The following is a 57,671-nucleotide window of genomic DNA, read 5'->3' as shown; positions in this document are numbered from 1 at the left end:
CGCCATTCACGGGCACGCCCTTGGCGGCGGACTGGAAGTGGCCCTTGGCTGCCATTACCGCATTGCCGATAGCACCGCCAAACTCGGCCTGCCAGAAGTCAACCTCGGCCTGATCCCGGGTGCAGGTGGCACCGTTCGCTTGCCGCGCCTGATCCCGGTCAGCGAGGCCATCTCGATGATTACCAGCGGCAAACCGGTCTCGGCCACCAAGGCCAACGAGATCGGCCTGCTTGATGCGATTACCCACGGCGCCTTGGGCGATGCCGCACGCGACTTTGCCAAGACCATCCTCAATCGTGAAACACCGGCATCGCTTCTTGCCCGGAATCCCATCGATGCGCCGAGCTCCGCGCAATGGGATGACATAACAGCCGCAACGAAGAAGAAGGCCCGTGGTCAGGTCGCCCCGCTTGCCGCCATCTCCGCCATCCGAAACGGCATTGAACACGGCGCGGACGCAGGCCTTGCCTTTGAGCGCAAAAAATTCATCGAACTGCGCGACAGCGATCAGTCAAAGGCGCTGCGCCACATCTTCTTTGCCGAACGTTCGGTTGCCAAACTGTCCGAACTCAAAGGTGTCGAAGCTAACCCGATCCGCGAGGTCGGCGTGATTGGCGGCGGCATCATGGGGGCTGGCATCGCGACCGCGTCCCTGCTCGCGGGCTTTGATGTCACGATCATCGAACGCGATGAAACTGCCTGTGACAATGGCCGTGCGACGGTTGAAAAACACCTTTCCGGCAGCCTCAAGCGTGGCCTGATCACTCAGGATCGCTTTGATGCTCTGATGGCGTCTCTTTCGGCCAGCATTGATTACGCTGCCTTGTCTGATGCCGATCTGGTGGTCGAGGCCGTGTTTGAAGATATGGCGGTCAAACATGATGTCTTTGGCAAACTAAGTCTTCATTGCAAGGCCGATGCGGTGCTTGCGTCCAACACATCTTATCTCGACATCAATGAAATTGCCGCCCGCTGCGTCAATCCGCGGCGCGTGATTGGCCTGCATTTCTTCTCGCCCGCCCATATCATGAAGCTGCTTGAGGTTGTCCGAACCGACAAGGCCGACACCAAAAGCCTTGCAACCGCGTTCGAGTTTGCCCGCGCCCTTGGCAAGATCGCGGTCCCATGTGGTGTCTGTGATGGTTTTATCGGAAACCGGATCATGTCCGCCTATCGCAAGCATTGTGAATACATGCTCGAAGACGGCGCACTGCCCCATCAAATTGATGCCGCCATGGCCGAATTCGGCTTCCCGATGGGTCTCTTTGCCATGCAGGATATGGCTGGCCTCGAAATTTCATGGGCCACCCGCAAACGCCTCGCCCCGTTCCGCGATCCCTCCGAACGTTATGTCGCTTTGGGGGATTACCTTTGTGAGATGGGCCGCTTTGGCAAAAAGAACGGCCTTGGCTGGTATCGCTATGACGAACATGGCAAGGCCCATGCGGACCCAGAAGTCGATGCACTGGTGATCGCCGAATCAGCTAAAAAAGGCATTATCCGGCGCGATTTCACCAGCACGGAAATCATGGATGTCATCCTTGGTGCGATGCGCAGTGAAGGCGACAAGATCCTCGCTGAAGGGATCGCCAACAGTGCTGATGCCATTGATGTTGTCATGGTCAATGGCTATGGCTTCCCACGGCATAAGGGCGGGCCGATGTTTATGACTGGCAATGAGGATTAGGAGAGAGTTGCGGGGGCAGGATTAGTCTCCGCCCTATGGGCTCCGCCAGCTCCGGCCTTTGGCCTTCGCAAAGAACCTGCAAACAGGCATGGCCTGTTTGCGATCTTCCAATCCGTATGCACCCGGCAAGCGAACATTAAAAAAGCCCGCCACAAGGGCGAGCTTATTTAATGTTGGTTGCGGGGGCCCGAGGCCACCTTTGTTATAACTTCAGGCGGACTTTGGCTTTTGCGCTCGGTCGCAATGTCGAGAATGCCCATCAACTCACCACGCAAGCTGATTTGAAATTCGCCGCGTTTATCTCCGGGCGTAACAATTATTTCTCCCACGACGGACCTGATTGCGTCTGCCGCCTCCGCATACATCTGCGGATCGTCGAGAGCCGCGGTCAGGTTTTGCACCTTCTTCCGGTAAATCTCTGCAATATTTGGATGGATATCAGGAACGTCTTGGGGAACCTCATTCATACGCGCGATGATCTCTTGTTTTTCCTGCTCAAGCTCTTCCATACGGGCCTTCATCGCCGACTGGTACATTCCATCTTCAATAGCCGACATAATACCGGCAATACCGCGCTCGACCTTTTCCAGTTTCTGCCGATCAAGGACAGTTTGCGCACGACGCTCCCGGTTCATCTGATTCAGACCTTCGGCATACGCCTGAACCGCTTCTGCCACCGCCTCTGCAGAAACCAGTTTTTCGGTAAGCCCGGCCAGAACACGGGCTTCAATCTTGTCCCGAACAATTGTTCGACCATTGTCACAGGTTCCACGACGATAACGATTTAAGCATCCATAGCGGTCCCGGGTGATGATGCCGTAGTTACCACCACAGCAACCGCACTTGATAAGGCCGGAAAACAGGAAAGCCGGTCTGCGCAGGCTATTGAGCTTTGCGGCATGGTATGCGCGAACACCCTTGGTAACATTTGCATACTTCCTGGAAATTTCTTCCTGCCGACGACGCGTGGCCTGCCATAGATCATCTTCAACGATACGCAACCCAGGCACCTCAGTCCGAACCCACTCGGTTTCCGGGTTAGGTCGTGAAACCCGCCTTCCGGTCGCCGGGTTCTTTACATAATGGAGCCGGTTCCAGATCATCACGCCGATATAAAGTTCGTTATTCACGATGCCAGTCCCTCGGGAAACATGACCACGAATGGTCGTATCACCCCAAACCCGACCATACGGTCCGGGTATGCCCTCCCGATTGAGATCAGCAGCGATCGCCTTTGGACTTTTACCCGCAGAAAATTCACGGAAAATGCGGCAAACAATTTCGGCCTCTGCCACGTTGATTTTTCTCTCGCCCGTAACTGGCTCACCGTCGCTGTTCAGACGCTTTACAACATTATATCCGTAGCAAACCCCACCGCCTGACTTACCGTTCTCAACACGACCACGAAGACCTCGACGGGTTTTATCGGCAAGATCCTTGAGAAAGAGCGCATTCATGGTGCCCTTGAGGCCAACATGCAGTTCAGAGATTTCACCTTCGACCAATGTAACAATCCGTACACCGGCAAACTTCAGATGTTTGAACAAGGTTGCGACATCGGCCTGATCGCGGCTGATACGATCCAATGCCTCTGCCAGCACCACATCGAACTTCTTCGTCTGCGCATCTTGCAACAGGCTTTGAATACCCGGCCGCAAGGTAATGCTGGCACCCGAGATTGCTGCATCATGGTAGGTACCGACAATTCGCCATCTTTCCCGCTTTGCCTGCTCCCGGCACACACGGAATTGATCTTCGATAGAGTTTTCACTTTGGTTGTCAGAGGAGTAACGGGCATAAAGCGCTGTACGGATCATGAGGCTTTCCTTTCTCTTAAAACAAAAGGTTCACCCTTTGGGGCCTTGCCCCTTTATCTCTTCTTCCAATGTGGCAGGACTATTGTCGTTGGCTGCCCGACGTTGTTTTTTCTCCCAAGCCAAATAGTGTTGTCGAGCGATATGATGGCCTATGGCACGGGCGATAATACGAACAGAAGGGGCCAGCTTAGTTTTCACTCTGCCACTCGGTCGATCATTGTCGTTAGCCGAGAGCGTTACAGCTATCCTTGTTTCTAGTTTTTTAGGCATAGGTCCATCTCTTTATGCAATGGATAGATATGCTCAGGATGCTCTAGTCAAAAGATCATAGGAACCGCACTCAAATACGTCAGACATACGTTTTTGCTCAGAAAGCCCTCCATTCGCAGCTTCGTTATAGCGCTCAACTCAAGGTATGTGGCAATGAGGGCGCAGACAAGCGCACACTGTCTTCCCTGTAGAGGCAAACTTTCACAACTGTTCGAACAGAAGGTGCTTTAGCGATAGAGCGTTTCTGCCTCAATGCCGATCTGAACAATCCCCTTTCCCAGAAATGTGTAGATGGGAAAATGCGAAAATACGCCAACGATGGTTTAAACGGTGACGTGAGTGTAAAGTGCGCTGGACCTGCAAAATAGAGCAGCCACATGACCTCCGGCCCCGGCGTGGATTGTGGATCGGTCTTTAGTTGCTGACTTCTTGCCCGGCACCCACACTTCCGCTGTGTCCGTCAACCGTTTGGTAGAGCCACTGAGGATTTCGAAAATAGTGCGTGCCGAAGTTCAATCTCTGTTCCAGCTATCCGGGTATGCCGTGTATGGAAGCGTTCGACCATATCTATCGCTGCAAGCGGCGTGGGTCCATCTGTAAGCGCTAGAGGAGTATGGCTAATAATGGCGCCAGAAATACGTTCCAGAGCAAAGGTTACGTCTCCGTCTAGTACATATCCCAGCATACAGCCGATGGGTAAACTCTCGGCATACTGTTCAGTGAGAAAGCGCATCATACCTTGTGTGACGTAGACCGTGGCCAAGGAACTGCGGCTTCCGCCATTGATCACGTTGAGCCGCTTACATTCATAGGCTAGATATCGTTCCCGCTCCCAGTCGAACAGCACGGCGATGTCGATGATGCCTTTACTGTATTTCGCCCCGTCTGTTGCAAGACCAAATGGCTCGAACTGATACTCGACCCAATGACACAGCCGACGCACGACAACGTCCTTGGTGAGGCGATCGACAAGGTTAATGGTAATATCATCTTCCTCCGGTTGCTCCGGAAGCACGGCCATGCAAGCAGGCCATGCTGCAGCAATTCTCTCCAGAAAGCGGTCATCAAATGAAACGAAGTTCTCGACCCATCCCTGCGCATCACCGATTAGCATCAATCAGCACCCCGCGGTCGTGGTACGGCGGCTGCTTGCTGGAGATCGAGCGCTATTCCGTCTGCATCAGCGAGTGCTGTGGAGCATAGCCAGAAGCGCATCTGCATCGGTTTGATAAGGTAAAGGCAGTCACCGACAAAAACTCGGAGGTCTGGCATCAGTTGAAAATTGCCATCAAGTGGCCTGTGAATGTGCGCTGACAGTTGCTCGAGAACGTCTCCAATCCCCCCGACTGCATCCTCAACATAGTCTTCATGCCCTCCCAGACGCAATCGAAGTATCGCGAGGTCCGCTCCGCGCGCGACCAGGCGAGCATCAATTTTCTTGCCTTTGAACCAGTCCGTAAGGCTAGCCGCCAACATTCTCGCATATTGCGCCCGTTGTAGTTCGTCTGGTGCCCCCCACAACTTCGGATAGTGACCCTCATGGGGTTGGAGCGCCGGCAGGATCGCCTCGACAGCATCGTCGATCAGCGCGATTTCATCATCTGACAGGCAAAAATACTGGTACGCCAGGCGGTCAATTTCCCGAAGAATCGCACCGTCGTCGACCTGCATCGAGAAGGGGTCGTTGGAGCGTTCGCGTGCGTCATCCACAATCGCAACCAGCTCAAGAGCAGCTTGAGCGGCGATGGCTCGATCAGGGACATCGTCGGGCGATGGAAAAGGCAAACGCAGCAGATCAGCCTGCTGGACCTCGGGTCGATCCGAACCGAACGAAGCGGTGCCATGAAAGGCGTACCAGACCGCAATGCGACTATTGAGTATTGCCGTTAGGACCTTCGCACGGTCGCTCTGGCCGTCTGGCACAACGATCGCTTGGAAGATATGCTGGAAGGTCAGCGGCTGATCGCAATAAGCGGCCCGAAGACGGTTTTGCGACGTTTCGACCCCCCTCGGGATAAGGATGCGAGCGCCATCGAATCCAGCCTCGAATCCGCGCCGACGAACCGTCGATGCCCCGGCCGGCTGCAAGCCTTCTGCCGCCTGAGCCAAACGTGAATAGGCTGCAATTGGCAGGTCGGGCAGTCGGCCGACGTACTCGCTGGCGAGCGGAGGCGCGTCGCTTTCGCTGTTCTCATTGTAAGGTTGATACCCTTGCCCGATCACCCAGCGATCGCCCGGCTCTTCGCGGCGACGGCTCAGGCTGCCGTAATCGCTGACGAAAGCTCCTAGTTTGGGTAGCCTCGCGAGGTAGCCGAAGAGCTTGGCGTCTGGCTCGCGCATCCAAAGGCGCTGCTTGAAGATGAGCGGATTCTCCAAGACCGCACCCACACCCAGTGCAACCTTGTCAGCGCTGCTCAGCGTGATGACACGCTTGATACGCAGATTAAGGTCGGCCTTTGGTGCCCAGTAATCGAAACGATATGGGAAACTATCTGGGTTCGGGCTACCGTAGATGATCAGAGCAGCAGGGCGATGGGCCTTCTCGAAAAGCTGAAATCGGAGATCCGCGAAGTTGATGATGCGGCGGACCTGAGATTTACGGAAGAACATGTCGCGGGCTTCAACCGTGTTTTGGGCGTGGTTGTGCAAAAATCCCATCGCTGGCAACAGGAACGCGATCAGTCCGCGGTCGGCGAGATGCGATAGTGCTTTCCAGCTGAATGCCCAAGCGTCCTCGCCACCGGGCATCGGATGCCCTGCCTTCTTGCTCCACTGCACAGACGAACGTGCCGGACCGCGTCGACTGGTCCATGGCGGGTTGCCGATGATGACCTCATACTGGGCGCTATCCGGCGACACTTCGAAAAAGTCGCGGCAGACAAGCGTCTTGCCCCAGAGTTCCGGGAGGAGTTTTCCCCAGGTGATGAGCTTACGGATGTCGCGTGGCGACACCTCCTCAAGGAGGGCGACGTAGAGCGAGAATACCGCGACCCGAACGGCACCGCCGTTCAAATCCCAGCCATGGATTTGGCTCAGCAAGGACAGCAGCGTCTTCCAGGAAATCGTCTGCGTCTTGTGCTTGGCCCGCCAGTGCTCACACAGCCGCTGGAACGAGCGGACGAGGAAAACGCCTGAACCGCAGGCGGGGTCTAGAAAGTTTCCGGTCGTCCGTATCACATCCGGCAACATCTCCCACGCTTGAGAAACGATGGTATCAGCGAGGAACATGGGCGTGTAGTAGGCGCCGTTGGCGCGTCGTTCAGCCTCGCGCTCACCTAGAAAGCGATCATAGACAGCGCTGACCAGTTCTATCGGGATATAGCGGAAGTCATAGCCCCAGAACCGCTGTTGGCCTGAATGCGCCATTTCCTCGCGGCCCGACCGAAACCGCGCCAAGATCATCAGATGGGCGGACGTAACTTCGGGTGCCTCGCCCATGGGCTCAAATGAGCACGGCGCGACAAACAGATCGCCGTTGAAATCCGCATGGAGCGTTCTGAAGAAGGACCGGAAGAGATCAACATCGCCCGTTTCAAGCAGCGCCGAGAAACTCTCGGCTCTCTTGTCGGAGACGGTCGCAAAATAGGCGGGCGTTACGATCTCCCGGTCTTCAAGATAGGCGATAAACATTGCCTGTATGAGCAAGGCTTGCGCCGCATCAGCGGCAAGCCCGGCTTTCTGCAAGAGGCTGTGAGACGCATTCAGATTATCAAGGAGAACCTGATCGATGCGTTCCTTTGGCGGGAAATACTCGCTGTAGTCCTTCCAGAGACGTCCAGATTCCGCGCCATAGATGAGATTTTGAAACCTCAGGGCTTCGGTCGTCAGGCTTAGGCTATCGATAAGGCAGCGCGCCTCGAACGCATCGCCTGGATCGCTAAGCGGAGTGCGAGCGAGCGAAAACGCTCTAAGCGTATCTTCGGCGATTACCAGCAACAGGCTCGCCAAGCCCTGATTCCACAGTGTGCCGTGAAGGTCGAGTATTGCGGCACGGTCATAGTGATCGGCTTCCACGATCGCTACAGTTGGGACGCCCTGGACGCAGAAGATAGCTGATACGCCCATTTCAGTGAGAGCTGCCCGGATAGCAGGCGCATGCGGCACGTCGCTAACGGCGTCGGCTGACTCGTAGAGTTCAGGTGAGCGCCGATATATGAGCCCCAAGCGATCTTTCCACTCCGGCGTCAATGTGGAGGTCATGCTCGTTTTCCACGTCGTTCTGACTGCATAGCGACGGGAGTGGGAGGGAACTGGAGATGACCTTGAACTTGAGTGCCTTCGGTCACCGTAAGCGCCGAGCGCAGTCGCATTACGATTGGCGCGCACGGTACACAGATCGTGCAAGCGTCCGGGAAGCGGCGTTGGGCTACATTTGTGTCGACCAAGCGAAAATTATCAGCCTCGATCAAGGCTACGCAGTTTTCAAGCGACAGCCAAGACCGTTCCCGGCACTCCTTAAACAACTGATCGAAACGGTCGCCGACCGTTCCCACGCGCACACCGAAGTTCCTGACCAGTTCGACGACAATCGCCATGGCAACAACATCCCCCGCAGTGAAGCTGGGAGCATGCCCTTTATGTAAAGCCAGTGCCGGAATCGCCTTCCGCCACGCACGGAAGGCGTCCACCGAAATGGAAAGCAGTTGACGAATTTGACTTTGAGTGTAATGCATTGGACAATGTTAGCATGGAATTCTCCCCGCATCAATACGGGGTTAACACCACTTTCGTTCTCTATATGTTCCAGCCCCTTAAATGACAATAGAGAGAAGCGGCTATTCAGTAATAGTGTCAAATAGAACAGCATAAGGCACCCTCTAAATCTGCAGAATCTATGCTCTAGAACCGCACTGAAGTGACTTTAGTTGGTTAGACATGTTCAATTTATGGCGTCGTTCGAACTTGACGGCAGACAGCATCCCCATCGAAGAAGATCGCACGCTTATAGGCCCCTTTCCTCAGGCTATCTGCATTACTTCCAACAAATATCAGGAAAGCAACTCTTCCAACCTTTCCCGCAATTCCGCATGCTTGGCTGGGTTCTCATCCTTAAGACGCCGCAGATTAAGAAGCTTCCATTGAACCGCCGGAAGCTGTTCTGCTGCAGGCAAACCTATCAAATTAAAACCCGGCTCTCCACCATGCAGAGACAACAGGAATTGGGCAAAATCCCCTGTGAGGGCATTTTGGATATCGGCAATCAAACGCGACCGCACGTTTTCCAGATCGACAGGATCAACCTCGTCTCGCGTCATCCCTGCGAATTCCTGATCATGTAGTTCCTTGATCGGAACAAGTGCCGGGTCCAGTAATTCATGCGGGGGTCGTCCCGATGTGCTGACATAGACAAGGAAAACCCGCAGCAGATAGTCAGTCAGCCCTTCATTTTCATATAGCAGCTTGACGTCAAACAGGTCCCGCGGGTGCTGACGATCAAGAGCAGCATGCAGCTTCCCGGCATACAGGTCCTCAAATGAAAGGACATGCATCTCGGCAAACCCGAAAGCTTCTTCCACGGTATCGGATACCCTGTGCAATACAGGCGGTAGAACCGTACCGCGCATGACCGGAGACGTCTCGATCTTCACATTGGTCGTTCCGCGTGTAGCCATGATCCGGGTTTCGACATTTCCGCCACCGGCGATCCGCTGAAACTGTACATCCCTGTTATCTCGGCTTGCCGCTGCAATGATCCGGTCCAGTGCCTGATCAATATTTGCAAGGGACGTTGCCCGATCTTCAATCGGCAAATAGGTAAGGTCGATATCAACAGACAGGCGAGGCAAATCTCGGTAGAAAAGATTGATCGCCGAACCGCCTTTCAGCGCAAAGACCTCCTCTCGCGCAATCACCGGCAGAAGGCGCATCAGCAGCCGGACCTGTTCGACATAGCGCTCACGCATTATGACCTCCCTCCCCGTGCCCCGAGGGCATGAATGCTTCGGGGACTGATATCCGGTAGATCGGGTGTATTTTTCCATCCTTGATCAGGGCGCGCGGCCCCGATCCCAAATCTATCTGAGATTTGTCGAGATATTTCAGCCAGGCGTGAGCGTGACGATCCGCAAAAACAAAAAACAGCCGTTTGACCTTGATGCTGTGACAAGCGCGCAACAGCTTCATGAGGTGTTTCGGGCGCAGATTGGCAAGCCCCTGGAAAATCATGTCGAGATTGTCAAAACCGGCATGCGATGGCAATTCATCGAGTGCCTCAAGGATCGCCCGTTCCGGCGAGGACACCTTAAGCGGCCAATGCCATGGACTGACAGTTGGGCCTGTATTGCCGTTTAAATTCTCGAGTTGACGTTCCACGTTCTCGATACCGGCCGGATCATCCGCAAACAGGTTGGTCGAGCGGACAATAAACTCTGTTTCTCCCGGCAATCGCGCAAGCCAGGACGGTACCTCGCCATAGAGATAGATGCGCTCTTTATGGCCCAGGGATAGATAATGAGAGAAACCGTGGAAGGTCAGTGCACTCAATCCTCCCAGATGAACCTCATGTTCCATAATCGACTGGATCGACAGCAAAACGAGCTGCCAATCGGGAGCGGAATTCCGGTTCAAGCGGGGTGAATGATCCGTGCGTGATAGTGGCCGACGGTAGACGCCCCTGACCACCCGCTCCAGCCAGCCTCGCTCGGCGTAGTTATGGATTGATTTGGGATCGACGCCAAACCGCTTCAGCCATGCGGCATCAACCAGGAAGCCGGGTGGTACCCGCTCCAGCATAGGTTTCAATCTTGGTGTTCTTTGATGGCTCATAACCATCAAAATCGCATCTTTTGAAAACATCATCAATTGAATTTTTAATTTGTCTTCTTTTAATGGCTTTTAACCATCAAAATCATGATCCAGTAAAACATCACAAGAGTATCGCCCTATATCGAGATGTTACAAATCCCGAGCTTTTGTAACACCGCCCCCGGCATCGTATGAGACGACACCTGCCCCACATCACTCACGACGATTTGCTTTGCCGCCCCTCCTGCGCGGTACCTGCTATCCCCTCCTTCCGCGCCCGCACGAATACCCGATCATTCTCAAGAAACGCCTCAAGCATGAACGGAATCAGTTCGGCAACTGCCTCACTCTCGCCGTAAGTCTCGCGATAGAGTGTCGCATAATCGCGCAGCTTGCGGTTCAGGCCGGCATTAACAGTCACCGTCAGTTTGACCGGTTTGCGATCAGGCAGCTTGGCAAGTTTCATCATCATTACTCTCCACCATAGGGTTTAAGCACAAGGTCGCGCTGGATGATCACCCGGACCGGCCAGCCGGGACGGATCTTGATGGTCGGCTGAATGTTGAGGTTCTTCTCGGTGATCTGCCGCCCGGCCCGATCGACATTCTGCTGGGTGCTTTCGCGAATGGCGCGGACCAGATCGCTCTCGTCGCTGCCGAGCGTTAGCTCTGTTCCGACCCCGAGCAGGGTCGCCAGTGAGATGCCCTTGAGCAACTGCCATGTGTGATAATCGACCTCATCCTCGAGCCCGGCATAGCCGCTGGCATCAGAGGTCGGCATGTTACCAAGCCGGATCGACGTTCCATCGGGCATCAGGATGCGCTGCCAGACCACCAGCGCGCGGGACTGACCGAAAGCAACCACACTGTCATAAGTCCCGATCAGTCGCGCCCCCTGCGGGATCAGCACCGTTGATCCGGTGACAGTGTCATACACATTGGCATCCACCTGGGCGATGATCTGACCGGGCAGATCGGAATTGATCCCGGTCACAAGGCTGGCTGGAATGATGCTCCCTGCCATGACCTGCCAGGGCGAAACCGGGGTTTCCAACGGATGCGGATTGTAAATCCCGCCATCATCATAGTCGCGCATGAAGTCGAGCTTACGCTGCCGGTCATCCGGGACCACATTCGGATCGGCACTGGCTGCAATTGAGGCAACTTCCCCATTTATCGTTGCTCGGTTTTCGGAAGCTTGAGTATTTGGCCGTTCAAGTGACACTGCGTTGGCCAGCGAGAAAAACACACCGGACTCCCTTGCATCAATCGCCTGTTGTGCCTGCCGTTGCTCGGCGAGCGAAAGCTCACCGGATGAGACATCCATTCCCTGGGCACGCTGGGCCGCTACAATCGGTCGCCCCAGATCACCCGGCAAGGGTGGCCCGAGCTTTGGCACGTCCTGCTTTATCTCGGAATAATCCTTGGGCAGATTTTCCAACTGATCGGGTCTCGCCTGCTGCCCGGCATGATAGAGCTCGTCATTGTCATAGGCGTTTTTCAGGGACGGTGTTTGCAAGGCCATCATCGCGATCCCGAGAAGGGCGCCCGACCCCAGCGCGGTAACCCCGATCACGATACTGCGCCGGAAGCGGACAATCCGGGCATCGGGCCGACCGCGCAGCTCAAAACTCTCTTCAGGCTTATCCATCATGATGGTCTCCCCCACCTGAAGCCTCGAGATGCGTGATCCGAACCACCTGTTGCGGGTCGGTGCCCATACGCAGTTCAGCCGCCCGGAATAGCTGATCTACGATGTAATAGGTGCCGCGCTTGCGGTAATTAACCAGTTGGGTGTCGCCATTGGCACTGATCACGAACAGTGGCGGCACCTCGCCCCGATCAATATGCTCGGGGAATTCGATATAGACCTTGCGTCCGTCATCGAAGGCCCGGATCGGTCGCCATGGTGGATGATCTCCCTCAATCTCGTAGCCAAAGCGGATCTTCTCAAGCGCCAGATTGCGATCAACCGGTTGTGCGGCAAGAGCATCTACATTTCTCCGGCGCAACATCACCAGACGGTCCTGCGGATAGCTCCAGGAAATCGCTGCCATCGCGGTTTCTTCGGTGCTGAGCATTTGCAGATGATAGGTTCGCCTATCGGTGGCGATCATGAGATTGGTCTTGAGCGCCGGTGCGAAGGGCTTGATCAGGATATGAACCTGTTGCTCGTCGCCCGATCCGCTGGTGGTATCGCCAATCACCCAGCGTACCGTATCCCCCGCCGATACCGCACGAAGCTGTTCACCGGGCTGCAGGGCAATATCGGTCACCTGCCCCGGTGCGCCATAGAGACGGTAGAGTGCGCCCTCGCTATAAGGATAGACCTGCACGGCATTGATATAGCCGTGTTTGGAGGGTTCCAGAAGTGCTGCCTTATTCGCCGTCTCCACCTGCTCTTCAGGCGAGAGCTTGTCTGCCGGTGATTGACCTGGCAGCGGCATCAGCTGCCCTGGCAGGGGCAAGGGTTTGGGAACCTCGACGATTTCGACCGGACGTGCGGGCTCCGCTTGAATGGTCGCCTCTTTGAAGCTGGCCCGATCGTAGCTAATTGCAGGCGGCGGAGTTCCAGCCTTGCAGGCCGTGAGCACCAACATCGAACAGGTGAGCATCATCGCATTGTGTTTCATGAGCGTTACTCCTGCGATCCGGGAGAGGATGTATCGAACTCGCGCGACCAGTCGATTGCCCGGACATAGAGCCCGAGCGGGTTCTTGCGCAGTTCTTCGGCATTGGCTGGTGGTTTGGAGATCACCGTCAGGATGGCGGTCCAGCGTTCGGTGCCCATCAGCGTACCGCGCTCATAGATGCGCTCCTGCCATTTGATCTGAAAGGATTGATCAGACGCCCGCACCACGCTCGAGACCTCGACCGACGCACTGCGCTCGCCGATCCCGGCAAAGGGGTCGTTGCGATTGGCGTAATCGTTGAGGAACTGCACGGCCTGACCGGTGACGAAATCATAGGCTGCCAGCCAGTTCTGCCGCACCAGCACCGGATCGGTCGAAACCGAGCGCACCAGTTTGATGAAGCGCGCCAGATACCAGACGACTTGTGCATCGGTGGGCTGGTAGTCCGGCGCGACCGGCGCAATTGCTCTTGCTTCGCCGAAGCGATCGATCTCGACGATATAGGGCACCACCCGGCTTTGCAGGGATTGCCAGATCAACCCTCCCGATAACGAACAGGCCAGTGCAAAACAGCCAAAGGCCATCAAGCGCCAGTTCCGGGCCTGAACGCGCGCCGATCCGATACGCATATCCCAGACCTGACCGGCCTTCTGATAGGGCGTTTCGGGTTCGGGCGTTGAGCAATAACGCTGCAGGGATCTTTTAAACGGCATCTATTCCCCCTTTTCATCGAGAGACGGATTGGCGCCAGCACCCGGGCGATCACCATCGCGCACAGCCTGCGTGGTCGAGTGTCGGTGGGCTCGCATGTTCTGTTCATGACGCAGCCGTCGCGCCCAGTCGGGTGCTGTTGCTCTATTGCTGTTGGCTGCATGAAAGCTTGCCGATCCGGCAGGCGCGCCACCGGTTGCAGCCCAGGCCGCGGCCCTGCCCTTCTCGGCCTCAAGCTTCAGTGTTTTGACGGCGCGATACGACACGGAGCGGACGGTTTGACTTGCCTTGCCTCCAGCCGCACGGGCAACACCGCCCATACCGGCAGCAGTTCCGGCCAAGCCAGTTGCTCCCGAGGCGGCACGTCCCACCTGAAAGGACGTTGTGACCCCAGCGCCAAGTGCAGTTGCCGCACGCAGGGCAACCAGACCGCCCCCGGCAACCGCCCCGACACCACTCATCGCAGCACCACCGACCAAAAGCGTTGCTCCGGCAGCGGCACCAGCCGTTCCAAGCGCAGCCCCGGCACCAAGCTGCGGCGCACCAGAGACCAGCCCCGACGCAATACCGGGTCCGAAAATACCCAGCCCCAAAAGCGCCAAAGCACCAAGCACCATCGACATGGCCGCTGCCATATCGGGCTCCTGCCCCTGAAGGGTATTGGTGAAACTCGTAAACAGGGTGGAACCGATCCCGACAATCACGGCGAGTACCATCACTTTCACACCTGATGAAATGACATTGCCAAGCACCCGCTCGGCCAGAAAGGCGGTCTTGTTCCACAGCGCGAACGGGATCAGTACGAAGCCGGCCAGGGCTGTCAGCTTGAACTCGAGCACCGTGATGAAGAGCTGGATCGAGAGGATGAAGAAGGCGATGATCACCAGGAACCAGGCCAGCAACAGCACGAAGATGGTCAGGGCATTAACGAAGAGATCGGGAATGCCGACCAGGTTGCCGACCTGCGCAATCAGTGGCCAAGCTGCTTCATAGCCAGTCGCGGCAATCTTGCCTGGTCTCAGCAGATCATCCGCGGTCAGGCTTCCCGGTACGGTTTGCAGCCCCAACCCGGCAAACGAGGCATAGATGATCCCGGTCAGGGTCTGAAAGTTATTGAGGATCAGCGCGAAGGTTCCGACATAGAGCACCTTGCGGATGAGACGGGCGAGAATATTGTCCTCGCCACCCAGCGCCCAGAACAGACCGGCCAGCGTGATATCGATCCCGATCAGGATGGAGGTCAGAAACCCGACATCGCCAGACAACAGGCCGAAGCCACTATCGATATAGCGACCAAACACCTCCATGAAGCGATCAATGATGCCAAGATCGTCCATACCCAAACCCGATCCGATTATTCGTCATAGACACTGGATGTGCCGAGGAAGCGTTGGGTCAGAGCCCGCCCGCTTTCCTCACTCTGGGCCTTGCGCGCACGATCCTGGGTTTCCGCCCGTTGCTGGGCAATCAGCATCGACTGGATCTGCATCTGCTGTTTGGTCGAAAGCGCCAGCAACTGATTGGCGGTCTGCTGGGCGGCCAATGCACCGGGTGCACCCTGGCTTCGCGCCACCAGATCGTTAAGCAGCTGACGGTCCTGCTGGATATTGCCAGCGATCCCTGCCTGCAGGCGCAGGCTCTTGCGATAGGCCGTCATGGTGTTTTGCCAGCGTTCGCGTGCAGCACGCGCCGCGTCACTGGCCTTGAGGGTTTCCTCGTAGCTGTCGGGATATTGCCGGGCGAGTTGCGGGTCGAGTTCGGCAACATCAAAGCCGATCCCGTCAGCCTGCATCATCAGGCCATCGATCCGGTCAAGCGCACTCATCATCTGGCTGGCGGAGGAATAATCCAGACGTTCGAGATTGCGCGCCATGTTCTGCAACATGGTCGCCTGGTTCTGAAGCGAGCGGATCTGGTTGTTGATCTGTTCCAGCGCCCGGCTGGCCTGCAGGATGTTCTGGGCGAAGTTGGTGGCATCAAATACCGGCCAAGCGGCAAGGGCCACATGGCTCCAGAACAGAGCCGGCAAAATAAATGAAAGGGCTTTGAACATGATGCGTTTCATGAGGCTTCTCCTGTTCGGGAAAACTGCCCGATCAGATCCCCGGCCCAGTCCAGCCCTCTGGCCGCGAGGAAGTGTTGGGCAAAATCCGCATGCCCGTGATCGGCCAGAACCTGATCGATGAGCTTTTGGGCGGCCGGGTCCGAGGCCCCGCACAGAGCCAGTGCGACCGGGCCAAGTCCGAGTTCGAACAGCCGATTGCCCTGCCTGGATTGCAGGTAATAGTGACGTTTGGGTGTGGCTTGGGCGATCAGGTCGATCTGGCAGCTATTCAACCCGAACCGCTCATAGGTCTCTCTCGCCTGCGGTTCGATCGCCCGGTCATTGGGCAGGAAGATCCGCTGCGGACAGCTTTCGATGATGGCTGGCGCAATGGTTGAGTCCGCGATATCGGCGAGTGACTGGGTCGCGAAGATTACCGAGACATTGCGTTTGCGCAGAACCTTCAGCCATTCACGAATGCGCGCGGCAAACAGCGGATTGTCAAGATAGATCCAGGCCTCATCGAGAATGAGCAGGCTGGGGCGACCGTCAAACCGGGCTTCAAGCCGATGAAACAGCCAGGTCAAAACCGGCAATACCGCCCCGGCCCGGTTCATCAGTTCCTCGGTCTCGAAGCAATGGATATCAGACAGTGTTAACCGGTCTTCAGCCGCATCAAGCAGATAGCCGAGCGGGCCTTCCAGCGTATAGGGCTGAAGGGTTGCCTTGATCGCATTGGATTGCAGCAGCATGACAAGGCCGGTGAGCGTCCGTTCTGCGACCGGTGCACTTGCCAGACTGGACAGGGCGGACCAGACCATATCCTTGATCTCGGGGGTGACCCGGACCTTCTCGTGATCGAGCAGCATCGCGATCCAGTCCGCGGCCCAGCTTCGGATCGCCGGATCGCCGATCTCGCGCAGCGGCTGGAACGACAGTCCTTCACTAGCCCCCAGAGGATAATGCTCCCCGCCCATGGCTAGCACCGCGGCGCGGGCCGAGTTGCCCTTATCGAACATATAGATCTGCGCATCGGGGTAACGGCGAAACTGCATCGCCATCAGGGCGAGCAGAACCGACTTGCCCGCCCCGGTCGGCCCGACAATCAGCATATGCCCGACATCGCCGATATGGGTGGAAAAGCGAAAAGGCGTGGTTCCCGAAGTCTGTGCATAAAACAATGGCGGACAAGGTTGCCCTGTGACTTCGGAGAGATGGGCGTTATCAGTCGGTCCGGCCCAGACTGCTGAGAGCGGTGTCAGATGGGCCAGATTGAGCGTGTGGATCAGAGGCTGGCGGACATTGGCATAGACATGCCCCGGTAGACTGCCAAGCCAGGCTTCGACCGCATTGATCGTCTCGCGAATAGTTGTGAAGCCATGCCCATTAACGATGCGCTCCACCGTTCTGATCTTGTCCTCGACGGCCTGAAGATCAGGGTCGAAGACCGTCACCGTCACGGTCAGGTAGCCAAACCCGACATGATCGCCACCCAGCGCCTGCAAAGCAGCATCGGCATCCACCGCCTTGTTGTCTGCATCGCTATCAACAAGTGCTGATGCTTCATTGGTCATCACCTCACGCAGGATAGCGGCAACCGATTTGCGCTTGGCGAACCATTGCCGACGCAAGCGGGTCAGCACCCTGTTGGCATCTGTGCGATCCAACGGCATGAAACGCGACACCCAGCGATAGGAAAAATCCTGATGATTGAGCGCATCCAGTACGCCGGGACGGGTCGTATCGGGAAAGCCGAGAAGGGTGATGCTGCGCAGATGCCAATCGCCCAGCATCGGCTCCAGACCACCGACAAGCGGCGTGTCGGCCAGGATGGCATCGAGATAGATCGGAATTTCGGGCGCATGTACCGGATGGTGTTTGGTCGAGACGGTGCCATGCAGAAACGTCAGCGTCTCGTCGTCATCCAACGGCACCACCTCGGGCATGAAGCCCGCCAACAGGTCCAGCACCCGCTCCGTATCCTCGGTGAACCGTTCCAGTTCCAGCCGCCAGTTCCGTCCTTCTTCCTTCCGGCCGGTTTCCACAAACAGCCTTGTGCCGCGTGACTGGAGATCAGGCGGCGGCATGAACAGCAAGGTCAGATAATAGCGGCTTTCAAAATGTGCGCCCTGGCGTGCCTCGGCAAAGGCCGCCCGGCGTTCCTCATCGACCAGCCACGAGGCGGGATCGGGAAATTCAGACACCGGATAGGTCTCGGCTTCCCTTCGGTTTGCCTCGAAAAAGAGCGCCCAGCCCGAACCGAGACGCTTGAGCACATTATTGACCCGCGCACAGAACCCGATCAGTTCGGCTTGGGTGGCACTTTCGAGATCGGGGCCGCGAAACCGAAATGTCCGCTGAAAGCTGCCATCCTTGTTCAGGACAATCCCTGGCGCGACCAGAGCTGCCCATGGCAAGAGATCGGCCAGACACGCATTCTTGTTGCGATATTCGGCAAGGTTTAGCATCGCCACCATCTCCTCTGGCGCAGATGGCGGGCGAGGACCTGCAAAAAATCCGGATCACGTTTGGCGGCAAACACCGCCAGCGTCTGACCGATAAAGAACAGCCCCAGTCCGGCAGCCCATTGCTGCAGGCCAAGCCCGATGGCCGCCGCAAACGTGCCATTCAGGATGGCGACCGACCGCGGTGCGCCACCGAGAAAGATCGGCTCGGTCAGTGCCCGATGCACCGGAATGTCAAACCCTTCGATGGATCGATCATCACGCATCAGATCAGCGCCCCACCGCCAAACGAGAAGAAGGACAGGAAGAAGGAACTGGCCGCAAAGGCGATCGACAGGCCAAACACGATCTGGATCAGGCGTCGGAACCCGCCGGAGGTTTCGCCAAAGGCCAGGGTCAGACCGGTGACGATGATAATGATCACCGCAACGATCTTGGCCACCGGTCCCTGAACGGATTCCAGAATGCGCTGCAACGGTTCCTCCCAGGGCATACCCGAACCGGCGGCCATGGCATCGGGTGCCAGAACGATCAGCATGACTGCCGCCAGACAGAAAGCGGACAGGAGAGTGCGTGGCGGTGCACAATGTCTTGCGGACATGAATTTCCTCCATTCAGATCGATTGTAGTCGGGGAAGAGTGAGCGGGGTCAGGCCGTAATCGCCATTGCCATCCAGACTGTTGAGCGTGGCGATGGTCTCGATCTTGCGCGCCGGACCACGCCCGGAGATGAACACCACCAGATCAATCGCCTCGGCGATCAGATGTCGCGGCACGACCGTGACCACTTCCTGCACCAGCTGTTCAATCCGGTAGAGTGCGGCATGGGCGGAATTGGCATGCACGGTCGCAAGCCCACCGGGATGGCCGGTATTCCAGGCCTTGAGCATATCGAGCGCTTCCGGCCCCCGCACCTCGCCGACAATAATCCGGTCGGGCCGCAGGCGCAGGGTCGAGCGCACCAGATCGGAAAGCGACACCACATCACGCCGGGTCCGCAGGGCCACGCAGTCACGTGCTGCACATTGCAGCTCGCGCGTATCCTCAATCAGGATCACCCGATCCTCGCTATCGGCGATCTCGGCAAGTAACGCATTGGCCAGTGTGGTCTTGCCCGACGAGGTACCCCCGGCGATCAGAATGTTTTTGCGATCACGTACTGCCTTGCGCAGGGCTTCGGCCTGCAGCGGCAGCGCGATCCGGTCACGGACATAATCGGCGAGTGTGTAGATGCGTTCGGCTGGTTTGCGGATGGCAAAACAGGGGGCACGGACCACGGGCGGCAATAATCCCTCGAAACGTTCGCCACCGACGGCATTGGTTTGGGCCGGGAGTTCGGCGCTGACGATTGGTTGATCGGCGTGAGTTTCTGTACGGATGTGAGATGCCACCAGACGGATAATCCGTTCGGCCTCCGCCGGGTGAATAACCACCCCGGTATCGATACAGCCCTGCCCCAGCCGATCCAGCCAGAGTTTGCCATCCGGGTTGACCATGATCTCGATCACGGCGGGGTCCCGGAGCGCTTCGGAGATCGGGGCGCCCAGTGCGGAGCGCAACATGTCGCGGCGACGCTGTTCGGAGACGGTACTCATTGCTCCGCCTCCGCCTCATCACTCTCAAACGATTTGCGGCCACCGGCAATCTGGCGGCCGACCTGTTCGATGAATTTCTGGTAGCGCTCATTGGCCACCGCCTGAGTGGCCTTGTCCGGGACCGGGGTATGGGCGTTGAAAGTGAGATAAAGCCGCACGAAAAACGCGAGGCTTTCGGTCAGGACGTCGATATCCCGGCGCACCAGTGCACTCTCACGGCTCAAGCGGTCCAGGCGAATGCGCAATGCCTCATCAACAGCATTGGCACCGCGATGGCGGAGATAATGACGCAGGGCATCGCCGATGATCGCGGATTTGGAGGTCCCCGGACGTGCCGCCAGTGCTTCAAGCTCGGCACTGGTATCGGCATCGATATAGATGTTGTGACGCGGCTTCATCGCCCCTGCCCTGACTATCGGAAATGGTCAGGGAAGAATGGAGGAAGAGCGGGAAATCTCTTATGCCCCCCAATTACGCTCAAGGAACATTCAACGCGTAAATCTCGCTTTCACGTCCTTAAGGTGATGCTTCAATATGTTGACAGAACTTATCAAAACCCTGAGAGCAAGACAGACCATTGTGACATGAATCTGATTTTCACCAAGGAACACGGAAAATTACATAATGAAATCAACAGGTAAACAACTGCATCGAAAATTGAAACCCCACGACATGTATTCACGGTATTAATAGCGCTGTGTGACATCAAAGAAATGCCATGACGGATATCATTGAAACGTATCTTGAAGATTTTGGCCCTGCACTATCAGGAACAATCAGCGAGCATCTTGAGAAATCCCTCGGCATTAGTGCTGCGGCTGCCCGGAAACGGGTATCACGGGCCTCTGGGAATATCCGGCGACTTGGATATGTTACGTTCGCGAGAAAAGCTCGGTTCATGTATATTGAGAACCAGTTTGGATCACCTCTTTACTGGCGAAAACTGGTAGATGCGCTGTTTAGCACAAACAGCGCATACGGATATGCAATTGCCGCTTTGATACAGCGCGGAGGTTTTGTTCCGGAATGGGAGTTTCCCATAGTATGCGGAGCACCGATCAAACAGTCGCGACATTTGTCCCCCGCAACCATTATGCAACGCCTGAAAGAAGCAGGTTTACTGCAAACGATCCAGGTAAACGGATTGGGTGACTGTATTTGCATTGTTCAGTCGGAGGAGCATTACAATAGTCTAGCTGCGGACACTCGTGTTCGACTGATTACAGAGAACATCTTGCTCCTCGCCGTAAAAGACTGGCTCAGAAAGTTGGGCATCGTAAGCTTCGACAAGGTCACTATTCGTAGCTCTACCAACGCTCCGAAGGTTGGTACATTTGTATGGGACCTTACCGCACCGTCCTACCTTGGTTGTCTAATCAAAACCGGTAAGGACAAAAAAGTGAAGCCGGGCTTCGTCGCTGCAGACGTTTATCTGGGCGACACGATCACAGAGCCTGGAAGTCGTCCTTTTATAAACAAATGCAAGACAGTGCGTGCATTGCGGAATGTCGGCCCTTGTATGCAGATATTCATAGCGAACCGCTACGAGAAAGAGGCGTTTAGTCTTCTTAAGCAAAACGGCATTATGCCTGCAACACCAGAAAGTCTTTTTGGAGAAGATGTCGCCAAAGGGCTGAGTGAATTAACTTCGGTTTTACATGATGCTGCTTCTCATTCATTAGATCCCGAGCGTTTTGAACGACTGTTTGCGGCACTGGGAAAAATAGAAGGGGCAGCAAATCAGCTACGAGGGACATTGTTTGAGTACATTGCAGCCGAAGTCGCTCGCAAAAACTATTCGTCCCTAGTGAGGATGAACCAGATTTATAAAAACCAAAGCGGCAAAAAGGCTGAAGCAGATGTTGTGATAATAACAGATAACATCTCGGTCAGGTTCATTGAGTGTAAAGGATATAGTCCTCGTGGGGTCATACCGGACACAGAAGTACGACGATGGCTACAACATAATGTACCGGTAATTTATAAAGCAGTGAAAGTGCATCCGGACTGGCAAAATCTGGATATAAAGTTTGAGTTCTGGACTACGGGCATTCTGTCTGATGAAGCTATTGCAATGATTAAAGCGGCACAGGTATCGACAAAGGCGACCCGATATAGTTTAGGCTTCAAACTGAATCAAGATGTGTATGACTTGTGTAAATCGACAAAGGATAAAGGGCTTATTACGGCGTTTGAGAAACACTATCTGCCTCCTTACTAACCGTGGAATATTAGAGACCATCAAGCAAATCTCTGTCCGGCCCCAAAGCCTCATTCAGCCCATAAACGCGTGCAGGCTTTGACAATCGGTCAATCACCCGTTTGTCGGCAACGACCTCGCTATCTTCATCAAGCAATCCAGGCAAATCGGCTTGTTTAAGTTCCGGTTCAGTGACTTTCTGCTCTTCGGACAGTGAAGGATGTCGTTGCTGCTGCATTCCACCTTCATCGGCATTCCCGGAAACGGAAGGATCACGATCTGTACCGGACAGACGTTCATCCATTTTGCACACCTGTCCTGACCAGTCGTCTTTTCGTACGTTTGGTTTGTCTGAATATTCTACTTCTGAAAGAACCCGTGCCTGCAAAATACGGCACGTGAAATTCCGATCTTCGTAATAACGTAACTTCTTCGCCCGGATCGGCGAAAGCCCGGAAATCAGGACCAGTTCATCTTCGGGTGGCAATTGCATCACCTCACCTGCGGTCAAAAGCGGTCGTGCCGTCTCCTGACGTGAGACCATCACATGGCTGAGCCAGGGCGCCAATCTATGGCCTGCATAGTTGCGCATGGCACGCTGTTCTGTTGCCATGCCCAGCGCATCCGAGATCCGCTTGGCAGTGCGCTCATCGTTTGACGAGAAAGCGATCCGGACATGGCAGTTATCAAGGATGGCATTGTTCTCGCCATAGGCCTTCGAGATTTGATTAAGCGATTGCGCGATCAGATAAGCCCGGATGCCATAGCCGGCCATAAAGGCCAGTGCCGTCTCAAAGAACTCCAACCGCCCAAGCGCCGGAAACTCGTCGAGCATCATCAATAGCAGATGCTTGTGCACCTTGGCGGGATCACCTTCGAGACGTTCCGTCAATCGGCGACCAATCTGATTAAGCACCAACCGCACCAAAGGTTTGGTTCGGGAGATATCGGAAGGCGGGATGACCAGATAGAGCGAAACAGGTTTGTCGGCATCCATCAGATCGGCAATCCGCCAGTCACACGCAGCCGTAGCCATCGCCACCGTCGGATCGCGATACAACCCGAGAAAGGACATAGCCGTCGACAGAACACCGGATCGCTCGTTCTCGGATTTGTTGAGTACTTCCCGTGCAGCCGATGCAACAACCGGATGCACCTTCGGCTCATCCGGTGTTCCCAAATGATTGGTTGCCATCATCCGGCGCAAGGTGGCCGGAAAAGAACGACGCGGATCGGACAGAAATGTCGCCACACGCGCCAGGGTCTTTTCTTCCTCGGCATAAAGCACATGCAAAATAGCGCCGACCAGAAGCGCATGACTGGTTTTCTCCCAGTGGTTACGCCGTTCCAGTGCGCCCTCCGGATCAACCAGGATATCTGCAATGTTTTGCACATCCCGGACCTCGTCAGGTCCTTTCCGCACTTCAAGCAAGGGATTGTAACGGGCCGACCGGGGATCAGTCGGGTTGAACAGCAGACAATGTGAGAATTTGGAGCGCCATCCAGCCGTCAGTTGCCAGTTTTCACCCTTGATGTCGTGGATCACGGCTGAGCCGTTCCAGGACAGAAGTGTCGGGATGACCAGTCCCACACCTTTGCCCGAACGTGTTGGTGCAAAGGCCATTACATGCTCCGGCCCGTCATGCCTGAGATACCTACCCAGATATTTTCCGAGAAACACGCCTTTAGGCTGAAACAATCCGGCTTCCGAGATTTCACGGGGGAAGGCCCAACGTGAGGAGCCATAGGTTGTAACCAACCGGCTATGACGGGCTCGCCATAAGGAACCAGCCACTGCGGCAGCACATCCCATAAAACCACTTCCTGCGGCCAGCATTCCGGCCTTATCGAATACCTCCGGCGCATAGGCCTCAAAGAAATACCACCATGTAAACAGCTTCCATGGTTCATAAACCGGCCAATCGAGAATAATGAACCAAGGGCTACCGAGTTGCGCCTGATAGTTCAGCATTTCGGCACACCATTGAGTGGCTCCCCAGACACCGAATATGATGACGGTAAAAACAACAAGGATCTGACCGATCAAAAGCTTGGTCGGGGTCATGTTCTATCCTCCCGGTGCCGACAGCAATGCCCAGGAATTCTCACACAAGGTGGATAAAGTGAAAATTGTGGTTATGTACGCTGTTCTGCGCTAGTCACTCTCAGAAGAACGACAAACGCTTTAAATCACTGCATAAGAATATGATTTTTCAACGTACTCTTCCCCGTAGACACAGCAATTCGCCTGCATCATGCAAATGTGGCCAGAAGGCGCGGATACTCAAAAGCAAAGACGCAAACGATACATGGACGAAAAGAGCATCGATTGCATCGGTATGGGGAGCCGCTATTTCCGCTTTAGGGATTATAATCGGTGTTGTCGGATTTTCGTTAGCTTACACGGCCTTCAAACATGACGAAAAGGTGCGCCGCAGCACTTTGATTGCAAATGCTTGGACATTACTAAACTCAAATCTAAGTGAGTCTGCCAATCGCGGGCAAGCTGACTCTGCAAGCATTCTACTCAACAACAATATCTCATTGAAAGGCTTGGAAACAGCTGATGCCAATCTGGAACGGATGAACGTTGCCACCGCCACACCAAGAGCAGATTTTAGCTGGGCAGATCTTTGTCATAGTAACTTGCGGGGTAGTAGTCTTGGAAACATTTCGTTGGAAGGGACAATATTCGGTCCATTGGCTGACCTTACCGAAATTACTTCTCTGAACGCTGATCTTTCAATGACCTATTTAAATGAGAGCAGGTTATCTAATTCCAATTTCTCAGGAGCACGTTTTTGGCGCGCTGACTTACGTGGAGCGTTCGCCGACGGCGTTGATTTCAGTGGAGCAGAGTTCTTCTATGCGGACATGCGGAACGTCATGTTTTCTTCTTTCACTTTCGTCACAGAAACAGGTACAAAAAAATGGAAGAAGCCGACAAATTTAACCGGTGCAGAGTTCTATGGTGCCGACCTGCGAGGTGCTGATCTTGAGAAGGTGGTAGGTTTAACTACAAGAGCTCTTGAGGGTGCATGTCTTGATGCAAATACGAAGTTACCCACTGGTGTAAAAATGCCGAACCACCTTTGCGAAATCGAAGTTCCCAAAGGTAAGATAATGGTACGTAATGCAATTGGTTTTTATGGCGGGAAAACCGCTGATACATATCTCGAGCGCGCCAAAGCATGTGGCTTCAAAAGTACTGACCTTCCACCTGCCATCAGGATAGAACATCCAGGCTTTACCATCAAAACTTACGGGCAATGAAAAGGTATTGAGGATGAAAACTACTAGGATATTGAAGGTCCACCTCTCGACCTGCCGATTGCCCATGATATCGTATTCCCGTCACGCATAATCCCCGACACCTGCCTGCCGACCTGACGCTCCAGCACAGCCCGCCACGGAACAAGCGTAAACTCCCGGCTCTTTTCAATGAGTGCGTATTTCCCGCTGGCAAGATCGACCGAACGCCGTAATGTTCCCTCCACGCGCTCGCCAGAACCGGTCTCGACATGAGGTAATCCGAGTTCTTTCGAAAGCTGTCGGGCCATACGTGCCAGCTCCCGCTTTCGCAGTGTATCGATCAGATCGGACCGATAGATGATCCGGTCCTGCTCCTGACGTGCCAGTCTTTGCGCAATCAGCCATTGCCGACGTCTGGCCTGAGCATCACGCATCTCCCGGCCAAAACCGGCGTCCCGGACAGATAATGAGTCTGACGCCACCAGCTCACGATCCAGCCAGGTCGCTCCGTCACTTTCCAATTGCTGTTCAAGCGACAGACGGGATAGTTGCCGAATGATCACCGCCGAGGCTTTGCCGCGCTCCCGTTCATATGCAGCTGCCCGCTCAAGATGGTCGGGTGCAATAATCCAGGTCCCATCAGGTTCACGTTCTACACCTTGGGTTAACCGACGCATGGCTTCCAGCCGCCGGACATGGGTCTTGGCATATTCCTCTGTCGCCGTCGGATCATATTCCAGATGCATATCGATGTTGTATCGCCCGTCATTTTCCCGGGCGATCTCGTCCACCGTGCGATCAACTTTCCGGGGCTGGACGTTTCTTGGCGAGATATGAACAATGCTGTCTTCCGGAACCAGCTCGGTCGCCTCCCCCTTGCCGATCTCGACATAGCGGGTCTTGCCATCCAGACCATCGATGATGAGGTAATGCCGGTCATTCAGTTCGTCCGACAGGCCGCGTGTGACAACACGACCGATGATGGGTTGTTTGTCCGGTTCATGTTCGGAATTGATTACAAAATCGGCGGGGCTACGGGTAATCTCCCGGCGCTTCATCTCACGATGCATGGTCTTGACGATGTCATCACGTGCTCCCATCCGGGATAATGTTGCTTCCAGACCTTCCTCAAGTCGCCATTGACCCGGAGTTATCTCCTCGGCCAGTCCAAGACGCCTGAGCTTCTGCAAACGTCCTGCCCGCAGGTTCTGGCGAAAGGCATCTCTGTCTGTCGCACTGACAATCCGGTCCTCGTCCATCTGACGCAGCAGGTTACGATCAATACTGGTCAGGCGATCCTGGTCGATTTCACGCCACAACCGGTTTTCAATTTCCAGATCGGTGCGGGGTCCGAGATCGAGACTGACAATCTCGGCCGCCCGCTCGCGCATGCCGCGTGACATATAATTGCGGGCAATAACCAGATCGCGCCCCTGATCGTCCTTGCCGCGCACAAGAATATGGGTATGCGGATGGCCGGTATTGAAGTGATCGACCGCGACCCAGTCGAGTGTCGTACCAAGGTCGTTTTCCATCTGCCTCATCAGCCGCCGGGTAACGGGTTTGAGATCGGCATATTCTGCGCCGTCCTCTGCCGAGACGATAAAGCGGAACTGATGCCGGTCGCCATCGGCCCGTTCAAGAAACGCCTTGCCATCCGCCCGATCCTGATCGGCGTTGTAAAGCTCGCCGGGCAAACCTTGTCTTGTAACGCCGTCGCGCTGGATATAGCGCAGATGCGCCCGTGCGCCCTGCATGCCTTTTCCCGCCAGCCGGACAATCCGTGATTTGATAATCACCCGACGCTGCCGAAATGCGGCATAGTGATCACGACTGGCAAGAACCTGCCCGGCCCCGCTCGCACGTCCCAACCGGCTGCCGATAAAACGGGACCGGCCCAAACGCCGATATCCCCCTGCCCGATTGGTCGCTGCCAGTACCCGATGCAGGAACTTGCGCCCACCCATGCCGCCACGCGAGCGGATCTTGCCAAGCTTGGGTTTGAAGACATCGTCAGCCATTGTGTTCTCCACGACCTGTCCACAACATTTGGCACCAATAAACGCAATTGTTTTCAACGGGTAACGCGAATAATGGCACCATCCCTGCCCGCCTTGGCACTATCCTTGATCCTGAAAAAAGATGTGCAGGCAAAGACTTGAAGGCATCGAGGCAACGCGATGGTGCCGTTGTTTTATCTTGCCTTACGCCGCCCTTCCCGTCTGCCTGCAACCGCATACCAGTTCTCACGAGGCTTCAAGCCTGCGAAAAACTCACGGGAACACTTCCGAACCATTGCTGTGACTGGAAAGCGGGAAGAACAGGGCGGAGCCGGAGAAATCTCCGGTCCCACCTGTATTATCGTGCTCTCGCGTTGACAAAAGCTCTTCAAGCTTTTGGACATAGCGCTCCGTCTCCACCGGCAAGGGCTTTCCGAAACGCTGATGAGATTCATACCGTCCGGGCCCAGCATGATAAGCCGCGAACAGAGCGGGATAGCCGAACCGATCATACATCTCGCGCAGATAGGCCGTACCTGCGAGAACGTTGTCACGCGGATTGAAGGGATCATAGCCAAGGATATAACGCTGTCGCAATTCACCCCAGGTTGTCGGCATCAACTGCATTAACCCCATCGCCCCGGCCGATGAAACCGCGTCGGGTTTACCGCTACTTTCCACCTCAATGACGGCACGGATCCAAGCTGAAGGAATGGCAAATCTTTGCGATGCGGTTGCGATTTCACGGTCCCAAATGTCCACTGGTTGAGCGTGAATATTTGCAATGAAAAGCCCCATTAGAACGGCGATCAAGAGGTTCAATCTACCCATATCGGTACGAGCCTCCCGATCAGGTTTTCGCGCATCACAGGCCCGAAATACCGGCTATCAAAAGACGTTGATGCCTCTGTCATCAGCAAGAAATATTCGCCTTCCTGCAGCAACCGACAGCCCTGCCACAGAGGCATTTTGCGCCCGGAACTGTCGCGCTCGAGCTGTCGGGCGACCGCATGACCGTTGATCAGAATGACGTGGTGATGCGCACAAACATGACCTCCGGTAATGGCGGCAATGCGTTTGACAAGCCGGACATTGGCCGGGATGTAGTGGCGTGAACTGGCCAGTTGCGACACAGGTTTCGGGGCCCGAACCAGAACGAAATCACCCTTCTGGGGTGCACCGAAAACCATCCGATAGAGCCCGACTGGGGCGCTCGGTGATGCATTCCAAATCAGCCAAGGGGTCTTGTTGTGGGCAGCGGAGAAACCGATCAAACCAATCCCGATAACACCCAAAAGAAAGGGACCGATGACATTCCGGACATCCTTCCGGGGCATCGAATGCAGCAATAAATGACGGCACCTCATGAGCGCTCTCCGTCATCGGGGTGCGTGCCGGGTTCACGCCCTTCCGACCAGGCATCGAGATCGTCGATATGGTAGCGAACATAACGACCATGCTTGCGATAGCGCGGTCCCTTGTCGTTAAAACGCATCTTTTCGAGGGTTCGGGCGGACAGGGAAAGATAGAACGCCGCCTGCTGGGTGGAGAGGAAAGGGCTGCCCTTGCGGGCTTCAATCGCCCGTGTGTTGTAATCCGTCATCACGCGATCCTTTCGTCGAACATCGTCAAAAGCGATCGGAGTGTGGCGGGACTGAACGGGTCTGGGGACGCTCGAAAACCACCCCCTGTCAAAAACGATCCCCCTATTGATGACGGGATTTCCATCACGAAAGGAGGCTACACCAATATTCAACTGCGGTCCGGAACATGCCCTTTGGTTATGGATTGTGCAGGGATTTCAGCAGACCGTTCAGCTCTAGAATCTGCTGTTCGGCTTCGCGTTTTTCCTCTTCCGGCAGGCCGTTCCGCAGTTCAATTTGCACTAACCAGAGGGCCTCGCGCAGTTCGTCTTCACTGTAAAAATGGCCTTGGTATGCGATGCGATATGACATGATCTGCTCCTTCGATTGAACCGTTCTGTCATTGAGAACAGCGATCCGAAGGCATCCGCGTTGCATCGGTCAGGGACGGCTTTAGCCGCCGCGAAGCGGGCGCGGGAGGAACCGAAATGCAGAATGACGCAAAGCGGAATGACGCATTTTGGCGGGGCACGCGATCCTTGACGGATGCTAAAAGCCAGATGCCAAAGTGGCACATTCGAGACGACAAACTCTCTTCCCCCTGCCCCACACGGCGCACAGTCTGTGATGGCGGAACATAAGAAAAGCCCCACCGGGATAACCCGGCAGGGCCAAGTGAGAAGGATATTTTCAGCGTTCGCGCGGTTCCCAGAGGGCCAGATGCGAGACGCCATCCTCGGTCGGTGTTTCGAGTTTGACGAGGCGGGCCCGGACCCAGTTGGGACCGAACTCGGGGGCGGCGATCTTGAGGTTGATATAGGTTTCACCGCTGGTTTTGGCGATCTGGCTCCAGCCCGCGCCCACTTCGTAGCGGTTTCCGTTGCCTGCATAGACGCGATAGTCAGGAGCGTTTTCGGCGATTTTTTCGGTCGGAACGATAACCAGGTTGGCGTTGATATTCAGGGTTTTGAGAAGGCCGGTGAAGCTGCCGTCATTCTGTTTGGTGAAAGTGCCAAGGGTGATAGCCATGATACGTCTCCATTTGCTGTTTTATCGCGGGATCATCCCTGCGATGTCGCCAGCGAAAAGACCGCATAGCCGGGACAGTTCATCCAAAGGAGCGCAGCGAAGCGAAGCACCCGCACGAGCGGAAAATTTGTCGCGCGAGGAAGCCGGACGCAGTGCGGCGGGGACATTTTTCGCTCCGGCGGGTTGAACGGAACGGCGCGGGATTTACGCACCCAAAGACATGCAGGAATGGTTTCCACGAACCTCAAACAGCCCAAAAGCGGAGACGAATATCTGTTCTTCCACAGTGCTTTGTCCCTGCAGATCGTGACGTCACAAGCCTCAGCTATACCGACTGAGCTCCCAGCCAGTTATAGTTCCAATGCCAAAACATCAAATCATGCGCCATCAGGCAATTTCATCATGCCGAACACAGAGCTCGAAAGGAGTGCGGAAGCATCGAAACGATAAACAACAGCGAGATTATCCTTATTATTGGCTGACAAGCACCCGATCCCAACAGGTCCAAGGAGCTGCAAGCTTGTCGAGCAGAATCGGCAAGCAATTAACGGCCTGCGCATTGGACGACACATCATGTGCCGTCCTTGCCAAACCGCCAGACCGGGATACCGGCCTTGCGCGCCTTGTCCGCGAGGTTCTGCGAGATACCCGAACCGGGAAACACGATTACGCCGATAGGCAGGGCATCAAGCATCTGATCGTTGCGTTTGAAGGGAGCAGCATTGCGATACCGGTTCCAGTCGGGCTTGAACACGATCTGGGAAACGCCGCGATTGTCTGCCCAGCAGGCAGCGATCTTCTCGGCCCCTTTCGGTGAACCGCCATGGATCAGCACCATATCCGGATGCTTTGATTTGGCTTTATCGAGTGCATTCCAGATACCGACATGATCGTTGCATTCGAGACCACCGGTAAAGGCAATGCGGGGGCCAGGCGGCAGCAGGGGTTCGATTTCCGCCTTGCGTTTAGCCGCCAGGAAGTCGCGACTGTCGATAATCGCTGCGGTCACCGTCCGACGGTTGGTGAGCGATCCGTTACGCGGGCGCCAGACCGAAGCGGTCAGAGCTTCGTAATGATCGCAGGCGATTTCTCGGAAAGTTTCGAACATATCGCGCCGTTCGATGATCAACTCACCCGTGGCAAGAGAACGTTCGAGTTCGACGGATTTGATCTCCGATCCATCCTGTTCAGCGGTCAATCGGCGCTGTTGCTGCTCATTGTCATCCAGCAACCGATCCAGCCAGGCAATACGGCGATGGAAGATATTGACGACATTCCACAGGCATTCGCCGAGATCTTCTTCAAGTGCACTGTCGCCCAGAAGATCGACAAATATATTCATCCCGGCCGCAATAAGTTGATCAGCCTGATCGGGTTCCGGCATCGGACCAGGATTGTTTTCATCGGGCTCCGGACGATATCCGAACAGATGGAGTTGCTCGCTTGCCAGATTGGTCGCGGAGGCATCGGAGTGGTCGGTTTGCAGTTGAGAATTGCAGGACAGCATGGTTCTTTCTCCCGGTGACGAGACCGCATCCTTTGCGGTCTTTCCGGGGATTGTCCGCCGGAGGGATCAGGGCTGGTGGCATCCCTCGGTCCTTTTGCGATGGCAGCGCACAAGCGCTATCCGGACCCCAACGCAGTGGAGGACAGCCTGCTGTTGCCACCGGCCCGACCTCCGGCAAATCCCCGCACTGGAAAGACCGCGATGCGGTCCTGTGGAGAAAGAACAGACCTGTTCTGTCATGCTAAACCGTGACCAGACGCATGGCGGCAGCGTGCAGGCTATGAGCAAGATACAAACTGCGGAACATCTTCGGGAAGCAGTTGACCCGCAATCCATTGCCGAACCGGATCCGGACTGAAGGTGTTCAGGTCGGCATTGAAGTCATTGAGCCGGGGCACGAGTGCATGGATATCCCGATCCGCATGCCGGGACCGGAGACGGTTGAACGCCCGCCATCCGGCTGGATCATTATCGCGCGCCACATAGAGCCGCTGCAGACTATCGGGCAGGGTCAGAGCCCCGAGATGAGCTGCCGACAGGGCGGCAAATACCGGCAGGTTCGGGAACAGCATTTTGAGAGTCAGAGCTGTCTCAAGGCCTTCCGCCGCGATAGCAATGTCGCCCAACTGACCGAAATGAACGGCATGTCCCAGAAGCTGTCCCAACGCTCTCCGTGGTTGCGCGACCGGTGCCTTGTCAAAGGTTACTGGATCAAGCCAAGTCCGATGAATACCGGTGATCACGCCGCCAAGATCGGTCACCGCCGCGATCATCGCGGGCCAGACCTCAAACCCGGTTTCATTGCGATAATAGCACTGCGGGTGGAACCGCAAGGCAGTGTGATCCTGGGTCAATTCTATGCCCCTGCTATCGAGATACCGTTCGGCAAGTGTGCCCGTGATCGAGACTGATGCGGCAAAAAGACGTCGTGCAGCAGCAACCGGATCATAAACATCCGGGTTTTCATGTGGGGAAGTAACCGGTGGTTCGGGAAGACGCGGCATGTGCAGGAAGCTCCGTGCTTCCGCCAGAGTACCCCGGAAACCCAAACCACGATTGAGCATGATCAGATCGAGAAGATCGCCATATTCACCGGTGGCAGCATCGCACCATTTCCCGGCACGGCGTCCACTGATACGGATAAAAAGACTGCGCCCCGGATTGCCATAGACATCACCGCAGATCCAGTATCGCCCCTGCTTTCTGCCCGATGGTAGATAATATCGGCATACCGCCAGGGCCTGACGGGCCAGCGCATCTGCCAGCATTCCCGCCTGCATGATATCGCTCCTCATGAAAAGGCCCGGTCCAGATCGGACCGGGCCAGAAGGCAGAGGCGGGATTATTCGGCGGCTGTCGCCGCCGGTTCCGAAGGCACGTCATCCTGTTCGTGCTCGGAAGCTGTTTGCGTTTGCGGTTCCAGCTCTGCCGTCCGTAACGGCTCGGGCACCCAGCCGGTATCGATCAGCAACTGTTCGGCCTCGCGTACCATATCGCCCTTCTTGATGTGATCGATCCGTTGGGCAGCGTCCGCGCCCAGCGCCTCAATGACCGCTTCGAGAATACGGTTCTTCGGCACCCGCGAGAGGTAATTGTCCGCGGTCGGTTTCCAGCCGGATGCCGCCATATCGAGCTTGAGAACATCGGCAAGGATATCGGCATGGCGGACGGCATCGCTGTGACGGTTCCAGGGTTCAGACACCGCATAGAGGGTCAGCGAGACGCAATGGGCAAACACAGCCATACGGCTGTCCATATCCATTTCGCGCAGCGCCGCCCAGAGATGGTCGGGATCATCCGGCATCTGCCGTTCCCAATTCTCATGACGTGCAGCGATATCGCTTGCCGCCGGGCTGTCATTGAGATCGGGTGGCTGGACCGAGAAGCCACTGCTTTTAAGCGTGATCTGCAGGCAGCTGCCCGAGCCATAGTGATAGAAGCTCTGCAGGACCAGAACATGCAAGGCCGCCAGAAAGGCAATATCAGGATCGCCGGCCAAAGCATTGCGCAAAGCCAGTGTCCGATAAGCCGTGAGTTCGAGAACCAGACGGTCCGACAAAGGTTTGACACGCGGCTCATCCGGCTCGTCTGCACCGTCAATGGCCGTGTCGGGTACATTCTCGCTCTCGTCACTTTCATCGCCGGTTTGCGGTTCACCGGATTGATCTGGATCGAATGCAGTGTCGTCATCCTGCTCCTGATCTTCCGGCTTCACGAAACCGCGTTCGATCCGCACACTGCCATCGGACTCAAGACTGATAAACACACCGGCCTTGGCGATATCATCCGGAGCATAAAGGACCGCTCGATTATCGAAGGCTTCAAGTTCGGCCTCGATTTCCCCGAGACGTTTATCCACTTCCTCGGGCAGGTCTTCATCCTGATCGACGAAATAACGCTCTTCGATCCCGGCCAGTTCGTTTCGCAACGCGTCCTGCCAGGCCGTTTCCTCGTCTGACAATGGTTCGACCTCGCCGCTGATCCGTTCCAGACCGATGGTGTGGCCATAGGGGAAATCGACCGCGACCTCGATCCATTTCCAGCCTTCATCTACAATCGCATCACACTCGGCTTCAAGTCCGGTTGCGACCAGCTTTTCAAGCAAGGCAACATCCTGAAGCCAGCCTTCGTCGACCTGCGAGAACAGGTCGCGCATCACAACACCACCAGCTTCCTCATAGGCTTCGAGACCGACAAAGCGCACGCGTTTGTCGGTAACCCGCACTGTATCTTCGGTCAGCAAGCGGCGGATATAATACGGTTCCTGATTGTAGGCCTGCCGGACACTATCCCAGACTTGTTCCTGACGAGCCTGATCATCGGTCACGCTAAAGGCCATCAGTTGTTCAAGCGTCAGCTCCTCTTCGGCATAAAGATCGAGCAGTTTTGACGATACGGATGCCAGCTTCAGCCGTTGGCGGACAATCTTCGCCGTTACAAAGAAGCGCGCGGCGATATCTTCGACGCTCAGGCCTTTTTCGCTCAGGGTCTGAAACGCCCGGAACTGATCGAGCGGATGCAGATTGATCCGCTGGACATTTTCGGCCAAGGAATCTTCCTCAAGCAACCCGTCTTCGCGCATGACACACGGGATTGCCGCGTTCTTTGCCAGCCGTTTTTGTTTCACGAGATATTCCAGCGCTCGGTAGCGTCGGCCACCGGCCTGGATCTCGTATCGACCGGTTTCCTTACCGTCATCATCCGTAACCGGCCGGACACTGAGAGATTGCAGCAAGGTTCGCCGGGCAATGTCTTCGGCCAGTTCCTCGATCGAGATCCCGGCACGGACATGCCGGACATTGCGTTCGCTCATCACCAGTTTGTCAAACGGGATATCCTGCGAACGGGACAGGGAGATTTTCTTGCGATTGGTCATATCGGTTCTCCATGACGGACCGGGAAAAGCCTTCTTTTCCCAACCGAGCCCGTCACAAAGCTCCGGCCTGTTCTTTCACTCTTTTCCTGTTTGAAGGGTCCGCCAGTCCTGCGGCAGGTCAAAACCGCCCGACCAGATCCCCTTGCCAAGGAACTTCGCGGTGCGCTCTACTGCTGTGTAATTGTAAAGCCGGTTGGCATCCGGATCTGCCACCGCCCAACCGTTTTTGACCAGCCATTCGGCCAGATCGTCAGCGCCGGTATGGCATATTGCGATCAGACGATCATAGGGATCACGAAGATCACCCTGCCAGACCTCGCAGTCGACCTCCCTGCCCTGCAGAAAATCGGAGAGTGCCGCTATCGCCTGCTGACCGCAGGGCCACGCCGTTCCATCCGGTTTGCGGCACGTCTGTCTGGCTTCCACCGCATCGACACCATAGAGACGATAGCGGATATCCTTGATTTGCAGGGTGTCCGCATCGATCACTTCGGCGGGTCCTCTATGATGGTCCGTCTCAAACAGTGGTGTGATGGCGAGCCCTCCGGCGATCACAGCAAGGGCCATGACCGCATATTTGACAGAAACGATCATGCGCATGATGCCGCCTCCTTTGATCCGGCTTCGGTTACGGTATTGAGCCTCGCCAAGAGATAGTCGGCAGATTTTGACGCTTGGCTGGCGGCACGCACGATCGCGCGATTATCCTCGCGCAGGACCTGGAGCCACGAGGCGAGATAATCGGCATGCCGGACAGTCGGAACGATACCGAGTGAAGCACAAAGAAATGCCGCTGACATTTCTGCGACCAGTTCCTCGAACGCGTATTTCTTCGAGCTAAATGATCCGCTTTGATCGCGGTTAAGGCGGGTTTTATGGCCGGTGGCATGACTGCATTCATGCAGGGCTGTGCGATGCCAGTTGATCGGCTCGAAATAGGCCTGGGGTGGCGGCACCCGGACATAATCGTCCTCAGGGCTATAAAAAGCCCGGCGTCCACCGATCCGGAAATCAATACCCGATGCCCGAATCAGTTCCTCGGCCTTCGGCTCGATTAGGCTTGTATCGGGCGGAACCGACTGTGCGGTTACTTGTTCCGGCAAACCGTCGCACTGGTCGAGATTGAAGACCATGAAACGTTTGAGGAACGGGATGGCCCGTGGATTCTTGCTGGTATCCGGGGCGAACTGCCCCGACTTCTTGCCCTCCCGCGGAATAAACCGGCTGGCATAGACAACCGTGACACCGCGTTCACCCTTGCGCACAGTGCCGCCAAGCTTGAGTGCCTGTCGGAAGGTCAGCCAGCTTTGCGATGAATACCCGGCTTCGAACACTGCCCCCCAGAGGATCAGGACATTGATGCCGGAATAGTTGTGTTCGGTCGTGGCATTTTGCGGCAATCCGAGAGAGGCATTTGTCGCTGGACTGCCCCAGGGTTGAACCCAGGGAAAGGTTCCCTGTTCAAGCTGGGCGATGATTTTATCTGTAATGTCCTGATAGAGGTTGGAGCGGATATGTTTTCCCGTTTTGCGATTATAAGCTGTCATGGTCGTTCTCCACGACAGGCCGGTCAAAAGCCTTTCTCTTGACCTGACAAACCTGTCGCAGAGTTGTTTGCCCTCTCTGGCTCTTGACCGGCTGACCTCCTGCCTGACAGCCCGCTCCCACCCTGCAGGATGTCGAGATACCCGCCATGAACCAGCCCGTCGGCACCGCGCAGCAGACGTTGCACACGAGTCCTCAGAAAACCAGCAGACCAGTCTTCGGCAACGATCTGGTGACCATAAAGCACTTCGGCGATTTCCCGGTGAGAGGCACCAGCCTGCCGCCCGTCCCAGGCCTGAAGCATCATTTTCCAGCGCGGCGCACGTCGTTCGGCGGGATACAGGGCGTTTGGAAATTGTCCGGTGCGATAGAGAGCGCAAAACCTTTGCAAGGCGAGCGCCTGTTCTTTCAGGCGCTTCATACCGGAAACGATAAATCGCAAACGGACTGGTCCCTCGAGAAGGGTACCTTCGGCAATCATTATTTGAAGATGACGGTATTGGTCGCTCAGCAGCAAATGCTGACGATGGTCTTGCGCAATAAAAAGAGTGGCTGAGGCACCAAACCTGGAAATGTCGAGAAGGTCGATGTCGCCCTCTCTCGGGATATGAATTGCATGCGCCACCAGAACGAAGGGATTGCTCTTCGGTGACCAGATGACGGTATCGGCCTTCCCGTCGGCAAAACATGACATACCACGGGGTCAATTTCTGATTGTAGCGTGATCGGATTATCCTTGGCTTAAGCATCACGGGTTTATCAACTAGAAAAGTGCATTCCCCTAGATGACTGGAAAAGTCTCTATTCCTCTTAAGCCATTGCCATGCCCATCCGGCCCTGTCCAAAGCATGAAAGCCATCATAGGCAACGGGGTCCGTCCAATTACGAGGATGAATCTCTTGTGATTTTGCAGGCAAACCATTCATGTGGTGTGCCTCCTTCAATCAGCCACTGTGCAAAATGAAGATGCTTGATGGACGTAAAATACCTGCAAGCATTATCGATAAATATCGATAAGACTGGAGCATGATGCTTTCAGGATTCAGGCATCAATTACAAAATATGGTTGTAATCTGGGCTTATTTTGGACCTGGAACAACCAAACTTCAAAACCATCACATTTCGGCCATTTTGCACCGCAAAATAAACTTTCAATCAAAAGTTTAAAAACTCAAAGAAAAGACCCGCAAATTGAATAAACTCCCTTGGGAAGTCTCGAAATGGTCGACACTGAAATTTGGGATTTCGGCTCAGGAATCCCCACCAAACATCTAAGGTTCCTTCATCACAAAACCATTGGAGAGCTATTTATCTGTCGTTGTGATATCTCCACTTGCGACGGACTCATTCTTGGCACAGCCCAACCCTGTGTTGCACTCCATGAGGGAGACCCTACCCTTTTACGCTACAATTCTGCCCGGAGGAATTATCGTCTCAAGGTTCGATGCGGTCACATCCACATCAGTAATGCAAACTCTCTTGCAGAACTCAGCTGGTCAACACCACAAAGAATATTGGTTGTGGCAATGAGCACCAAGTTTATTGAAGAAAATGTGGCTTCTGCCTTTTCCGGCAATATTCCCTCATTGCCATCGCGCTTGGCCATTCGAAACGACTGGCTTCTCGAATTACTGTTGTATATGCGGAAATCTCTCGGAGAACCGGCTCACTGCGATAGTGCGTGCCTCGAACTATTAGGGGCATCGCTGGTTATCAAGTTATACGAGATATTCGGAAAGAAACGCCTATATCAACCTTCTATCATTACGGGAGGGCTTGGTTCTGTGCGTGAGAAGAACATTAAAGTTTTTATAGAACATCATCTGACTGAAAACATTCGACTGAATGATCTTGCTAACGCGGTTGATCTGAGCACTGATTACTTCAGGAAGGCATTCAAACAGAGTTTTGGTAAGTCACCCTGGCGCTATATCCGGGAAAGACGGATAAGTCAGGCTAAAGAAATGCTGATAAAGCACGATCAATCAATCACAGAAATTGCCCTGAACCTTCAGTTCTCAAGCCATTCGCACTTTACGGATATCTTTCATCAGATAACGGGAATCTCTCCTTCAAAGTTCAGAGATCACAACAGCAGATGAAATTTGTGATTCGACGCCCAATTTATCTAAAGCTAGAAATTGAAAAATGCCAACGCAAGCGCCCCTACGGCGGCAATCAGCAGAACCCTGACGATCCCCCAATGAAAACCCAGCAACATAATGCCGCACAAAGCTGAAATTCCAACTGCGAGTAGATCAATTGACGCCATTTCAGGTAGCCAGAAATTGAAAATTCCGGCTTCATATGTCGACACATTCTTAAAGAATACATGAAGTGCGAACCAGATCGCGAGGTTTAGGATAACCCCAACGACCGCAGATGTGATCATGGCAAGCGCATTTTTAAGCCTCGGCCGGGATGCGATCCAGTCGATATAAGGGGCGCCAGCGAATATCCAGAGAAAGCAGGGAGCGAAGGTAACCCAGACCGTAAGAGCAGCCCCGAGAAGCCCGGAAATCATCCCACCTTCACGATAGGCAGCCAGGAACCCGACAAATTCTGTCACCAGAATAAGCGGCCCCGGCGTTGTTTCCGCTAGGCCAAGCCCGTCCATCATTTCACCGGGCAACAGCCAGCCAAAACTATTCACCACATCCTGTGCCATATAGGCGAGAACCGCATAGGCTCCACCAAAGGTTACAACAGCCAGTTTGGAGAAAAACATCCCGAGCTCAGGCAAAACCGCCGATTGGCTGAGCCCAAAGGCTGCCAAAACCGGAGTCCACCAGATCAGCCCCCAAATCACGATGGTCTGCAGTGTTCCCGAAAACGACAGGGTGGATGGCGTGCTATCGTGGTCCGCTTTGGGGGCATGACCGGCTGAAGTAACAGCAACCCCGTAAAGGGCTGCACACACTACAATCAGCGGAAAGGGAACGGCAAAAGCCGAAATGGCAATATAGGCCAGCCCAGCAACTACCCAGTTTTCTCTGTGCCGCAAGGCACGCCGCGAAATGCGCAGCAATGCTTCGAGCACAATAATCACCACGGCGGCTTTCACACCAAGGAACAGTGCCGTTGTAACCGGCTGGTTGCCAAACAGCGCATAAACAATGGAAAGAGCAAGAATGACAAGGGTGCCCGGAATGATAAATAGAAGCCCTGCTGCCAGTCCGCCAACTGTTCCATGCAGTTTCCAGCCTGCGTAGGTAGCAAGCTGCATGGCTTCGGGACCGGGAAGCAACATGCAAAAACCCAGCGCATCGAGATACTGTTTTTCTGTCAGCCAGCCACGCTCATCAACGACCTCGCGATGCATGAGCGATATTTGCGCGGCAGGTCCCCCGAAAGACAAAAGGCCTATGCGCGCCCAGACTTTCAATGCATCAGAAAAAGACGGGGGTGTCGCAGAGAGTGCTACGTTTTTCAATTCTCATGTCTTTCCTGAGAAAAAGTCGCTTTCTGTTGGGCTATCCTGATTCTTAACAGCTGGCCTGTAAAGCTCCATTCACAGATGTCTCAATGTCGAACCGTCAAGTAAATGGGACCAAACATCGAGTGATATTGATTTAGGTTCAAACCAATCACGTCAAATTGATCGAACTGCCTAAATCACAAAATATGATACTCAGCATCATGCAGAACTAACAGCTTAATAATTCCATTCATCAGAAAGGCGGGCATTCCCTGACAGATCGTTTGCCATCTCTCTTAAAAATGCGGAAACGAGCTCCGAAATTGCCTCTGTATCTTCTGTGCCAATAGCGTCAAATAAATCCCGACTTGCGGTCATGGCCTCGATATTATTCGCTGTTTTTAACCGGAAATGACGCAGAACACGCAAACCTGTCAGGCAAGCCAAAAAGTGCTTCTGCCGATGCAGTGGCATAACAATGTCGCGGTTAGGAAGAATGATGACCGGATCGGCGTATCTTCCGTTTTCCAATTCCCAATTCCAAAACAAAAAATTGCGCGGTTGCGATATTCTGATCATCCATCCGTCATGCCGGAGGTAATCCAGCCGTCGGGCAATGTGTGGATCATATTGAGAAAGGCTTTTCAGATAGTCATCCCGGCACGGTCCTGTGCTTAAACGCAACATAACCTTGGTGAACCGGTTAAGATACCGAGCGTCCTGCCTTTTCACCCAGATATCGCCACCTGTGTTGCCGCAAATCTCCATATGAAAGACATCCGCACGTTATAGAAAACCCGATACTCTACCTAATATGTAGACTTACTAGTTGATTTCAATGCAAGAGCAGGCGACAATGCCCGCATTGGTCATATTCGGCCAAGTTCTGGTCAATTTTGACCCGTGTCCCGGCTCATGCAAGGAGCGCACGTTAGATGCAAATGGATTGGGCTTCGCTGGAAATCATCTTTGTGCTGGCTCTGGTGGCAGTCGTTTTCTTCGGATTCATCCGCGAAAAACTGCCTCCGGATATTGTCGCATTGGGTGCCATGGGCCTTCTGCTGCTGACAGGTATCCTTTCCACGAACGACGCGCTGAGCGTGTTCAGCAACAGTGCTCCAATCACAGTTGCTGCCATGTTTGTCCTCAGTGCTGCGCTGGAACGGACAGGCAGTATTGATGGCATGGGGCGCCTGATGACCCGCTTTGCCGGGAAATCCCCATTGTTTGCTGTGCTTGCCCTGATGATCTCGGTAATGTTTTTGTCTGCCTTCATCAACAATACCCCGGTTGTTGTTATTCTGACTCCGGTCGTGATCTCGCTTGCACAAACGATGGGAACCGCACCATCAAAGCTTCTGATCCCTCTGTCTTTTGCCAGCATCTTCGGTGGCACGACGACACTGATCGGCACGTCAACCAACATTCTGGTTGACGGCGTGGCCCAGTCCAAAGGCTTGGAACCTTTCGGAATCTTTGAAATCACAGCTGCCGGAATCTGTATGGGCCTGGTCGGCATCATCTATCTCGCATTAACATCACGCTGGCTGCTGCCGGTGCGTGATACACTTGCCAATCTGCTCCCCACGAATAAAGAACGCCATTTCCTTGCAGAGGTACTGGTCCCGATTGATTCCCCCCTGATCGGCAAACCGATGCGTGAAGCCGGTTTCACCGAAAGCCGCGGCTTTCGGGTAATCGATCTGGTTCGCAAGGATGTCAGTATGCGGCGCATCCTGCGCGAAACCCTGCTCGAAACAAAGCTGGAAGCCGGGGATCGGCTGATCATCCGCAGCCGCGTCGGGGATATGCTGGGATTGCGAGAGGCCGGAGACGTTGACTTCCTGAAGCAGAATGGTGCTCACGCTTTCGAGCCGATTGCCGCCCAGGAAACGACAATCATGGAGGGCGTTGTAGGGCCACAATCGCGCGTCGTCGGTCGGCGTATCTCAGAGCTTGGGCTTCGGAGAATGTATGGGGCGTATATTCTCGCTGTACACCGGCAGGGGGAAAATATCGGTAATGATTTCGAGCAGGCCAGGCTGAAAATCGGCGATACCGTTCTGATCGAAGCAACACCTGCAAATTTCCGACGTCTGTTCGACAATCAGGAATTGATCAACCTCTCCCAGCCAAGCGAGCGCCCGTTTCGACGCAACAAGGCACCGATCGCCATTCTCGCTGTATTTCTGGTCATGGCCCTGGCAGCGTTCGAGGTCCTACCTATTGCCGCGCTGGCAATCATCGCAGCAACCGCTGTCGTTGCACTCGGCTGTCTTGAACCGGACGAAGCTTACGGTTCCATCCGGTGGAATATTCTTATGCTGATTTTTGGCATGCTTGCCCTTGGCATTGCGATGGACAAAACCGGTGCCGCCAAGCTGATTGTGGAAAACTTTGCCATTCTTGTCGGTGGCCTTGGTCCGATTGCCGTTTTATCCGGGTTGTATCTCATTACCTCAATCCTGACCGAGATGATGAGCAACAATGCAGCGGCTATTTTGCTGACCCCGATTGCGATCGGCCTTGCCGAACAGCTTGGTATTGATCCCCGCCCGTTTGTCGTCGCCGTCATGTTTGCAGCCAGTGCGAGCTTTGCAACGCCGATTGGCTATCAGACCAACACCTTCGTCTATAATGCGGGTGGTTACAAATTTATGGATTTCGTCCGCGTTGGGGTACCGCTGAACCTTTTGTTCTGGGCGACTGCCACCTTTATCATTCCAATCTTCTGGCCGCTCCAGTAAACAACATTTATAAAATGTTGTTATTTTATAAATCACATTTTATATTGGCTAAATATGACCCTTGCCTGGTTGAAAACCCGCATCCCAAAGAATGCGGGTTTTTCTTTTATTATTTAAAATCAAGTCACTAACTGTTGGCATGCTTATTGCCGTTATGACCCCGCATCTCAAACAGGCGGGAGGTCATAATGTCGACCACAACAATCATCGGCATCAGCGGCAACATCAATCGACCATCCAAAACCAGCATGCTGGTCAATGTCATTCTTGATGAAATCGCCCACAGGCATCTGGGGCAAACCGATTTTTATGACTTGCTTGATGCAGCCCCGGGTTCATTTGATCCCGGCACCCCCTATGGCACACCGAACCATCTGGTCGATGCCATTGAACAGGCTGACATGCTGGTCGTGGGTACACCTGTTTTCAAAGGCGGGTATACCGGTCTTCTGAAGCATGTTTTCGATCTGGTGCATCCCGATGCACTCCGCGGTAAGCCGGTCATTCTGAGCGCTACAGGCGGGTCAAATCGTCATGCCCTTGTCATCGAACATCATTTGCGTCCGCTTTTCGCATTTTTCGGTGCCCTGACGGTTCCAACCGGCATCTATATGTCAGCCTCCGATCTGATTGAAACCGAGGCTGATGTCCGCAAAAAACTTGGCGCACGAATTGAAACCGCCGTTTCCCAGCTTTCCGCATGGCAACCGCAAGCGATCCGACAAGTCTCTGTCGTCGCCTAAGCCTTTTTCCGACAACAGACAGATATAAAGGAAATTCAGATGAAACTGCGAAATGTAATATCCCGGACAATTATCCCGGCCATCGTTGCTGTCGTCGGGTTCCCCGTAAATGCCATGGCAGAAGATGCCCTGACCGAGTTCCGTATCGGGTATCAGAAAAACGGCACCCTTGTGGTTGCCCGCCAGCAGCAGAAGATTGAAACCGCGCTGGAAGAAAAAGGCATTTCCGTAAAGTGGGTCGAGTTTTCGTCCGGCCCGCCACTGCTTGAAGCAGTCAATGTCGGCAGCATTGATTTCGGTACGACCGGCGATACCCCGCCGATCTTCGCCCAGGCCGCGGGTGCCAACATCGTCTATGTTGCCACCCAGCCGTCTCCGGGTACCGGCTCGGCAATACTTGTGCATCAGGATTCCGAAATTCAGACCCTTTCCGATCTCAAGGGAAAGAAGGTCGGTTTCACCAAAGGATCAAGTGCCAACAATCTGACGGTCGAGGCCCTGATCAAAGGTGGTCTGACTTACGATGACATCGAACCGGTATATCTCAGCCCGGCAGATGCCGCTGCGGCTTTTGTTCGCAAAAGCATCGATGCGTGGACAATCTGGGATCCCTATTATGCCATCGCTGAAACCAAACAGAATGCAAGGGTTCTGACCACCGGCGAACCAATTGTCGCCACCAACAGCTTTTTGCTGGCTAACGGCGATTTCGCACGAAAGCACCCTGACACGGTTTCCCGTGTCATTGCCGCTCTTTCCGAAGCGGCAAACTGGGCTGAAGCCAACCGCGACAAGGTTGCAGAAGCACTCGCCGAAGTCACTGGCGTCGACTTGCAATCGCAAGCCCGCGCGGCAGAGCGGGCATCTTTCGGCATTTATCCGATCACCCAAGACATCATCAAGACCCAGCAAACCATCGCGGACCGTTTTTACGAGATCGGTCTGATCCCGAAAAAAATTACCATCCGCGATGCGATCTGGAATGCACCGCAATCCTGATTTCTCGGCATACGGGACTGTTCACGACAACACAGGAAACAGATCATGACACATATTGAAAAAAACCGTCAGAACGCCGATCCGCTTAACTTCTTCTGGTTCATTCCGACAAGCGGAGATGGGTCTTACCTTGGTTCACTGGAACGTCAACGGCCAGCAAATTTCGATTATTTCAAGGAAATCGCGCAGGCTGCCGACCGGCTCGGTTATCAGGGTGTTCTATTGCCGACGGGTCAGGGATGCGAGGATTCCTGGATCACCGCGGCTGGCCTTGCAACCGTAACCGAGAAACTCAAATTCCTGGTTGCCCTGCGCCCCGGCGTAACCTCGCCAGCCTACGCGGCACGCCAGACCGCTGCCCTTGATCGGCTCAGCAAAGGGCGTCTGCTTCTGAATGTCGTTGTCGGGGGCAATCCGGTCGAACTGGCCGGAGACGGTGTTTTTCTCGCGCATGACAAACGGTATGAGCAGGCCGGGGAATTTCTGCATATATGGCGTGGGTTGCTGGCCGGGCACGAGGTCGATTTCCATGGCAAGCATTATCGCGTCGAAAAAGGCCGGATCAATTTCCCTCCGGTACAGCAGCCCCATCCGCCGCTTTATTTCGGTGGATCTTCGGAGGCCGCACAGGATCTGGCAGCAGAGACAGTGGAGCTGTATCTGACGTGGGGAGAACCCGTCGAACAGGTTGCCGAGAAAATCGAAGCCGTGCGCAAACGTGCAAATGACCGAGGTCGCAAAGTTCGCTTTGGGCTTCGTATTCATCTGATCGTTCGCGAAACCGAAGACGCAGCCTGGGCCGAAGCCGAACGCCTGATCAGCAAAGTCTCGGATGAAGATATTGCCAAAGCGCAGAAACGGTTCCTTGAACAACATGACTCTGTCGGTCAGCGTCGCATGGCGGAACTGCATGGTGGCAAACGTGATCGCCTGATTGTGGGACCCAATCTTTGGGCCGGTATCGGCCTGCTGCGACCCGGGGCGGGCACCGCACTTGTCGGGGATGCATCCACCGTTGCCAAGCGACTACACGAATACCAGTCGCTTGGGATCGATACCGTTATCGCATCGGGTTACCCGCACCTTGAAGAAGCCTATACCGTTTCCGAGCTTCTTTTCCCTGAACTCGGCCTTTCGGCGTCAGGACAGCACGACCTTGACCCTGTCGGAGAATTTCCGGCTTCGGTCGAGCAGCGCAAGCTCGCCGTCAGCACATCATGAATCATGGAGACGTCCTGTGAGAACGATTTTGCTGACCAAAGCCCGCCCCTGGATTCTTCCGGTTCTGCTTGTCGCCGCCTGGCAGGCGGCGGCAAGTGCCGGGCTTATTCCACCCTATATTTTACCCGCTCCAAGCGCGGTTCTCGGCGCAGCATCCGGTCTGATCGCATCCGGCGAGTTGTTTGATCATCTGCTGGTCAGCTCCGCCCGCGCTCTTGGCGGTTTTGTGATCGGTGCCACCATCGGCTTTGCCTTCGGTTTTCTGAACGGCGTTTCAAAAACCAGTGAGGAATATCTCGATACAACCCTGCAAATGATCAGGAATGTTCCGCATCTCGCCCTGATTCCGCTGGTCATCCTGTGGTTCGGGATCGAGGAACAATCAAAGTTGTTCCTTGTCGCACTTGGCGTATTTTTTCCGATTTATATCAATACGTTCCACGGTATCCGCACAGTTGATCGCCAGTTGATTGAAATGGGGCGCATTTACGGACTGTCATCAAGGCAATTGTTCTGGCGGGTCATCCTGCCGGGCGCATTACCATCAATCTTCGTTGGTGTGCGCTATGCACTTGGCATCATGTGGCTGACGCTGATCGTGGCAGAAACCATCGCGGCGTCTTCGGGTCTTGGCTATATGGCAATGCAGGCCAGAGAGTTTCTGCTGGTGGATGTCGTCGTACTCGGCATCACGATATATGCCCTGCTTGGAAAACTGGCGGATACCGCCGCACGCCTGCTTGAACGCCATTACCTCGCCTGGCATCCATCCTTTCAAGTTCATTAGAGTCTTCAAGGAGAAGTCGTCATGACCATTCAGGCACTGGAGAAAAGTTCTTTCCGCCGCATCACAACTGCACCCCGACGGCCAGTTTTACCTCAAACCAGTGGTGGGGTCGCCGTAACGCTTCAAAACCTGCATAAATCCTTTGACCACACAGAAGTCCTTAAGGGTATCGACCTTCATATTCCGGCAGGACAGTTCATTGCTGTCATTGGCAAAAGCGGTTGCGGCAAAAGTACCCTCCTGCGACTGATCGCAGGACTTGATGCCTCGACCAAAGGCGAGATCTCGATCGGAAGCGGCGGAGAGACGGCATCAAGGATTGTGTTTCAGGAACCCAGGCTGCTTCCTTGGGCAAAGGTTATCGATAACGTGAAACTCGGCCTTACCGGTACGCCTGTTCGTGACCCTGATCAGGTTCTTGACCTCTCTCTGGTCACACTCGACGAGGTCGGCCTTGAGAACAAGCGGGATGAATGGCCATCGGCTCTTTCGGGGGGGCAGAAACAACGTGTCGCTCTGGCACGCGCACTGGTCAGTCATCCCCGGCTGCTTGCCCTCGACGAACCCCTTGGGGCATTGGATGCTCTAACACGGATCGACATGCAAAATCTGCTGGAAGAGGTCTGGCTGCATCAGGGCTTCACAGCAATTCTCGTGACCCACGACGTATCCGAAGCCGTCGCTCTTGCCGACAGGGTTGTTTTGATCGATGAAGGGCAGATCAAGCTGGACATCGAGATCGATGTGCCTCGACCACGCCGTCGCGGTAGCGCGATACTTGCAGAGATTGAAGGTAAAGTTCTTGATGTTCTGTTTGAGCAAGATCCCGAGAAGCAGGCGGGATGATCTTCACTATATCAAGTAGTTACAGTTGATCAGATTGCAGGCGGGATTTTTTTATCGACAATGTCTACTAAAAAGGTAGACTTTAAGTAGTTAATGAAATCTCTCTTGCGAGGCTTGAGAAATGGAGGACCGGCTTGACATATCATCGCGATTTGCGACCGGGACAGTCAGCAGAAGTTCTGCGGCTGGCCCGACGGGGCGGCGCAGACATTCCGCCAAGTATACGCGCGAGCGCGCTCGTGTTTCGTGATCCAGTCTCACTCGAATTGCAACGGCGTCTGCTGCAGTTTTCTGTCAGCGATGCCAGTGTTCTGATTGTCGGGGAGACCGGCACGGGCAAAGAACTGATTGCACGTTACGTTCATGACAACTCGCCACGTGCCGGCGGCCCATTTATTGCGGTCAACTGTGCTGCCTTGCCCGAAACGCTCGTCGAGGCAGAACTGTTCGGCTATGAAAAAGGCGCCTTTACTGGCGCCACCGAGAATCGCACCGGATGGTTTGAAGCCGCCAATGGCGGGACAATCTTTCTTGATGAAATTGGCGACCTGCCGTTGGCCTTTCAGGTCAAGCTTCTGCGTGTCCTTCAGGAACGCGAAGTCACCCCGGTAGGCGGTCGCAAGACACGTCCGGTTGATGTGCGCATCGTTGCGGCAACGAATGTGAATCTCGAAAATGCCGTGCGCGCCGGACATTTCCGGGAAGACCTTTTCTTCCGGCTGAATGTCGCGCGGCTTGACGTCGCCCCCTTGCGGGCCAGACGCGATGACATTCTAACCCTTTCGGAGCACTTCTTGCATGTCTACAGCGAAAAAACCGGGCGCCAGGACCTCTCTTTGGGCAAGGAAGCGATCAAGGTTCTTTTGCATTACTCCTGGCCGGGCAATATCCGGGAACTGGAGAATGCCATACATCATGCCGTTCTGGTGGCAGCAGATCACGTAATCCGTCCGGACGATCTTAATCTGAGCCATGTGGCCCTTGATAAAACCAGTGGATCGGATGCGGATACCATCCGGCATATCATCCATGACCTGATCCGCCGCGAAGGCAAGTTCTCTCTTGATGATCTCGTGCATATGGCCATTGAAGAGGCTTACGAGATTGCCGAACACAACCAGATCAAAACCGCAAAACTGCTCGGACTTAGCCGCAGCCAGCTACGCACTTTGCTGAAAAACCATCGTATCGATTAGCGCGATCACACCGGGCGCCTTGGCAATCATACCGGTTCAACGACAGGAGACGATCATGGCATACAAAATTGGTATCGTCGGCGGCGGCCTGAGCGGCAGCCTTCTGGCCATACAGTTGCTCCGCCGCCTGCCCGAGACAGACGAAGTCATCGTGTTCGAGCCACGTTCGGTTTGCGGTCGGGGGCTGGCCTATGGCACAAACTGCGCCTCGCACATTCTGAATGTTCCTGCCGGAAAAATCAGCATTTTCCCGGATCGAAGGGATGATTTTATCGAATGGCTCGCGACGTCCGACGATCCGGAAATCCGGAGATATGCGACCGCAGCCAGTTTCGTGCCCCGGCAGATTTTTGGGGACTATGTTTGTTCCCGACTTGATCAGTCAATCAAGCAGCGTTTCCGGCCGGAAAGCTTTGCTCATGTGCGCGATACCGTGAATTCAGCCTATCCGGCAGAAGGAGGACATAAACTTCATATCCGGACGGAACGTGATCAGATCTTTGAAGTCGACCATCTGGTGCTGGCGATGGGGAACTCGCTTGCCAGTCAGACCAGATATGGTTTTCTCCATCCGTGGAATACAGAACGGACAGAGGGAACGTCGATGCGCGGCCCGATACTGGTACTGGGTTCCGGGTTAACCGCAGTTGATACTCTGCTTCGCCTGCGCGAAACGGGCTATGAAGGTCAGGTTGTTTTTCTGTCGAGGCGCGGTCTGCTGCCTCGCCCACACGATCTGACGGAACCGGAAAATCATCCTGCATTCACACCAACGGACGCAGGTGCCCAGCCTCTTTCAACCCTGCTTGCCAAGGTGCGTAATAATGCCAAGCAGTTTGGTTGGCGCACAACGATTGATGGCCTCCGTCCAATGACTCAGGCCATCTGGCAGGCACTTGATGACGTGAAACGTCGTCGATTTATCAGACACTTGCAAACCTGGTGGGATGTCCACAGGCACCGTATGTCGCAGGAAACGGCTCAGATTATTGAAGCCGAGCTGGCCTCCGGAAACCTCAAAATCATTAAAGGCCGCATTTCCAATGCTCAAAAGAAGCCGGGACAATCTTGGGAAATTTCAATCCGCAGGCATGGACAGGAGACAGCGGAGGATTTCAGCTTTCCTGTTGCCTATGACTGTACAGGCCCGCGTGCGGACTTGGAAACTATCGATGTGCCCCTGATCTGGTTCCTGAACAATATGGGGCATATTCGCCCCGACCCTCTCGGACTTGGTATCGACGTCGACGACACCTGTCAGGCGATCAAAAGCAATGGCAAATCGTCGAAGTTTATCAGCGTCATCGGGCCGTTAACCCGTGGCAAGTTTTGGGAAATCACTGCTGCGGCCGAAATCAGGAATCAGGCTGCAACGCTGGCCGAAGATCTGAGCAACAAAGCATCATCGCGTTACGAACGAACATCTCTGATCTCTGCCGATCTGCCTGCAACCATAACCGGCAGGGAGATCTTGTGAACGTGTCCGCACAAAGACTGGTCTACCTGATCCTGTTTATCGGGTTGCTGATTTACTTTTCAACGAACTAGGTTTGCCCAGATCGGGTAAACGCTGACAACTCAGGAGCATGCCCCATGGAACATGCAATGAAAAAATTGTTGTTGCCTGGCTACAAAGGCTCGAATGCCGGTCACTGGCAACGGATCTGGAGCGACATTGATCCCGATGCCATCATCGTCAATCAGGATGACTGGCTAAAGCCCCGGCTGAAACCATGGATCGAACATGTTCGTTTTGCCGTAAGCAAGAACCCCAACGCCATCCTGATCGCGCACAGCCTTGGATGCATACTTGTCGCACATCTGGCACGGGCATTCCCCGATTTACCAATTGCCGGAGCACTGCTCGTCGCTCCTGCCGACGTTGACCGTATTGGAAAAACTTATCCCGATCTTGCCGGCTTCGCCCCGATCCCGATCCGAAAACTGCCTTTTCCATCAATTGTCGTCGCCAGCCGCAATGATGAATATTGCGACTTTACCCGCGCGCGTTCGCTTGCCTCGGCCTGGGGGAGTGAACTGATTGATGCCGGCGAGGCTGGCCATATCAATATAGAAAGCGGGCATGGCCACTGGTCTGACGGCTTTAAACTGGCAGACCGGCTTGTCGATCTCCACTATCAGCAGCTTGCAAAACAAAACATGCAGCAAAATTCACCCAATATCGAAACACTTTATTCGGTGTAGTTAGGGCATAAACAACATGAATGGCGGCATTTTAAGCCGCCATTCAGTTTTATGAGCACAAAAAACAATGCCTCAACAGATACCTGAGAAACACACGAACGAAGAACCATGGTCCGGGTTCAGTCTGAAATGGTTGATACTCATTTCAATTGCCGCTGCCGTATGCAGTATCATTTTTGCGGGCAACACCCTTGATCGCGTTACCTTGCTATTTAACGAGCAAATTGCCTACATAAAGGCTGGGCAGGGTTTTCTGGCCTGCATCATGGGCATTTCAGCACTTCTTTTCGGATGGCTTGCAATAACAACTTTTGTCAAAGCAACATCCCTGCTTCTCAAGGCTAAGTAACCAGTTTGCCTTTTCCCCTGAACCGCGATCGTTTCTGCACCAAACGAATACTCATATCCGAAATACAACTGGCAACAGCATCATGGCTATCACAAACACCAGAATGCTAACGGGCAATCCACAACGCCAGTAATCGCTGAAGCGATAGCCACCCGGACCCATAATAATCGTGTTGTTGTGGTGGCCAACCGGGGTGAGGAAATCGGTCGAAGCCCCGATTGCAACTGCCATCAAAAACGCATCGGGGGCCAATCCAGCACGGTATGCCAACGCCATCACAATAGGCGCCAGCACCACAACAGTCGTCACGTTGTTCAGAATCGGTGTTATGCCCATTGCCAGCAGCATTGTCAGGGCAAGTAGCCACATCGGACCTGCCGTCCCCGCAAGTTGCAACAAATATCCCGCAATCAGTTCCGCCGTGCCGGTTGAGCGCAAAGCCTCCCCGATCGGAATAAGTGCCGCAAGCAAAACCAGAACCGGTCCTTCGACCCGCCTATACAGATCACGCGCACTGACCACACGCGTTAACAACATCATGGTGACAGCCGCTACGAAGGAAACGGCTGGTGTCGCGATACCACTCGCTGCAAGGAAAATCGCCACGGCAAAAATCGCCACAGCCCACAAGGCAGCCCGGGGACGCAACCGGATCGACCGTGCGGCCAAAGGCAAAAGGCCTAGATCGGAAATCGCCGTATCAATGCGCGAAGGATCGCCTCGAAAAATCAGAATATCGCCCGGCATCAAAGTCGCGTCAGCCAGACGCCCTTCGAACCGTTTGCTTTGACGGGCCATGGCAACGATATCAATCTGCCATCGATCCGCCGGTTCGAGTGTATGAAGGTTACTGCCCTGAATGATGCTGTCGGCCGGAACCACGGCTTCGATCATTTCTGCATCATCTGACAAAACACCAATCTGTCCGGGCAACCTGAAGCCATACCGGTCACACAATAGTTCAAGTGTATCAAGTTCGGCCTCGACAATCATCAGATCGCCAATTTCGAAAAGCTGCCGGTTTTTAGGCGCAAAAAGCCGCCTGTTTTCGCGCACGATACCGTGGACCTTGACTGGTAAAGCTGCCTCGAGTTCCGGCACAGAAGAAAAATCGGCAATACCATTGGCCCCGACACGTAATTCTGTCAAGAAGCGACCGGAATCTCGCTGCTCCCCGACGGTCAGATGCCGCCCCGGTATAAGCCGCCACCCGATAAAAACAAGCCAGACCACGCCGGCTACGGCGATTACACTGCCAACCGGGGTAAAATCGAACATGTCAAAAGGCTGACTGACGGCAGTTTGCCGGATCTGGGAAATGATCAAATTGGCTGGCGTTCCAATCAGGGTTGTCATTCCGCCAAGAAGTGTCGAGAACGACAGGGGCATCAAAAGATAGCCGGGATGCTCCCCCCGTCTCGCCGTTGCCGCCAGTGCAACCGGCATCAAAAGGGCCAATGCCCCGATATTGTTCATGAAGGCTGAAAGAACTGCACCAGTCGCGCAGAAAACCGCAATCAGGGACCAGCGACTTTCGAACCTTTCCGAAAGGATATGGCTGACCGGTTCCAAGGCACCGGTCGCCACAATACTGCGTGTAATGATCAGAACACCAGCAACGGTAACGACGGCACCGTTGGAAAATCCCATAAAAGCGCTGTCCTGGGGCACGATTCCGAGAACCACAGCAGCCAGCAGCGCAAGAACCGCGACCAGATCATATCTGAAACGGTCACTGGCCATCGCGGCAATTGCAATCAAAATGATGGCGACAAGGGCCAGTTGGTCGAAATTCAAATGCCGCTCCGTATCCTGTTCTTATTCCGGAAAAAGGGCGTATTTTCGCAGAGAAATCTCCACCCGCGTTCCCGGTTTCAGCTTACGCCAGTCATCATCATTGTGCGACAGCGCAATATCAAGATGGGTATTCCAGCTATCAAGAGAGACATCCATGACCACGGCCGGGCCGGTCGCCCTGATATCTCGCACAAGACCCGTAAGAGCCTGCCCCTCTTCCTTGGCTGCCACGCGGATATTGTGAGGGCGCACATACAATACATAATTGCCGTCCGGCTTGTCTGTATCACCAATCGCAATCGGCCTTCCCGGCAACAGAACCTGTCCGTCTTTAACGGAAACCGCAAGCTTGTTTACATCGCCGATGAATTCATAAACGAATGGCGAGGCCGGTTCCTCATAGACATCGTTCGGTGCCCCCTCTTGGGCAATACGGCCGTCCTGAACCACAACAACCCTGTCAGCAAGATCAAGCGCCTCTTCCTGATCATGGGTGACAAAGACTGTGGTATGGCCGGTTTCATCGTGAAGTTCACGCAACCATTTGCGCAGTTCATGACGAACCTTGGCATCAAGGGCTCCGAACGGTTCATCAAGCAGCAACACGGATGGCTCGATCGCAAGGGCGCGGGCCAGTGCAACACGTTGTTGCTGCCCACCCGAAAGTTGGGCAGGAAAACGATCCTCATATCCCGAGAGCTTCACGAGGGAGAGAAGATCACGGGCCCGTGAGAGAATCTCTTGCTCTGATGGACGACGGTCTGCGGGGCGGGCACGCAGACCAAAGGCGATGTTGTCAATCACCCGCATATGCTTGAAAAGCGCGTAATTCTGAAAAACAAAGCCGACATTACGTTTGCCGACCGACAGATTGGATGCGTCATCCGCATCGAAAAAGATCTGCCCGCTATTGGGGAATTCAAGTCCTGCGATCAAACGCAAAAGCGTTGTCTTGCCCGACCCGGAAGGACCCAGCAGCGCAACAAGTTCACCAGAACCGATTTTCAGATCAATGTTGCGAAGCGCCGTCTGGCTTCCAAAATCCTTGGTCACATTATGAATATCGATCTGCATGATCGTTCGTCTCCTCAGCTACGATGGCCCGGTGCAAGGTCATCGCCATGCCGCCATTCCAGTATGGATTTCAGAACAAGGGTGAAAAGGGCCAGTAGAGCCAACAGTGAAGCAACAGCGAAAGAGGCCGAAAAGGCGTATTCGTTGTAAAGAACCTCGACATGCAGCGGCAACGTATTGGTCACGCCACGAATGTGACCCGACACCACGGAAACCGCGCCAAAGTCCCCCATGGCGCGCGCACTGCATAGCAAAACACCATAGAAAAGTGCCCATTTCACGTTGGGCAATGTAATTTTGATAAAGGTTCGCCAGCCACTTGCACCAAGCGACAGCGCGGCTTCTTCCAAAGAGTTTCCCTGACTTTCCATCAACGGGATCAGTTCACGCGCAACGAAGGGGAATGTGACAAATATCGTCGCCAGAACAATGCCCGGGGTTGCGAAAATGATGTCAATATCTGCAGCGTCAACAAAATCACCGAACCAGCCGTGACTGCCAAACAACATCACAAAAGAAAGCCCTGCAACCACTGGCGACACGGAAAATGGCAGATCGATCAGTGTGACAAGGATGCTTTTTCCGCGAAAATCATGCTTGGCAACCGCCCAAGCCGCTGCGATCCCGAACAGGATGTTCAGAGGAACTGCAAAAGCCACAACAGTTAACGTTAAACGCAAGGCTGAAAGGGCGTCAGGTTCAACCAGTGCCGCCAGATACGCCTTCCACCCCGATGCCAAGGCTTCGGTAAAAACAATAACCAGCGGAAAAACAAGAAAAATGAACAGAAATAACAAAGCTGCAAGAATCAGCAACCAGCGCACCAGGACTGGCTCGCCAATTCCGCGTTGGAAAGAGTCGTTTGAAGTCATGGTCTTACCTTTTTCAAAGGCCGCTTCGCTTCCGGCTCCAGACTTGAAGTAGATTGACCAGCAACAGCATTGCAAAAGATATGACAAGCATGGTTGTCGCTATCGCTGTGGCGCCGTCATAATTGAATTCTTCAAGGCGGATAACGATAAGAAGCGGTGCAATCTCAGAGATATTGGGAATATTGCCGGCGATAAAAATGATTGACCCGTATTCGCCAATCCCACGCGCCAAAGCCAAAGCAAATCCTGTCAGAAGTGCGGGCAGAACAGCCGGGAAAATAACCATTCGAAAGGTAAACCCACGCGATGCACCGAGCGAGGCTGCGGCCTCTTCCAGCCTTTGGTCAAGCTGCTCAAGCACCGGTTGAACAGAACGAACCACAAACGGCAGCCCGATAAATGTCATGGCAATTATGATACCAAGCGGCGTATAGGCGGCTTTAATGCCCAGTGGTTCAAGATACTGACCAAAAGGGCCATTCTTCGAATAGATCGCAACCAAGGCAATACCCGCAACCGCAGTTGGCAAGGCGAATGGTAGATCAATAATGGCATCGATGATTTTGCGTCCCGGAAAGCGATAACGCACAAGAACCCATGCCACGAGAAAGCCAAATACAGCATCGATTAAAGCAGCAGCCAATGCCGCTCCAAAACTCAGCCACAGGGAGTGAAGAGTTCTTGGCGAACCAACGATGGCAATAAAGTCGTCCCATCCCATACCGGCCGACCTTGCAACAACTGCCGCCAAAGGCAAAAGTACGATCACGCCAAGATAAGAAAGGGTATAGCCAAGCGTGATCCCGAAACCCGGGATCACGCGGCGATTGCCAAATGCACTTGCAATAGAAGTCATGTTCAGTTGCTCTGATAAAGCTGATCGAACGTGCCGCCATCGGCGAAATGCTCTTCCTGAGCACGAGCCCATCCACCAAAACGATCCTCAACCGTGAAAAGTTCAAGCGGCGGGAAGCGCTTCATGTCCTCGGGATCGGCATGTTCAGGTGCGACGGGACGGTAGTAGTATTTTGCAGCAAGCTTCTGCCCAGTCGGCGAATAAAGATATTCCAGATAGGCGGTTGCGATATCGCGCGTACCATGATCATCGACAACCTTGTCCACCACCGAAACAGGCGGCTGTGCGAGAACCGATTTGGACGGAACGACGATTTCAAACTCGTCGCCGAGGTTCTCTAGAGCAAGAAATGCCTCGTTTTCCCATGCCAGCAGCACATCACCAATACCGGTTTTGACAAAGGTATTGGTTGAACCGCGGGCACCTGTATCGAGAACCGGCACGTTTTTATAAAGCTTCGAGATAAACGCGCGGACCTGTTCCTGATCTCCGCCAAATTCATCCTCGGCAAATGCCCAAGCGGCCAGATAGTTCCAGCGTGCGCCACCCGATGTTTTCGGGTTTGGTGTGATCACCTGAATATCGTCGCGAACCAGATCACCCCAATCCTGAATGTTCTTGGGGTTACCATTGCGAACCAGGAAGACGATCGTCGACGTATAGGGGGCAGCACCAAGTGGAAGGCGCTCTTTCCAGCCAGTATTGATCCAGCCGGTTTTTTCGGCAATTGCGTCGATATCGGCCTCAAGTGCCAATGTCACCACATCGGCCTCCAACCCGTCAATGACCGAACGGGCCTGACGCCCCGAACCGCCATGCGACATCTGAATTTCGACGGACTGTCCTTTTTCCTTCAGCCAGTGGTCGGCAAAGGCTTGATTGAATTCCTTATACAACTCGCGGGTCGGGTCATAGCTGACATTCAGCAAGGTGACATCAGCAGAGTCGGCATTCCCGGCGACAAGCAAGGATGATGCAGCAAACATTGCCGCGCCGATTAAGTTTCGGCGTACAGATTTAAGTGGACTATCAAGCATGATTATTCTCCCTTATACTTATAGGCCATATTCTCTATCTAATTGGTAGACTTAATCAACATTAAAATGGCCTAACTGTGGCAATTACGTATCAACAGTCATTCAGTGTGATTATGAAATCAGGCGACGACGGGAGTTTTCTGGCCCAAATCAGGGCCAAGGGCATCCTGCAAAGTTGTGCTTTCCAGCGCCGCAACAGTTGCCTGATATGATTCGGCGAAGACACGCCGCACGCGACACGATTTCTCGTCTTTGCAATCTTCACAAGGTTGGTACGCCATCTTGCTCAGGCATGATAGCGGCGCAATTGGCCCTTCGATCAATCTGACAATTCGACCAATAGAGATCTCTTCCGGATTTTTGATCAGCGTATAGCCGCCATGCTTGCCGCGCCGACTGTTAATCAGTCCGTGATGTTTGAGATCGAGCAGAATCTGTTCAAGAAACTTTTTGGGAATCGCTTCCTGCTGCGCAAGCTCGGCGATTTGCATGGCCTCGCCAACACCAATATCAGCCAAAGCAATCATCGCCTTCACAGCGTATTTTGTTTTCTGCGACAGCATTTTCTTACACTATATCTCTACCGAATAAGTAGACATATAACACGTAAGTGCAGGTAGAATCCAGAAACATCTTTGGCTTTCCGCTATTTCCATCCCAAAAGGCGGAGAGGCATGAAATTATTTTACGACAGATATCAACGCTCCCCTCGGAACAAAAAGGATGATCCATCATGCTCGCCGCTATTGAGTGAATTGGGAGCATAGAACGCGATGCTTAAGAGACACCCTAGGTAGCACTACATACTTCCACGAAGACCATTGATAGATATTGGTCAAGGAGATCTTCGTAGACACGGTGTTTTGTTTTACGGCTTTGTTATATCTCGCAAAGGAGCGATTTATAACAGAAGTGGTTGCGGGGGCAGGATTTGAACCTGCGACCTTCAGGTTATGAGCCTGACGAGCTACCGGGCTGCTCCACCCCGCGTCAGGGTGATCTATCTGTACAGTCTGCGCGCGGCTCCGCCGTGCTCAACCTTCGGCTTAAAATCGCTCCACTGGAGC

General features: G+C 54.4%; 52 protein-coding genes, 1 tRNA gene and 1 pseudogene (1 of these 54 running past the window's edge). 15 read left to right on the top strand and 39 right to left on the bottom strand.

The window, feature by feature from the left end; all coding sequences use genetic code 11:
- Positions 1-1,687, top strand: the 3' portion of a protein-coding gene (locus DY252_RS07715) for a 3-hydroxyacyl-CoA dehydrogenase NAD-binding domain-containing protein (RefSeq protein WP_064789957.1). Its footprint begins 275 nt before the window's first position; the window shows 1,687 of its 1,962 coding nt (coding positions 276-1,962); its start codon lies beyond the left edge, outside the window; the stop codon is at positions 1,685-1,687.
- 167 nt (positions 1,688-1,854) lie between these two features.
- Here DY252_RS07715 and DY252_RS07710 read toward each other — a convergent pair whose 3' ends face one another.
- The 3 genes from DY252_RS07710 to DY252_RS07695 all read right to left on the bottom strand — a co-directional run bounded on the left by DY252_RS07710 (position 1,855) and on the right by DY252_RS07695 (position 7,974).
- Complete coding sequence (locus DY252_RS07710; protein ID WP_064789958.1) at positions 1,855-3,504, bottom strand: recombinase family protein; 1,650 nt, start codon at positions 3,502-3,504, stop codon at positions 1,855-1,857.
- Positions 3,505-4,234: 730 nt separating this feature from the next.
- Positions 4,235-4,888 carry a hypothetical protein gene (locus DY252_RS07700; protein ID WP_064789959.1) on the bottom strand — a complete coding sequence of 218 codons (654 nt, stop codon included), beginning with the start codon at positions 4,886-4,888 and terminating at the stop codon, positions 4,235-4,237.
- Complete coding sequence (locus DY252_RS07695) at positions 4,888-7,974, bottom strand: HsdM family class I SAM-dependent methyltransferase (protein WP_064789960.1); 3,087 nt, start codon at positions 7,972-7,974, stop codon at positions 4,888-4,890. Before DY252_RS07695 ends, DY252_RS07700 begins: the two co-directional genes overlap by 1 nt.
- Before the next feature lie 56 nt (positions 7,975-8,030).
- Here DY252_RS07695 and DY252_RS22135 point away from each other — a divergent pair, with 56 nt between their 5' ends.
- Complete coding sequence (locus tag DY252_RS22135; protein ID WP_156518950.1) at positions 8,031-8,357, top strand: hypothetical protein; 327 nt, start codon at positions 8,031-8,033, stop codon at positions 8,355-8,357.
- 405 nt (positions 8,358-8,762) lie between these two features.
- Here the strand turns inward: DY252_RS22135 and DY252_RS07685 are convergent, their stop codons facing one another.
- The 13 genes from DY252_RS07685 to DY252_RS07625 form a co-directional block, all read right to left on the bottom strand.
- On the bottom strand, positions 8,763-9,755 hold the full coding sequence (locus tag DY252_RS07685) for a nucleotidyl transferase AbiEii/AbiGii toxin family protein (RefSeq protein WP_245960876.1): 993 nt from the start codon (positions 9,753-9,755) through the stop codon (positions 8,763-8,765).
- The gene (locus tag DY252_RS07680) at positions 9,670-10,572 is read right to left on the bottom strand and encodes a type IV toxin-antitoxin system AbiEi family antitoxin domain-containing protein (RefSeq protein WP_082923568.1); all 903 of its coding nucleotides are present in this window, start codon (positions 10,570-10,572) and stop codon (positions 9,670-9,672) included. Before DY252_RS07680 ends, DY252_RS07685 begins: the two co-directional genes overlap by 86 nt.
- A 163-nt stretch (positions 10,573-10,735) precedes the next feature.
- On the bottom strand, positions 10,736-10,990 hold the full coding sequence (locus DY252_RS07675) for a DUF2274 domain-containing protein (protein ID WP_231959790.1): 255 nt from the start codon (positions 10,988-10,990) through the stop codon (positions 10,736-10,738).
- Positions 10,990-12,171, bottom strand: a complete 1,182-nt coding sequence (locus DY252_RS07670) for a TraB/TrbI/VirB10 family type IV secretion system protein (protein WP_064789962.1) — start codon at positions 12,169-12,171, stop codon at positions 10,990-10,992. Before DY252_RS07670 ends, DY252_RS07675 begins: the two co-directional genes overlap by 1 nt.
- Entirely contained in the window at positions 12,161-13,150 is a 990-nt protein-coding gene (trbG, locus tag DY252_RS07665; RefSeq protein WP_064789963.1) for a P-type conjugative transfer protein TrbG, read from the bottom strand. Before trbG ends, DY252_RS07670 begins: the two co-directional genes overlap by 11 nt.
- A gap of 5 nt (positions 13,151-13,155) precedes the next feature.
- Positions 13,156-13,863, bottom strand: coding sequence for a conjugal transfer protein TrbF (gene trbF / locus DY252_RS07660; protein WP_064789964.1), 708 nt, complete (start codon positions 13,861-13,863; stop codon positions 13,156-13,158).
- Positions 13,864-15,198 (bottom strand): P-type conjugative transfer protein TrbL, encoded by a 1,335-nt coding sequence (gene trbL / locus DY252_RS07655; protein WP_064789965.1) that lies wholly within the window; start codon positions 15,196-15,198, stop codon positions 13,864-13,866.
- A gap of 17 nt (positions 15,199-15,215) precedes the next feature.
- On the bottom strand, positions 15,216-15,926 hold the full coding sequence (trbJ, locus tag DY252_RS07650; RefSeq protein WP_064789966.1) for a P-type conjugative transfer protein TrbJ: 711 nt from the start codon (positions 15,924-15,926) through the stop codon (positions 15,216-15,218).
- Positions 15,923-18,373 (bottom strand): conjugal transfer protein TrbE, encoded by a 2,451-nt coding sequence (trbE, locus tag DY252_RS07645; RefSeq protein ID WP_064789967.1) that lies wholly within the window; start codon positions 18,371-18,373, stop codon positions 15,923-15,925. Before trbE ends, trbJ begins: the two co-directional genes overlap by 4 nt.
- The gene (locus tag DY252_RS07640) at positions 18,367-18,636 is read right to left on the bottom strand and encodes a VirB3 family type IV secretion system protein (RefSeq protein WP_064789968.1); all 270 of its coding nucleotides are present in this window, start codon (positions 18,634-18,636) and stop codon (positions 18,367-18,369) included. Before DY252_RS07640 ends, trbE begins: the two co-directional genes overlap by 7 nt.
- Positions 18,636-18,971: a TrbC/VirB2 family type IV secretion system protein gene (locus tag DY252_RS07635; RefSeq protein WP_064789969.1), complete on the bottom strand. Its 336-nt coding sequence runs from the start codon at positions 18,969-18,971 to the stop codon at positions 18,636-18,638. The genes DY252_RS07640 and DY252_RS07635 overlap by 1 nt, the downstream gene beginning before the upstream one ends.
- 13 nt (positions 18,972-18,984) lie before the next feature.
- Positions 18,985-19,965: a P-type conjugative transfer ATPase TrbB gene (gene trbB, locus DY252_RS07630; RefSeq protein WP_064789970.1), complete on the bottom strand. Its 981-nt coding sequence runs from the start codon at positions 19,963-19,965 to the stop codon at positions 18,985-18,987.
- Complete coding sequence (locus tag DY252_RS07625; RefSeq protein ID WP_064789971.1) at positions 19,962-20,363, bottom strand: ribbon-helix-helix domain-containing protein; 402 nt, start codon at positions 20,361-20,363, stop codon at positions 19,962-19,964. The genes trbB and DY252_RS07625 overlap by 4 nt, the downstream gene beginning before the upstream one ends.
- Before the next feature lie 320 nt (positions 20,364-20,683).
- Here DY252_RS07625 and DY252_RS07620 point away from each other — a divergent pair, with 320 nt between their 5' ends.
- Positions 20,684-22,186 carry a hypothetical protein gene (locus tag DY252_RS07620; RefSeq protein ID WP_064789972.1) on the top strand — a complete coding sequence of 501 codons (1,503 nt, stop codon included), beginning with the start codon at positions 20,684-20,686 and terminating at the stop codon, positions 22,184-22,186.
- A 10-nt stretch (positions 22,187-22,196) separates the two neighbouring features.
- On the opposite strand, the gene DY252_RS07615 is transcribed toward DY252_RS07620, so the two are convergent.
- A complete protein-coding gene (locus DY252_RS07615) occupies positions 22,197-24,230 on the bottom strand; it encodes a conjugal transfer protein TraG (RefSeq protein WP_064789973.1) in 2,034 nt (677 codons plus the stop codon).
- 140 nt (positions 24,231-24,370) lie between these two features.
- Here DY252_RS07615 and DY252_RS07610 point away from each other — a divergent pair, with 140 nt between their 5' ends.
- Complete coding sequence (locus tag DY252_RS07610) at positions 24,371-25,438, top strand: pentapeptide repeat-containing protein (RefSeq protein ID WP_064789974.1); 1,068 nt, start codon at positions 24,371-24,373, stop codon at positions 25,436-25,438.
- A gap of 23 nt (positions 25,439-25,461) precedes the next feature.
- Here DY252_RS07610 and rlxS read toward each other — a convergent pair whose 3' ends face one another.
- The 13 genes and pseudogenes from rlxS to DY252_RS22770 all read right to left on the bottom strand — a co-directional run.
- Complete coding sequence (gene rlxS, locus DY252_RS07605) at positions 25,462-27,438, bottom strand: relaxase/mobilization nuclease RlxS (protein WP_064789975.1); 1,977 nt, start codon at positions 27,436-27,438, stop codon at positions 25,462-25,464.
- A 252-nt stretch (positions 27,439-27,690) separates the two neighbouring features.
- Positions 27,691-28,248: a lytic transglycosylase domain-containing protein gene (locus DY252_RS07600; RefSeq protein ID WP_064789976.1), complete on the bottom strand. Its 558-nt coding sequence runs from the start codon at positions 28,246-28,248 to the stop codon at positions 27,691-27,693.
- Entirely contained in the window at positions 28,236-28,691 is a 456-nt protein-coding gene (locus DY252_RS07595; RefSeq protein ID WP_231959796.1) for a S26 family signal peptidase, read from the bottom strand. The genes DY252_RS07600 and DY252_RS07595 overlap by 13 nt, the downstream gene beginning before the upstream one ends.
- An 89-nt stretch (positions 28,692-28,780) precedes the next feature.
- Positions 28,781-29,020, bottom strand: a complete 240-nt coding sequence (locus DY252_RS07590) for a helix-turn-helix transcriptional regulator (RefSeq protein ID WP_064789978.1) — start codon at positions 29,018-29,020, stop codon at positions 28,781-28,783.
- Between the two features lie 178 nt (positions 29,021-29,198).
- Positions 29,199-29,372: a hypothetical protein gene (locus DY252_RS22130; RefSeq protein WP_156518951.1), complete on the bottom strand. Its 174-nt coding sequence runs from the start codon at positions 29,370-29,372 to the stop codon at positions 29,199-29,201.
- Between the two features lie 318 nt (positions 29,373-29,690).
- Positions 29,691-30,029, bottom strand: a complete 339-nt coding sequence (locus DY252_RS07585) for a DUF736 domain-containing protein (RefSeq protein ID WP_007092084.1) — start codon at positions 30,027-30,029, stop codon at positions 29,691-29,693.
- A gap of 571 nt (positions 30,030-30,600) precedes the next feature.
- Positions 30,601-31,536: a DUF2493 domain-containing protein gene (locus DY252_RS07580; RefSeq protein ID WP_129542697.1), complete on the bottom strand. Its 936-nt coding sequence runs from the start codon at positions 31,534-31,536 to the stop codon at positions 30,601-30,603.
- Between the two features lie 278 nt (positions 31,537-31,814).
- Positions 31,815-32,816, bottom strand: a complete 1,002-nt coding sequence (locus DY252_RS07575) for a DUF7146 domain-containing protein (RefSeq protein ID WP_197482595.1) — start codon at positions 32,814-32,816, stop codon at positions 31,815-31,817.
- Positions 32,817-32,878: 62 nt separating this feature from the next.
- Positions 32,879-34,912 carry a ParB/RepB/Spo0J family partition protein gene (locus DY252_RS07570; protein ID WP_064789980.1) on the bottom strand — a complete coding sequence of 678 codons (2,034 nt, stop codon included), beginning with the start codon at positions 34,910-34,912 and terminating at the stop codon, positions 32,879-32,881.
- Positions 34,913-34,987: 75 nt separating this feature from the next.
- Positions 34,988-35,512 carry a thermonuclease family protein gene (locus tag DY252_RS07565; RefSeq protein ID WP_064789981.1) on the bottom strand — a complete coding sequence of 175 codons (525 nt, stop codon included), beginning with the start codon at positions 35,510-35,512 and terminating at the stop codon, positions 34,988-34,990.
- Positions 35,503-36,459 carry an ArdC family protein gene (locus tag DY252_RS07560; protein ID WP_064789982.1) on the bottom strand — a complete coding sequence of 319 codons (957 nt, stop codon included), beginning with the start codon at positions 36,457-36,459 and terminating at the stop codon, positions 35,503-35,505. Before DY252_RS07560 ends, DY252_RS07565 begins: the two co-directional genes overlap by 10 nt.
- 23 nt (positions 36,460-36,482) lie before the next feature.
- Positions 36,483-37,151: a DUF2285 domain-containing protein gene (locus DY252_RS07555; protein WP_064789983.1), complete on the bottom strand. Its 669-nt coding sequence runs from the start codon at positions 37,149-37,151 to the stop codon at positions 36,483-36,485.
- 106 nt (positions 37,152-37,257) lie between these two features.
- Positions 37,258-37,383, bottom strand: a pseudogene (locus DY252_RS22770) (transcriptional regulator domain-containing protein); the annotation flags it as partial.
- 294 nt (positions 37,384-37,677) lie between these two features.
- Here DY252_RS22770 and DY252_RS07550 point away from each other — a divergent pair.
- The gene (locus tag DY252_RS07550) at positions 37,678-38,559 is read left to right on the top strand and encodes a helix-turn-helix domain-containing protein (RefSeq protein ID WP_064789984.1); all 882 of its coding nucleotides are present in this window, start codon (positions 37,678-37,680) and stop codon (positions 38,557-38,559) included.
- Positions 38,560-38,591: 32 nt separating this feature from the next.
- On the opposite strand, the gene chrA is transcribed toward DY252_RS07550, so the two are convergent.
- A complete protein-coding gene (gene chrA, locus DY252_RS07545) occupies positions 38,592-39,842 on the bottom strand; it encodes a chromate efflux transporter (protein WP_269451535.1) in 1,251 nt (416 codons plus the stop codon).
- Between the two features lie 270 nt (positions 39,843-40,112).
- Entirely contained in the window at positions 40,113-40,643 is a 531-nt protein-coding gene (locus DY252_RS07540) for a hypothetical protein (protein ID WP_064789986.1), read from the bottom strand.
- Positions 40,644-40,810: 167 nt separating this feature from the next.
- On the opposite strand from DY252_RS07540, the gene DY252_RS07535 reads away from it, so the two are divergent.
- The 10 genes from DY252_RS07535 (at position 40,811) to DY252_RS07490 (ending at position 50,968) form a co-directional block, all read left to right on the top strand.
- Positions 40,811-42,622, top strand: a complete 1,812-nt coding sequence (locus DY252_RS07535) for an SLC13 family permease (protein WP_231959792.1) — start codon at positions 40,811-40,813, stop codon at positions 42,620-42,622.
- Positions 42,623-42,810: 188 nt separating this feature from the next.
- Complete coding sequence (locus tag DY252_RS07530; protein WP_064789988.1) at positions 42,811-43,365, top strand: NAD(P)H-dependent oxidoreductase; 555 nt, start codon at positions 42,811-42,813, stop codon at positions 43,363-43,365.
- A 39-nt stretch (positions 43,366-43,404) separates the two neighbouring features.
- A complete protein-coding gene (locus DY252_RS07525) occupies positions 43,405-44,364 on the top strand; it encodes a sulfonate ABC transporter substrate-binding protein (protein ID WP_064789989.1) in 960 nt (319 codons plus the stop codon).
- A 45-nt stretch (positions 44,365-44,409) separates the two neighbouring features.
- The gene (gene ssuD / locus DY252_RS07520; RefSeq protein ID WP_064789990.1) at positions 44,410-45,585 is read left to right on the top strand and encodes an FMNH2-dependent alkanesulfonate monooxygenase; all 1,176 of its coding nucleotides are present in this window, start codon (positions 44,410-44,412) and stop codon (positions 45,583-45,585) included.
- 16 nt (positions 45,586-45,601) lie between these two features.
- Positions 45,602-46,372, top strand: coding sequence for an aliphatic sulfonate ABC transporter permease SsuC (gene ssuC / locus DY252_RS07515; RefSeq protein ID WP_064789991.1), 771 nt, complete (start codon positions 45,602-45,604; stop codon positions 46,370-46,372).
- Between the two features lie 21 nt (positions 46,373-46,393).
- Positions 46,394-47,218: an ATP-binding cassette domain-containing protein gene (locus DY252_RS07510; RefSeq protein ID WP_064789992.1), complete on the top strand. Its 825-nt coding sequence runs from the start codon at positions 46,394-46,396 to the stop codon at positions 47,216-47,218.
- Between the two features lie 239 nt (positions 47,219-47,457).
- A complete protein-coding gene (locus tag DY252_RS07505; protein WP_197482596.1) occupies positions 47,458-48,414 on the top strand; it encodes a sigma-54 interaction domain-containing protein in 957 nt (318 codons plus the stop codon).
- Between the two features lie 55 nt (positions 48,415-48,469).
- Entirely contained in the window at positions 48,470-49,891 is a 1,422-nt protein-coding gene (locus tag DY252_RS07500) for an FAD/NAD(P)-binding protein (RefSeq protein ID WP_064789993.1), read from the top strand.
- 128 nt (positions 49,892-50,019) lie between these two features.
- Positions 50,020-50,619 (top strand): RBBP9/YdeN family alpha/beta hydrolase, encoded by a 600-nt coding sequence (locus DY252_RS07495; RefSeq protein ID WP_064790015.1) that lies wholly within the window; start codon positions 50,020-50,022, stop codon positions 50,617-50,619.
- Positions 50,620-50,686: 67 nt separating this feature from the next.
- Positions 50,687-50,968 (top strand): hypothetical protein, encoded by a 282-nt coding sequence (locus DY252_RS07490; RefSeq protein ID WP_064789994.1) that lies wholly within the window; start codon positions 50,687-50,689, stop codon positions 50,966-50,968.
- A 51-nt stretch (positions 50,969-51,019) separates the two neighbouring features.
- On the opposite strand, the gene DY252_RS07485 is transcribed toward DY252_RS07490, so the two are convergent.
- The 7 genes from DY252_RS07485 to DY252_RS07455 form a co-directional block, all read right to left on the bottom strand.
- Positions 51,020-52,765, bottom strand: a complete 1,746-nt coding sequence (locus DY252_RS07485) for an SLC13 family permease (protein WP_082923570.1) — start codon at positions 52,763-52,765, stop codon at positions 51,020-51,022.
- A gap of 21 nt (positions 52,766-52,786) precedes the next feature.
- Positions 52,787-53,839 carry a sulfate/molybdate ABC transporter ATP-binding protein gene (locus DY252_RS07480; protein WP_064789995.1) on the bottom strand — a complete coding sequence of 351 codons (1,053 nt, stop codon included), beginning with the start codon at positions 53,837-53,839 and terminating at the stop codon, positions 52,787-52,789.
- Between the two features lie 14 nt (positions 53,840-53,853).
- Positions 53,854-54,711, bottom strand: coding sequence for a sulfate ABC transporter permease subunit CysW (gene cysW, locus DY252_RS07475; protein WP_064789996.1), 858 nt, complete (start codon positions 54,709-54,711; stop codon positions 53,854-53,856).
- Between the two features lie 13 nt (positions 54,712-54,724).
- Positions 54,725-55,567, bottom strand: a complete 843-nt coding sequence (gene cysT, locus DY252_RS07470) for a sulfate ABC transporter permease subunit CysT (RefSeq protein ID WP_064789997.1) — start codon at positions 55,565-55,567, stop codon at positions 54,725-54,727.
- 2 nt (positions 55,568-55,569) lie between these two features.
- Positions 55,570-56,604 carry a sulfate ABC transporter substrate-binding protein gene (locus DY252_RS07465; RefSeq protein ID WP_064789998.1) on the bottom strand — a complete coding sequence of 345 codons (1,035 nt, stop codon included), beginning with the start codon at positions 56,602-56,604 and terminating at the stop codon, positions 55,570-55,572.
- Positions 56,605-56,723: 119 nt separating this feature from the next.
- Entirely contained in the window at positions 56,724-57,167 is a 444-nt protein-coding gene (locus DY252_RS07460) for an RrF2 family transcriptional regulator (protein ID WP_064789999.1), read from the bottom strand.
- 350 nt (positions 57,168-57,517) lie between these two features.
- Positions 57,518-57,594, bottom strand: a tRNA-Met gene (locus tag DY252_RS07455).
- Positions 57,595-57,671 lie beyond the last annotated feature (77 nt).

The sequence above is a fragment of the Thalassospira indica genome, from assembly GCF_003403095.1.
GTDB classification, from domain to species: Bacteria; Pseudomonadota; Alphaproteobacteria; order Rhodospirillales; family Thalassospiraceae; genus Thalassospira; species Thalassospira indica.
The sequence above is the reverse complement of the archived record's forward strand: the minus strand, read 5'-3'. Positions and strand labels throughout refer to the sequence as shown.

Bases quoted from the DNA above. Each gene is read 5' to 3' on its own strand.
- DY252_RS07710 (WP_064789958.1), bottom strand. From the start codon at position 3,504: ATGATCCGTACAGCGCTTTATGCCCGTTACTCCTCTGACAACCAAAGT.
- DY252_RS07700 (WP_064789959.1), bottom strand. From the start codon at position 4,888: ATGCTAATCGGTGATGCGCAGGGATGGGTCGAGAACTTCGTTTCATTT.
- DY252_RS07695 (WP_064789960.1), bottom strand. From the start codon at position 7,974: ATGACCTCCACATTGACGCCGGAGTGGAAAGATCGCTTGGGGCTCATA.
- DY252_RS22135 (WP_156518950.1), top strand. From the start codon at position 8,031: ATGACCTTGAACTTGAGTGCCTTCGGTCACCGTAAGCGCCGAGCGCAG.
- DY252_RS07685 (WP_245960876.1), bottom strand. From the start codon at position 9,755: ATGGAAAAATACACCCGATCTACCGGATATCAGTCCCCGAAGCATTCA.
- DY252_RS07680 (WP_082923568.1), bottom strand. From the start codon at position 10,572: ATGATGTTTTCAAAAGATGCGATTTTGATGGTTATGAGCCATCAAAGA.
- DY252_RS07675 (WP_231959790.1), bottom strand. From the start codon at position 10,990: ATGATGATGAAACTTGCCAAGCTGCCTGATCGCAAACCGGTCAAACTG.
- DY252_RS07670 (WP_064789962.1), bottom strand. From the start codon at position 12,171: ATGATGGATAAGCCTGAAGAGAGTTTTGAGCTGCGCGGTCGGCCCGAT.
- trbG (WP_064789963.1), bottom strand. From the start codon at position 13,150: ATGAAACACAATGCGATGATGCTCACCTGTTCGATGTTGGTGCTCACG.
- trbF (WP_064789964.1), bottom strand. From the start codon at position 13,863: ATGCCGTTTAAAAGATCCCTGCAGCGTTATTGCTCAACGCCCGAACCC.
- trbL (WP_064789965.1), bottom strand. From the start codon at position 15,198: ATGGACGATCTTGGCATCATTGATCGCTTCATGGAGGTGTTTGGTCGC.
- trbJ (WP_064789966.1), bottom strand. From the start codon at position 15,926: ATGAAACGCATCATGTTCAAAGCCCTTTCATTTATTTTGCCGGCTCTG.
- trbE (WP_064789967.1), bottom strand. From the start codon at position 18,373: ATGCTAAACCTTGCCGAATATCGCAACAAGAATGCGTGTCTGGCCGAT.
- DY252_RS07640 (WP_064789968.1), bottom strand. From the start codon at position 18,636: ATGCGTGATGATCGATCCATCGAAGGGTTTGACATTCCGGTGCATCGG.
- DY252_RS07635 (WP_064789969.1), bottom strand. From the start codon at position 18,971: ATGTCCGCAAGACATTGTGCACCGCCACGCACTCTCCTGTCCGCTTTC.
- trbB (WP_064789970.1), bottom strand. From the start codon at position 19,965: ATGAGTACCGTCTCCGAACAGCGTCGCCGCGACATGTTGCGCTCCGCA.
- DY252_RS07625 (WP_064789971.1), bottom strand. From the start codon at position 20,363: ATGAAGCCGCGTCACAACATCTATATCGATGCCGATACCAGTGCCGAG.
- DY252_RS07620 (WP_064789972.1), top strand. From the start codon at position 20,684: ATGACGGATATCATTGAAACGTATCTTGAAGATTTTGGCCCTGCACTA.
- DY252_RS07615 (WP_064789973.1), bottom strand. From the start codon at position 24,230: ATGACCCCGACCAAGCTTTTGATCGGTCAGATCCTTGTTGTTTTTACC.
- DY252_RS07610 (WP_064789974.1), top strand. From the start codon at position 24,371: ATGATTTTTCAACGTACTCTTCCCCGTAGACACAGCAATTCGCCTGCA.
- rlxS (WP_064789975.1), bottom strand. From the start codon at position 27,438: ATGGCTGACGATGTCTTCAAACCCAAGCTTGGCAAGATCCGCTCGCGT.
- DY252_RS07600 (WP_064789976.1), bottom strand. From the start codon at position 28,248: ATGGGTAGATTGAACCTCTTGATCGCCGTTCTAATGGGGCTTTTCATT.
- DY252_RS07590 (WP_064789978.1), bottom strand. From the start codon at position 29,020: ATGACGGATTACAACACACGGGCGATTGAAGCCCGCAAGGGCAGCCCT.
- DY252_RS22130 (WP_156518951.1), bottom strand. From the start codon at position 29,372: ATGTCATATCGCATCGCATACCAAGGCCATTTTTACAGTGAAGACGAA.
- DY252_RS07585 (WP_007092084.1), bottom strand. From the start codon at position 30,029: ATGGCTATCACCCTTGGCACTTTCACCAAACAGAATGACGGCAGCTTC.
- DY252_RS07580 (WP_129542697.1), bottom strand. From the start codon at position 31,536: ATGCTGTCCTGCAATTCTCAACTGCAAACCGACCACTCCGATGCCTCC.
- DY252_RS07575 (WP_197482595.1), bottom strand. From the start codon at position 32,816: ATGCAGGCGGGAATGCTGGCAGATGCGCTGGCCCGTCAGGCCCTGGCG.
- DY252_RS07570 (WP_064789980.1), bottom strand. From the start codon at position 34,912: ATGACCAATCGCAAGAAAATCTCCCTGTCCCGTTCGCAGGATATCCCG.
- DY252_RS07565 (WP_064789981.1), bottom strand. From the start codon at position 35,512: ATGCGCATGATCGTTTCTGTCAAATATGCGGTCATGGCCCTTGCTGTG.
- DY252_RS07560 (WP_064789982.1), bottom strand. From the start codon at position 36,459: ATGACAGCTTATAATCGCAAAACGGGAAAACATATCCGCTCCAACCTC.
- DY252_RS07555 (WP_064789983.1), bottom strand. From the start codon at position 37,151: ATGTCATGTTTTGCCGACGGGAAGGCCGATACCGTCATCTGGTCACCG.
- DY252_RS07550 (WP_064789984.1), top strand. From the start codon at position 37,678: ATGGTCGACACTGAAATTTGGGATTTCGGCTCAGGAATCCCCACCAAA.
- DY252_RS07540 (WP_064789986.1), bottom strand. From the start codon at position 40,643: ATGGAGATTTGCGGCAACACAGGTGGCGATATCTGGGTGAAAAGGCAG.
- DY252_RS07535 (WP_231959792.1), top strand. From the start codon at position 40,811: ATGCAAATGGATTGGGCTTCGCTGGAAATCATCTTTGTGCTGGCTCTG.
- DY252_RS07530 (WP_064789988.1), top strand. From the start codon at position 42,811: ATGTCGACCACAACAATCATCGGCATCAGCGGCAACATCAATCGACCA.
- DY252_RS07525 (WP_064789989.1), top strand. From the start codon at position 43,405: ATGAAACTGCGAAATGTAATATCCCGGACAATTATCCCGGCCATCGTT.
- ssuD (WP_064789990.1), top strand. From the start codon at position 44,410: ATGACACATATTGAAAAAAACCGTCAGAACGCCGATCCGCTTAACTTC.
- DY252_RS07510 (WP_064789992.1), top strand. From the start codon at position 46,394: ATGACCATTCAGGCACTGGAGAAAAGTTCTTTCCGCCGCATCACAACT.
- DY252_RS07500 (WP_064789993.1), top strand. From the start codon at position 48,470: ATGGCATACAAAATTGGTATCGTCGGCGGCGGCCTGAGCGGCAGCCTT.
- DY252_RS07495 (WP_064790015.1), top strand. From the start codon at position 50,020: ATGAAAAAATTGTTGTTGCCTGGCTACAAAGGCTCGAATGCCGGTCAC.
- DY252_RS07490 (WP_064789994.1), top strand. From the start codon at position 50,687: ATGCCTCAACAGATACCTGAGAAACACACGAACGAAGAACCATGGTCC.
- DY252_RS07480 (WP_064789995.1), bottom strand. From the start codon at position 53,839: ATGCAGATCGATATTCATAATGTGACCAAGGATTTTGGAAGCCAGACG.
- cysW (WP_064789996.1), bottom strand. From the start codon at position 54,711: ATGACTTCAAACGACTCTTTCCAACGCGGAATTGGCGAGCCAGTCCTG.
- cysT (WP_064789997.1), bottom strand. From the start codon at position 55,567: ATGACTTCTATTGCAAGTGCATTTGGCAATCGCCGCGTGATCCCGGGT.
- DY252_RS07465 (WP_064789998.1), bottom strand. From the start codon at position 56,604: ATGCTTGATAGTCCACTTAAATCTGTACGCCGAAACTTAATCGGCGCG.
- DY252_RS07460 (WP_064789999.1), bottom strand. From the start codon at position 57,167: ATGCTGTCGCAGAAAACAAAATACGCTGTGAAGGCGATGATTGCTTTG.